The organism is Microbacterium sp. NPDC064978 (assembly GCF_044543605.1).
Lineage (GTDB): Bacteria > Actinomycetota > Actinomycetes > Actinomycetales > Microbacteriaceae > Microbacterium > Microbacterium meiriae.
Genome location: NZ_JBITWF010000001.1, coordinates 775,943 through 826,650 on the forward strand (window position 1 = coordinate 775,943; position 50,708 = coordinate 826,650).

Sequence of the window (50,708 nt, forward strand, 5' to 3'; positions counted from 1 at the left end):
GCTTGACCATGTAGTCGTCGGCGCCGACCTCGAGGCCGCGGACGACGTCCGCCGTGTCGCTGCGCGCCGTCAGCATGATGATCGGCACACCCGACTCGGCGCGGATGCGCGTGCAGATCTCGATGCCGTCCATTCCGGGGAGCATCAGGTCCAGGAGCACCAGGTCGGGGCGCTGCGCTCGCCACTCGTCGACCGCGCGCGCACCGTCCGCGCAGAACACCGGCTCGAATCCCTCGGTGCGCAGCACGATGCCGATCATCTCGGCGAGCGCGGTGTCGTCGTCGACCACAAGGATGCGTGAGGTCATAACTGTTACCTTATGGCACCGAGTCCCGCCCTCCGCAGGTCTGCGCCTCAGTGCCCGGATATGACACGATGGGAGCGCACGACGGAGGGAGGCCCGTGAGCGGCCAGACGTGGACCCCAGCTCCCCGGAAGGGCATCATCCCCCTTCATCCGCTGACGTTCGGCATGCTGCTGGGCAAGGCCTTCGCGGCGCTGCGGCACAACCCGAAGGTCCTGTTCGGGTTCGCCGTCGTCATCCAGCTCATCGTCGTCGTCGCCACCGCCGGGGTGATGGGGCTCGTCCTGTTCTCGACGTTCTCCCGGCTGGAGACGGTCTCCCCCTCCTCCCCCGACTTCGAGGCCGTGTTCGCCGGCACGATCGCCATCAACCTCATCGCCGGCCTCGTCGTGGGGCTCGCCTCCGTCGCGTTCACCGCGATCATGCAGGGGGTGGTGGCCGCCGAGGTCGGCTACGCGACGGTCGGCGTCAAGGCCACGCTGCGGATGCTGTGGCGCCGCATGGCCCCGGCCTTCTGGCGGCTCGCCGGCTTCGCCTCCCTCTCCGTGCTCGCGCTCTTCGGCGGCCTCGCGATCGTCGCGGCCGTCATCGCCGCTCTCATCGCCGGCGGTCTCGGGGGCACCCCGGAGATGATCGGCATCGTCGTGCTCGTCGTGGTGCTCCTGGCCCTGGCGGCGATCCCGCTCACGGTCTGGCTGTCGACCAAGCTGCTGCTCGTCCCGTCGATCCTCGTGCTGGAGCGGGCCCGCTTCCGGGAGGCGTTCGTGCGGTCGTGGCGCCTGACCCGCGGCCGGTTCTGGGTCGCGTTCGGCGTGACCTTCCTCATCAGCCTCATCATGGGCCTGGCGATGCAGGTGGTCAGCATCCCGACCGCCATGTTCTCCTCGTTCCTCGGGACGGTCATCGCCCCGACCGGGTCCAGCGAGCCGAGCGCCGTCATCGCGTATGTCTTCGCCCTCCTCGCCCCGCAGGTGCTGCTGCTGATCCTGCAGGCGATCACCATCGTCGTGCAGAGCACCGGCGGCGTGCTCGTCTACCTCGACTGCCGGATGCGCTACGAGGGACTCGACCAGACGCTCCTCTCCCACGTGGAGCGCCGCGACCTCGGTGTGCCGGAAGACCAGCTCGGCGACCCGTTCGCGATCGATCCCGCCCGTGCGGTCACCAGCGCTCCCCCGCCCCGGCAGGTGCCGGAGCACGTGATGATGTCCCAGGGCTACGGCTCTCCGGCGTATGGCGGGCCCCCCGTGGCGCCGATGCCGTTCCCGGGGGCGGCGGGTCCTCTCCCGACCTCTCCCGCGCCGACCGCGTTCGCCCCTCCGCCGCCGCCCGCACCGGCCCCTCCCGCCCCGCCGTCCGCCGAGGACGCAGCCGGATGGACGGCGCCGGGCAGCACCCCGCCGTCATGATGCGACGGTTCGACGACGTCTTCGTCCCGGACGGGGACGAAGCGCGACGCTGGGCCGAGGAGGAGCTGTCCAATCCGCGGTACGCGGACGCGAAGCCCACGTGGTTCGACCTCCTCGCCCGCGACGTGATGCGCTTCCTCACCGATCTCTTCAGCGGGGAGAACGGGGCGAGCGTCGGCCCGACCGCACTCATCGTGGTCACGGTGCTCATCGCCGCGGCTCTGGTCACCGCGCTGATCGTGTGGGGACGCCCCCGACGCTCGAGAGCGATCCGGCGCGCGCACGGCGACCTCCTCGGCGCCGCCGACGACCGCAGCGCGGCACAGCTCCGCGCCGACGCCGAGCGCAGCGCACGCCAGAGCGATTGGGACGCCGCGGTCGTGCTCCGCTACCGCGCGATCGCCCGCAGCCTGCTCGAGCGTGACCTCATCGATCCGGCGCCCGGAGCGACGGCGCAGTCCCTCGCCCGGTCCGCGAGCGCGGTCTTCACCGACGAGGCGGACGCCCTGCGGCGGGCCGCCGCGTCCTTCGACGACGTGCGCTACCTACGGCATCCCGCTACGGAGGACGACTACCGGCACCTCGCCGCGACGGACGAGCGCCTCCGCGCCCACCGCCCCGAGGGGGTGCCCGCGTGACGACGATCGCATCGGACGAGATCGCCGTCGACACCACCGCCGAGCGCCCGCGGCGTCGGACCGCCTCTCTCCTCGGGTGGCTCCTCGTCGCGGCGCTCGTGGTCGCGGTCGCCCTCGCAGCCTCCCAACTCGCGGCGAGCGGCCCCGGCGCGCGGGGCACCCTCGATCCGGAGAGCCGGTCCGGCACCGGCGCCCTGGCCCTGGCCGAGCTGCTGCGGGACCAGGGAGTCGAGGTCGAGGTCGTCCGCTCGCGGGCCGCGGCAGCCGCCGCCCTCGACGAGGACACCACGCTGGCCCTGACCAACCCCTACACGCTCTCCGACGACGCCCTGGCGGATCTCCTCGCGCCGGCCGACCGCGTCGTCTTCCTCTCCACAGGCACGCATCTGCTGGCCGAACTCGCGATCGGCGAGAACGCGTCGGGTTCGGCCGCGCCGAGAACAGCCACCTGCGCGGTCCCCGAGTTCGCCGAAGTCGGCGCCATCCGCCCTGATCGGCTCTTCTCCCCCGCAGACGACGTGACCGGGTGCTTCGGCGAGGACGATGCCGCGGCCGTGCTCGTCGACGAGAGGGATGGGTACCGCGCGGTGGTCGAGGGTGTGAAGCTGTTCAGCAACGCGGCCCTCGCCGAGGACGGCAACGCCGCGCTCGGACTCGCCCTGCTCGGGCAGACCGACCGGGTCGTCTGGTACGTCCCGTCGTTCGAGGACACCGACATCGAGGGCACCACCCCCGACACGCTCGGGAGCCTCACCCCGGACTGGGTCACCCCGGCGATCCTGCTGCTGCTCGCCGCGGGCCTGGCCGTCGCGCTCGCCCGCGGCCGACGTTTCGGCCCGCTCGTGGCCGAGACCCTTCCGGTGACCGTCCGCGCGTCGGAGACGATGCACGGACGTGCGCGACTGACGGCCAGGGCCGCGGACGCCCCGCACGCCGCGGACGCGCTGCGGGAGGGCACCCGGAGGCGACTGGCCCGACGACTCGGGTTGGCTGTGCACGCGGACGCGGACGAGATCGCCGACGCCGCCGCCGACCGTCTCCGGATCCCGCGCGGCACGCTGCAGAGCCTGCTGTCGGGACCTCCGCCCACCGACGACGCCGCCCTCGTCGCGCTCGCCCGTCGCCTCGACGAGCTCGAGACCGCCGTGGAGACGAGCGCGCAGTCCCCGCGGAGCGGCACATGACCATCCGTCCGCCCCACACCCCTTTCCCGACCGAAGCCGAGGAGACCCCGTGACCGACGAGAACAGTCCCGCCGACGACGCCGCGCTGCGCCAGGCCATGCACCGCGTCCGCACCGAGGTCGACAAGGCGGTGGTCGGCCAGGCCGGCACGGTCACCGGCCTGCTCGTGTCGCTCCTGGCGCGCGGCCATGTGCTGCTGGAGGGTGTTCCCGGCGTGGCGAAGACCCTGGTCGTGCGGTCGTTCGCCCGAGCTCTCGGGCTCGACACCAAACGCGTCCAGTTCACGCCCGACCTGATGCCCGGCGACGTCACGGGGTCCCTCGTCTACGACGCCAGGACCGGGGAGTTCGACTTCCGCGCGGGCCCCGTGTTCACGCACATCCTGCTTGCGGACGAGATCAACCGCACGCCCCCGAAGACCCAGGCGGCGCTCCTGGAGGCGATGGAGGAGCGTCAGGTCTCCGCGGACGGCGTGAGCCGCGCGCTGCCCGACCCGTTCCTCGTCGCCGCGACGCAGAACCCCGTCGAGCACGAGGGGACCTACTCTCTGCCCGAAGCCCAACTCGACCGCTTCCTGATGAAGCTCGTCGTCGGCATGCCGGAACGCGACGCCGAGGTGTCCGTGCTCCGGCGCCATGCCCAGGGCTTCTCGCCGCGCGAGCTCACGGGTGTGGAGGCCGTGATCGGCGCCGACGAGATCCGCGCCGCCCAGCGGGCCGCCGCCCGGGTCGAGGTGACCGACGACGTGCTCGGCTACGTGGTCGACCTGGCCCGCGCGACCCGCCACTCCCCCTCCGTCGAGCTCGGGGCGAGCCCCCGCGCCTCGACGGGACTGCTCGCCGCGGCCAAGGCCTGGGCCTGGCTCAACGCCTCCACCGCCGTGACGCCGGACCACGTGCAGACGATGCTCGTCCCGGTCTGGCGGCATCGTCTCCAGCTCCGTCCTGACGCGCAGATGGAGGGCGTGTCGGCGGACGCCGTGCTGACATCCGTGGTGCAGCAGACCCGGGTGCCGATCTAGGTGTTCGTCTCGGGCCGTCTCGCCGTCGCCCTCGCCGTCGGCATCGTGCCGCTGGTCCTCACCGGGCTGGCGGGGTTTCCGCCGTATGCGGTGCTGGGCGGGTGGATCGGGCTGTGCCTCCTCCTCGTGGCCGTCGACGTCGTCCTGGCCGGCGACCCGCGCGCGGCGACCGTCACCCGTCGCGTCCCGTCGCGCGCCCGGCTCGGCGAGCAGGTGCCGGTCAGCGTGGCGGTGCAGAACCGGGGGACGCGGACGCTCGACGTCCTGCTCCGCGACGCGTGGCAGCCCACCGCGGGAGCGCCGTCGGAACGGCAGCACCTGCGCATTCCGCCCGGGGAACGGCGGCGCGTGGACATCCCCCTCCGCCCGAGACGCCGTGGCGAGCTCGTCAGCGCCTTCGTCGTGCTTCGTTCCCGCGGTCCCCTGGGGCTCGCCGGCCGACAGGCACTGCACCCCGTCCGTGGCGCGATCCGTGTGCTGCCCGCCTTCTCCTCGCGCAAGCATCTGCCTTCGCGGCTGGCGCGGCTTCGGGAGCTCGATGGGAACACCAGCATCCAGGTCCGGGGACAGGGCACCGAGTTCGACTCTTTGCGCGAGTACGTGCGAGGGGACGACGTCCGCTCCATCGACTGGCGGGCGACGGCACGAGCGGGGACGACGATGCTGCGCACCTGGCGCCCCGAGCGCGACCGGCATGTGGTCCTCATCGTCGATACCGGGCGCACGGCCGCAGCCCGGGTGGGCGACGGCACACGACTCGACGCGGCGCTGGAGGCCGCGCTCCTGCTCTCCGCGCTCGCGGCACGGGCAGGCGACCACGTGCACCTGCTCATGCACGACAGGGTGACCAGGGCACGGGTGACCGGGGTGGACGGCGCGGCGCTCCTGCCGGCTCTCACCGACGCCATGGCTCCGGTGCACGCCCGCCTCGTCGACACCGATTGGCATGGGGCCTTCGCGGCGGTGCGGACGCTGACCACGCGTCCTTCTCTTCTCGTCGTGCTCACGGCGCAGGACGCCGCCGAGTCGGCACGGGGCTTCCTCGGTGCCTTCCCTGACGCCTCACGGGCCATGACGGTGCTGGTCGGTTCGGTCACGGACGACGGCATCGCCGCCCTCACCCGCGCGCGGGAGTCCCGGGAGGACGTTTATCTCGCCGCCGCCGCCGAGCGCACGCTCCGGGACGCCGAGAACGTCGCGGACGCGATCCGCCGCGCCGGTGGCGAAGCCATCGCCGCGGACCCCGAGGACCTCCCGCCGCGGATCGCCGACCGCTACCTCGAGCTCAAGGCGGCGGGGCGGCTCTGACGGCGGTCGCCGTGCCTCAGCCCGCCACGAGCCGCGGCGTGCCGGACTCGTACTCGACGAGGTCACCGGTCTCGCCGCGGCGATAGGCGCGCCTGCCGATCACGAGCATGTAGATGAGGAAGACCGCGAGGGCCGCGGCACCGATGCCGATCTTGACCGGCCAGGGCAGTGCCCATCCGGTGACGAACCCCTCGACCAGCCCGGAGAGGAAGAGCGCGAACACGAGCCCGAGGGCGACGGTGGCCAGCGCCCTGCCCTCCTCCGCGAGCGCCTCGCCGCGGGTGCGGTGGCCCGGCGCGACCCAGGCCCAGAACATGTGCAGGCCGGCGGCCGCGGCGACGAAGATGCACGTCATCTCCAGCATCCCGTGGGGAAGGATGTACAGGACCATGAGGTCGGCCTTGTCGTGGATCGCCATGATCGCCCCCGACGTGCCCAGCCCCATGGCGTTCTGCACGAGCATGTAGACGGGCCAGATGCCGGTCACCCCGAACAGCACGCACTGCATCGCGATCCAGGCATTGTTCGTCCAGACCATCCCCATGAACACCGCTGCCGGGTTCTCGGTGTAATACCCGGTGAAGCTCTCGTCGGCGTACTGCTCCAAGGCGTCCGGTGGACCGAGCGTGGCGACGAGCGCCGGGTCACCGGCGATCCACGCGGCCGTGCCGACGGCGACCGCCACGAAGGCGAGCGCGATGACCAGGGTCGTCCGACGCAGGCGGTAGAGCGCCGCGGGGAGCTGGAGGCGGAAGAACCGCGACGTCTGGGTGAGGATGCTGTCCGCGGCCCCCGTGAGCCGGAGCCGCGCACGCACGAGGATCGTGGAGAGGTAGGCGCCCTGCGGGGACTCCCCGACCGACGTCTTCAGTTCCGCGAGGTCGGCCGATGCGGCACGGTAGCGCACGATGAGCTCGTCGACACCGGCACCGTCCAGGCGGGCACGGCTGAGGGTGTCCAGCCGTTCCCATTCGGACCGGCGCGCATCGGTGAGGGCATCGGCATCCACCTGATTTACTGTACTCATGTCCGCGCAGATCGACGTCTCCGACGAGGTGCTCTCCGGCGAGGCGGTCGCGATCGACGTCCAGCCGGTGGGGTTCCTCCTCCGGGCGGCCGGGGCCGTCATCGACATGCTGCTGGGCTACGCCGTCTTCGTCGGGTCGATCTTCCTTCGCATCTGGCTTCTCGACATCGGCGTGCTCGACACCGCCACCGACCGCATCGCCCTCGTGGCCTCCCTCGTCGTCAGCTTCGTGATCCTGCCGATCACGATGGAGGTGGCGCTGAAGGGACGCAGCCTCGGAAAGCTCGCCGTCGGCGGCAGGATCGTACGGATGGACGGCGGAGCGGCCGGGTTCCGTCACGCGTTCATCCGCGCCCTGCTCGGCGTCCTCGAGATCTATCTCACCTTCGGCGGCCTCGCCGTCCTGGTCGGGGCCTTCACGGCGCGTTCCCAGCGCCTCGGCGACCTGGTCGCCGGCACGTACAGCCAGCGGGTGCGCACCCCGCAGCTGGTCACGCTCGCGCCGACGCTGCCTCCGGCGCTGACGGCATGGGCGCAGGTCGCCGACGTGGCGCGGCTTCCTGATCGGCTCGCCCGCCGCATCTCCCAATTCCTCGTGAGCGCCCCGCGCATGCTCCCGGCTGCTCGGGAACGCGTGGCCCGCGACCTGCTCGCCGAGGCCGCACCCTTCATCTCCCCCGTACCGGCGGCGCCGCCCGAGCTCGTGCTGGTCGGCGTCACCGTCCTCCGGCGCGAGCGCGAACGCCGCGCGCTGGACAACGCGGATCGACGTGCGGAGCGACTGACGGGTCGCCGTCTGGGCGCCTGACCACCTCGCCGGTCGCGTCGGTCAGGCGCGCAGGGCCTCGTGGCGGACGACCAGCCATCCCGCAGGGACGGAGAGGCGGTCCGCATGCGGCGCACAGAGGTCGTGCGCCTGCGGATCGTTCGCCGCACCGAGCGGCCCGAGCGCGGCCATCTGATCGCCGTAGTCATACGTGAGGGTGGCCACGGCCTCGCGCGCGCAGCCGACCTTCGAGCACAGTCGTCCGTCCATCTCCGTCAGCGTACGGCGCCTCCCGGCGGCGGCGGGGCTGCCGCGCCGGGAGCCGCCACAGCGCCTAGACTTTTCGGCATGCCCCGTCGCCGTTCCGTCCCCGCCGCCGCCGCTCGCCGCGGTGCCAGGCACGGCCGGCACGGTCGTCTCGGACGCAGCGAAGTCGTGAAGCCGCCGCTTGCCCCGCTGGACGGCCGCATCGATCGCTTCGACCTCACCGTGGGCACAGCGGTCGAGTTCCTGCGCGGGACGTGGCCGGAACTCCAGGACGTCCGATTCGAGATCGGTGCGCTGCCGACGTACGACGCCGACGGCGAGGTGCCGCGTTGGCACCTCGACCGCGATCAGCGGAGGATCGTTCTCTTCCGGATCCCGATCGAGCGGCTGCTCCCGCCGGGACACGACGACGCCGCGCATCGACGGATGGCGATCGAGAGTGCCGTCTTCCGTGCGGCGGCGGAGTACGTCGGCCGGGAGCCGTGGGATCTCGGCCACGACCGCTGACCCCGCCCGTCAGGGGTAGACGGTGATCGACGCCTCGACCCCCGGCGACGGCGGGACCGGAAGCACGGCGAGGGCGCCGGGCGCCGTCATCGCGACGGCGGCGTGCACCTCTCCCTCCGGACGGAGCACGTAGGTCGTGTCCGCTGCGACGTCGAGGCCACGGGTCTCCCCCGCCGGGATGACGATCTCCTGCGGCGAGCCCCCGTCGATGGTCGAGAGGGAAACGGTGGTCTCCTCATCGGACGTGTTGGCCAGCTGCAGCCGCGGGGACGGACCGGACGGCACGGCGAAGGCGACCTCCGCGTCTATCTCCGGTGCGGGGGTGACCCACGCGAAATCGGAGTCCGCTCCGAAGCCGTCCTGCTGCCGCACCCCGGCGACGACGGGGGCATCGGCCTCGATCTCCACGGTGTAGGTCCCCGGCTCGAGACCGCTGAGCGAGACCTGCGCGGGCTCGTCGGCGGTGAGCGGCACCGTGAACGCGTCCAGACCGGCGCCACCGCCCTCGGCGGTCACATGGACCTCGGCGAGCGCGTCCGTTCCGGGCGCGAGCAGACGCAGCACCGTCATGTCGCCCTGGTCCCCTGCTGCCGCGAAGGCCTGCACACCGGGGAGCACGACGTGCTGCTGCGGGCCCGACACCGCTTCTTGCTGGTCGGCCCCGACCGGGTCGAGCACCTGCATCAGCGCCGACTGCAGAACGGCGCGGACGGGCGCTCCGACCGCACTCACCTTGACGACGGGGACGTCGTTGCCCGCAGCGATGGACGTCAGCGGCAGTGCCGTCTGCGTGCGCGGCGGGACGATGACCGTCCGTCCGCCGCGGGCCGTTCCGTAGACCGCGAGCGTCACGGTCGCGGGGACGTCGGCTGTGTTCGCGAGGAGGACGACGTCCTCGGCTCCGGTGCCCACGGACCCGCCGACGAGCCACGACTCGAGCCGAGGCACTCCGCAGGGAGAGGCGGCGAAGCCGGCGAGGTCCTCCGCGGCGAGAGTCGACGACTCGGCGCCGGCGATGAGCGGTGCTGACCGCCCCTCGACGGCTCCGGTGAGCACCGGCACCTCCTGCCCGTCCACGAGGTCCGGCACCGCGAGCCCCGTCTGCGACGGGACGCCGTTCGTGCCTCCCGCTGTGAGCTCGGGGGTCGCCGCCCGGCGCATCTCCGACGGCGCGGCCGTGTTGCGACCGAGCGCGCGGAAGTCGCCGGCGCACACCAGGACGCTGTCTCCGGGGAGCGGGGTCACCCGCTCCTGCGCCGGCTCGTGCGTGACGGTCGGCCAGGGGGCGTGCACGGCGGTCGCGACGCCCAGCACACAGGCGGCGGCGACCACGACGCCGGTGACGACCCGCGCGCTGGTCGCAGCGACGCGGAACGCGCGAGTGCCCGTCATCGGTGGTCCTCCTCGGAGCTGGTGCTTCCCTGGTGGTCGGCGGACGAGACATGCGGCCGGTCCTCCTCGCCGTCCGCCGTCGGGCGGGGGTCTGCACCGTCGTCAGCGGGTTCGGCGTCGGCGATCGGGGCGAGTGCCTCGTCGGCGAGCGCGGGTTCGTCCTGCGGGTCCTCGACGGTACCGACCGGCGGCACGACGGCCGCGTCCGGCACCGAGTCCTCCGCGTGGCGTGGCAGGACCAGAGGTTCCTCCGGCGCCCTGCCGACGATCCTCGACTGCGCTCTGGCGGCCCGACGCGACGCGCGCGTCGGGATGGACAGGAGCAGCGCGGCGAGCACGACGAGGAGCTGCAGCGTCACCACGACCCTGGCGGTCCCCTCCTGCGTCGCGCTCAGCGCTGCCGGCTCCGCCGGCTCGCCCTCGAGGCGCCAGAGGACCCCGCGGTCCGTCGAACCGGCCTGCACGAGGCCCGCCCGCTGGTCGATCGCCGCGACGGAGGCCGTGCGCAGAGTGCGTGCGCGATCCCCTTCGCCCGGTACCTCGGCGAGGAGGACGTAGCTGATCCCCTGCGCGAGGAGCTGCGCCGGCGCGTCGAAGTCGCGCGCGGAGATGAGATCGACGGCGAGGACGGCGAGGTCCGTCCCCTGGGGTTCGACCGCCGTGGAGAGCATCGTCGTCTGCGCTCCCACGGTCTCGCTCGCGCCGCGCACCACCTCGACGGCGAGACCGCCGTCGTTCTGCGGCGTGAGGATGAGAGTGGAGATCGGACGGTCCCCGGCCGCCTGCGCACGCACGTAGGCGGGCAGCGTGGATTCGGGGCCGTTGGTCAGCGCGGAACGGTCGCCGTGGAACGCGGTGAGGGCGGGGACCGCGCACACCACCAGCGCGAGGGCGGCCAGTCCCGTGGCGGCCACGCGCAGTCGGGGAAGCGTGAGCGCCGTGTCCAGCGTGATCGTCGCCGCGCCGACGACGCCGATCCAGGCGAGGCTCAGACCGGTGCCCGGCCAGAGCGGGACCGCGGTCGCTCCCGCGGAGGCGACGCTGACACCGACGGCGAGGAACGCTGTGGCGAGTCCGCTGAGCGCGACGACCAGCAGGGTGATCCCCGCACGCCACCGGGGCGAGACGGCGGATCCCAGTGCGAGCAGCGCGAGCGGCGCGCACAGCAGCGCCGCCCAGGTGCCGGGAAGGACGGTCGCCCACCCTGCCAGATCGCTCGTGGGGAAGCCACCGGCGATCGCCAGGCGACCGGCGGCGTCGGCGGCCGCCTGCGGCCCGAGCCACGTCCGTCCGGGATCGGCGAGCAGACCGAGGGCCGTGCCGTGGGCGAGCTGCCAGAAGATCAGAGGAGCGAACAGCGCCGCGGTCGGCAGCGGGAGCCAGAGCAGGCGGCCGGCCCCGCGGAACTGCGCCGTTCCCAGCACGATCCCCAGAGCCACGACCCACAGCACCGCGAGCGCCGGAGCGAGGACCGGCGCGCAGGCGACGACCGCCGCCAGGAGCAGGGACGCGCTTCCGGCCGCGCCCCAGGAACGGTGGGCGACCACCGCCGAGTGGAACAGCCACGGGAGCAGCAGGTGGACGAGCACGGCGGAAGGCCGACCGTCCACGAGTGCGGTGAGGAACGTCGGCGCGAGCGCCCACGCGATGCCGGCGAAGATGCGCAGGCCGGCTCGGTCGGTGACGCGGGTCGCGGCGAACCATCCCCCGAGGACGGCGAGCGGCAGTGCGAGGATCCACAGCAGCACCATCGCGAAGGACGGCGCCCCGGGCCACAGCGAGCCCAGCACCGCGACGATCGCGGCGAACGGGTCCGCAGGGCCGACGAGGTCGATGCCGAGCCCGCGCATCCCCCACGCCGCATCCTGCCACAGCGCGGCGACGGTCTCGCGCAGGGGCAGGAGGCCCCCGCCCCCCAGCGCCGGCCAGGCGAGGAGGCTGGTGAAGGAGGCGATGCTCACGACGAGCGCGGCCAGCACCGCCCACGCCCCACCCCCGGAGAAGAAGCGGAGCTCGCTGACGGCACCGTGTTCGCTGCCATGACCGTCGTCGAGCCGGCGCCGCAGCTGCGCCGGGGTCACCCGCAACGGGGCGATGCTCGCCCAGGTGGAGGATCGGAACGAGCGGATACGGGCGCGCGATCGCGCCACGGCGCCGAAGCGGATCATCGCGAGGAGAGCCGCGCCCCACTCCGGGAACACCGCCTCGGGCCGCTTGCCGATGAGATGGGTGAGGGAACGCCACAGCGCGAGCGGCAGGAAGGTCAGCCAGTGCAGCGGCACGGCGGCTGCGGGCGCATAGGCGAGGCGCCGATGGAGCTGGGCGAGACGGGTGACGAATGCCCTCCGGGCTCGTCCTGCCGGTAGCGCCGCCGGACCATCCGGGGCCGCGGAGACCCTCGCAGCCGGGGCGAGGACCACACGCCCGCCTCCGAGCCGCGCGCGGACGCCGAGGTCGAGGCCCTCGTCGGCACCGCCGAGGGCGGGGTCCGGCCGCAGCGCGTCGCGCACCTCGCCGCGGATGAGCAGGCCGCGGATGTCCGCCCCGAGGGCGTCGTCCATCCGGTCGTGCTGTCCCTGGTCCAGCTCCCCGGCGGCCAGCTCGACCGAGCGGCCGAAGGTGGTCATGCTCACGCCGAGGGAGACGATCTCGCGCTCGTTGTCGGTGGCCACGAGCTTCGGAGCGACGATCGCCGCGGACGGGGAACGCTCCAACATGCCCGTGAGCCGTTCCAGCGCCCGCGGGTGCGGCGCGGTGTCCTGCGCGAGGATCCAGATCGCCGATCCGTCGAGGACGCGTGGACGCGCCAGCTCGAGGGCCTCGGCGAACGAGGTCGACGACCGCGCCTCGATGATGCCCTCGACGGTGGCGGCGACGGCGTCGCTCTCCCGTGCTGTGGTGGCGTCGCCGCAGATGATCAGCGTGACGGCCGCGGGCGGGAGCGTCTGGGAACGGACGGCGTCGAGCGTGCGGAGGAGCTGGGCGCGGGCGGAGGGGCCGGGGCGCGCGACGATGAGGGCATGAACTCGGGCTGGCATGACGTGGTCAGCCTATGCGGGGCGTCAGTCCAGGAAGCGCACCGCTCCCGGCGCGCCCACGAAGCCGCGCCGTGGAGGCGTCAGCTGGCGCGCCGCTTGAGCTTGCGCCGCTCGCGCTCGGAGAGCCCGCCCCAGATGCCGAAGCGCTCATCGTTGGCCAGCGCGTATTCGAGGCACTCGCCACGCACGTCGCACGCCGTGCAGATGCGCTTGGCATCCCGCGTGGAGCCGCCCTTCTCCGGGAAGAAGGCCTCGGGGTCGGTCTGGGAGCAGAGCGCGTCGCTCTGCCAGGCAAGGGCGTTGTCGTCGTCCGGGTCGGACCGGCGGACCCCGGGAACACCGAGGTTGACCGGATCGACGAACCAGTTCTCCGGCACATCGGAACGGTAACCCGTCATCTCGACCTCCAACCCTTCAGAAACCGCCCCCCTGGCGGGCCGTGCTCACCTAATTACACCCGTGTCATTCGCTCGGGTCAAGTCGCGGATCGTAAACCCTCAAGCGTTTCTTGAAGGTTCATGAGCTTCCACCGGCGTGTCGCGCGCCTGCGCTCGACCCCTCAGCGGCCGGGGGTCGCGACGAAGACCTCGCCCGCCCCGGACAGCGTGAGGGAGCGCTCGTCGGCGTCGGCGAACGCCACCGTGCCGATCGGGACGGAGACTTCCGCTCCCGACTCCGCCGTCACCCGGACGGAGCCGGCTGTCGCCAGCACCATGGTCGGGCCGGACACGTCCAGGGTGACCGCCGTGTCGTCGATCCGGACCCGTCGGAGGGCGAAGTCGGGCACGGGCACCGGGTACGTCGTCACGGCTTCGTCGCCCGCGGGCCGCAGGACCGGGACCTCGCCGGGCGTGGTGTCCAGCACGGCGAGCAGTTCGGGCACATCGATGCGCTTGGGGGTCAGACCGCCCCGGAGCACGTTGTCGCTCGCGGCCATGATCTCGACACCGAGGCCGGAGAGATAGGCGTGCAGCAGCCCCGCCCGAAGGAAGACGCCCTCGCTGCGGCGCAGCACGAGGTGGTTCATGAGCAGGGCGACGACGACCCCGGGATCACCCGGCGAGCTCTCGGCGATCGCGGCCACCGCACGCAGGGCCGGGAACTCCTCCCCTGCGGCGCCGGCGGCGGCGACGGCGCCGATGATCTCCTCGACCTCCTCCTGCGCTCCTCCACCGAGCAGCCACCCGATCGCGTCGCCGAGCGGGTCGCCGTCACCCGAGAGCCGCTCCCGCAGGGCCCGCACCCCCGGACCGTCCTCGAGGGCCTCGAGCAGGCGCAGCGTGTCCGCGATCGGACGCAGGCCGCTGAGCGACTCGAAGCGGTCGCTCAGGGCGACGATCAGCTCCGGCTTGTGGTTGGCGTCGCGGTAGTTCCGCCGCGGGTCGTCCAGCGGCAGCGCGCTCTCCCTGGCCCAGCCGTCCTGGGCCTGTTCCCTGGTCGGGTGCACCTGGATCGACAACGGCCGCGCGGCGGCGAGGAGCTTGAGCAGGTACGGCAGCGTGCCGCCCGTCACCGTGTCCAACGTCCCCCCGTCCGCGAGGTCGGCGGGATCTCCCGGGTGGTCGCCGAACCAGACCTCGGCCTCCGGCGCACCCGTCGGGGTGCGGCCTTCGAGCTCGGCGAGGAGGGACGGCGATCCCCAGGCATAGTCGCGGGGCACGTTGGTGAGGCTGCGCAGCATGCCCCCAGCGTAGAGCCCGGTGCGACGGACAGGTCGGATCCGGGCACGTCGCGGTAGCCTGAGTCGCGATGGCCCAGTACACCAAGCACCCGGTGGCAGCCCTGCCCACCGCGCCCGAGCGCGAGTCCACGGGGCACCTCCTGCTGCGCGGATACGTCATCGCCGTCCTCTTCGTGGCGTTCGCGCACTCGGCGGTGTACAACCTGCTCGGCGAGATCGGCGCCGCGATCGTGCTCGCGCTCTTCAGCGCGGCCACCCTCGCGATCGGCGTCCCGATGCTCGCGAGGAACCGCCCGCAGCCCTTCCGCTGGCGCCGGCTCCCCTGGGCGGCCGTCGGCTACACCGCGCTCGCCCTCCTCTCCGTCGCCTGGTCCCAGTGGCGGGTTCCCACCGTCGCCACGGGCATGCTCCTGGCCGCCGTCACGGTGAACGGCCTGTTCATCGCGCACGTGCTCACCTGGCACGAGATCGTGCGCGCCCTGTCGTCCGCCTTCAAGTGGATCCTCGGGCTCTCCCTCGCACTCGAGCTGTGGGTGTCGTTGGTCCTGCACGGCCCTCTCCTGCCGAACTTCGCGGACATCCCCGCCGGGAAGATCGATCCCCAGTGGTACTGGGTCCGCGACAACCTCTTCGACGGGGGACGCATCCAGGGCATCCTCGGCAACGCGAATCTGCTCGGCATCGTCTCGCTGTTCGCGCTGATCACGTTCGGCGTGCTGTTCGCGGCGAAGGCCCGCTGGCGGACGACACTCGCGCTGTGGATGATCCTCGCGGCGTACTTCCTCTTCCGCACCGCGTCCGCGACCGCGCTCGCGTGCGCCGGTGCAGCCGCCGTGGTCCTCGTCGTCGCCCTGCTGATGCGCCGTGCAGCGTCGCCGACCGCCCGCACCCGGATCTACGTCGTCGCGATAGGGTCCACCGCAGTCCTCGCCCTCGCCCTGTGGCTGCTGCGCGAGCCCCTCCTCGGTCTCCTCGGCCGCAGCGCCGATCTCACCGGCCGCTCGAACAAGATCTGGGCGGCGGTCCTGGGACGCGTCGGGGAGCACCCGGTCATCGGCAACGGCTTCTCCAGCCCGTGGGTCCCCACGGACCCTGCCTTCGACGGCTGGATCGTCGACCACGGGATCACCGTGTTCCACGCCCACAACATGTGGCTGGACGTGCTGCTGCAGCTCGGCGTCCTCGGACTCGTGCTGATGGCCGTGGCGTACGGCAGCCTGCTGTGGCGCTCCTGGTTCTTCGCCGTCGATCGCCCGCGGTGGGACCTCGATGCCCACCGCCCGTACTCCCCGCTGACCCTGCTGCCGAGCCTGTACACCGTCGTCCTCCTGGTGCAGGGGCTCACCGAGTCCACGCCGATCATGCTGTGGGGCTGGCTGCTCCTAGTGCTGCTGTCGTTCAAGCTCAAGTCGGTGCCGCTGGTGGGCGTCGGCGAGCGCGACCTCGTCTTCGAGCGCGGCACGGCGACGCGGCGGGTGCCGTGACGGTGCATCCGCTCGCCCGTCTCCTCGGCTCGGCCGAGATGGCCAGGGCCTTCACGCTCGCGGCACTGACCGCCGTGTTCGGCTCGTTCGCCATCGGACGGATGACGTCGCCGGTCACTCTCGCCACCGTCATCACCGCCCTGTGCCTCCTGGGAGCCGCGATTCTCTGGGTGCGCAGGGAGGAGCTGTCCCCGCTGCGCATCGCGCCCTCCTCCCTGCTGGCGTTCCTCGCGTGGGCGCTCGTGAGCCTGGTGTGGACGACCGACCGCTCCGACACCGTGCTGGGCTGGCTGTCGCTCTTCGGGTACGCGTTCCTGGCCATCACCATCGGGCACATCCGCGACACGCTCCAGACCGTCCGCGCACTCGGCGACACCCTGCGCGTGCTCCTCGGCGTCTCCCTCGGCGTGGAGATCCTCTCGGGGGTGCTCCTCGACCTCCCGTTCGCGTTCCTGGACATCCAGGGCAACCTCGCCGCCGGCGGTCCGGTCCAGGGGCTGTTCGGCAGCCGCAACATGCTCGGCTTCATCGCGGTGCTCGCCCTGATCACATTCGTCATCGAGTGGCGCACCCAGTCCGTCGACCCCCCGCTCGCCGTGGTCTCCGTCGCCCTGGCCGGCGGCCTGGCGCTCCTGTCGTCCTCACCGACGGTGCTCGTCCTGGCGGTCGCCGTGGGGATCGTGACCGTCGCGCTCACCATCGTCCGCCACACCGCTCCGGCGCGTCGGAACCTGGTGCAATGGGCGCTGGGGGTCCTGGTCGCTCTCGCCCTCACCGTCGCGTTCGCCCTGCGTCACCAGATCATCGCGCTGCTCGACGCCGGCTCCGACTTCTCCATGCGGGCCGAGCTGTGGAACATGATCCTCGACTTCGTCGCCGTGAAGCCCATCACCGGGTGGGGGTGGTTCGGCGACTGGGCTCGAGGCGAATACCCCTTCACGTTCATCAACTTCCAGCTCGACGACCGGCACCAGAGCGCGCTGAACGCCTTCTTCGACGTGCTGCTGCAACTCGGCGCGGCGGGGCTGGTGCTGTTCCTGCTGCTCGGCGGGATCGCGTTGATCCGCTCCTGGCTGGTCGCGAGCGTCCGCCGCTCGGTCGTCTACGCCTGGACCCCGATCACGCTCGTGGCCCTCGCGGTGGACTCGATGTTCGAGAGCTTCACCCTCGTCGGCGCCGGGTGGTTCATGCTCGCGCTGTGCGCCCTGCGCGCCGGTCAGTCCCGGTCGTGGCGCGAGAACATCGACGCGGCGCACACGGGAACCATTCCCACCCTGCGCCCACAGGAGTGAGCTCGGCGGGCGGTCAGCGGACGGTGGGGAGCTTCTCCGCCCAGGCGAGCGCGTCGCGCACGCCGTCGTCGACAGAGCGCTCCGCACGCCACCCCAGCACCTCGCGCGCCCGATCCACGATCGCGAAGGCCCCGGCCTGGTCGCCGGGCCGGCGATCGGTCTCGACCACAGGCAGCGGTGCCCCGGTCACGCGCTCGAACGCCTGCACGAGTTCCCGGACCGTGACACCGTCTCCGGTGCCGAGGTTGATCACCTGGTACGGCTGCTCCGGCGTCGCCACGTCGTCGAAACGGGTCACCGCCGCGACGTGTGCGAGCGCGAGATCCCAGACGTGGATGTAGTCCCGCAGGCCCGACCCGTCACGGGTGGCCCAGTCCGTGCCGGTGATCGTGAAAGGCTCACCGGCCGCGCGCGCCTGCATGATCTTGCCGAGCGCGTGCGACGGCGTGGGGTTCTGCAGTCCGGTCCGGAGCTTCGGGTCGGCACCGATCGGGTTGAAGTAGCGGAGCGCGATGGCCCGGAAGTCCCCGGCGGCGGCGGCATCGGAGAGGATCTGCTCGACCATGGCCTTCGTGGTCGCATAGGGGCTCGAGGGAGCGAGACGCCCGCTCTCGTCGACCCCGTCGCCCGTCTCCCCCGCGTAGATCGAGGCGGAGGAGCTGAACACGATGCGCGGGATGCCCGCATCGCGGAGGCGCCGGAGGAGCGTGATCGTCTTGCCGACGTTGCTGTCGTAGTAGCCGAGCGGATCGGCCACGGACTCCGGCACGACGATGCGCGCGGCGCAGTGCACGACCGCGTCGATGTCGGGGTGCTCGCTCAGCAGCCGGTCGAGGACGGCGGCGTCGGCGATGTCGCCGACGTAGAGGTGGCGTCCCTCCCCGAAGGCCGCCAGCCCGGTGGACAGATCGTCGAGCACCACGACCTCGATCCCGGCCTCGATGCACGCCGTCGCCACGGTCGATCCGATGTAGCCGGCCCCGCCGGTGATCAGTACCTTCATCGCGGCCAGTCTAGCCAGACGCGCCGAGCGCAGGGGGTCGGCTCTCCGCAGATCCGCAGGCGACCACCGGTAGGCTACTCACTGCTCGTCGAGTCGCGCGCTGCCCCTCCGGCAGCGACCGCGGCACCAACAACGGAGAACCTCCCTGTGGCCCACGTCCTTCAGAACGTCGTCTTCCCGCTCGATCGCGACCCCGATCTTCTCCCGCTGTACGCGGATCCGGAAACGTGGTCGGTGATCGAGGAGGAACCGGTCCGGGTCTCCAGCCGCGCGCACCTGGGCAACATCCTGGGACGGCACCGCGCCCGGATCGTGGCCGGTCGGCGCGTCTCCCTCGGCACCTACTTCAACGCCTTCCCCGCGTCGTACTGGCAGCACTGGACGAGCGTCCGCGAGGTGCAGCTCACGGTACGGACCACGGGGCCGGCGACCATCCTCGTCTACCGCTCCAACGGCGGCGGAGTCCGCCAGCGCGTGGCCACTCGCGAGGTCACCGGCGAGGCGACGACCTCGTTCGACCTCGACCTCACCCAGTACAGCGACGGCGGCTGGATCTGGTTCGACATCGTCGCCGACGAGAAGCCGGCCGTGCTCGAGGGCGCGGAGTGGACCACCGAGCAGGAGCCTGCCCGCACCGGGAAGGCCTCCCTCGGCATCACGACGTACAACAAGCCCGACTACTGCGTGGAGACCCTGAGGGCGCTCGCCTCCTCCCCCGATGCGCTGGAGTTCGTCGACCGCATCTTCCTCGTCGACCAGGGCACGCAGCTCGTCGCGGACCAGGACGGCTACGCCGAGGTCGCCGAGCGCCTGGGCGAGACGCTGCAGGTCATCCGCCAGGGCAACCTCGGCGGATCGGGCGGCTTCGCCCGAGCGATGCACGAGTCCCTGCAGCGCCCGGAGAGCGACTTCGTGCAATTGCTGGACGACGACGTCCGCATCGAGCCGGAGTCCCTGCGGCGCTCCATCGTCTTCGGTCAGTTCGCGACGACGCCCGTGCTCGTCGGCGGACACATGTTCGACCTCCTCGACCGCCCGAAGCTGCACGGCTGGGCGGAGGTTGTCGACGAGGGGCCGTTCATGTGGCGCAACCTCTACCAGGAGAAGATGCCGCACGACTTCGGCGTCGCCAACCTGCGCCAGTCGCCGCTGCTGCACATGCGGATGGACGCCGACTACAACGGCTGGTGGATGTGCCTCATCCCGCTCGACGCGGTGCGCAAGGTCGGGCTGTCCCTTCCCGCCTTCATCAAGTGGGACGACGCCGAGTTCTGCCTGCGTGCCGGCGAGGCGGGCTTCCCGACCGTGTCGATGCCCGGCGTCGCGCTCTGGCACGTCTCCTGGGTGAACAAGGACGACTCGATCGACTGGCAGGCCTACTTCCACGCCCGCAACCGGATCGTCGCCGGGCTCCTGCACTCCGGAGCACCCCGAGGCGGCCGCCTCATCGTGCACAGCCGGCGCGTGGATCTGAAGCACCTCATGATGATGCAGTACTACCCGGTGGCGCTGCGCAATCGCGCCCTCCGCGACGTGCTCTCCGGACCCGACCACATGCGCCGCAACCTGGCCACGGCGATGCCGGCCGCACGCGCCCTGGCCGCGGAATACCCGGAGACGGTGGTCCATCGCGATCCTGCGCGCGTGCTGCACTCGCGCCGCGGACGACAGGTCTACAAGCGGCTGCCGAAGAACGAGTTCGACAGTCCGACCGGCTTGCGACTGCGGATCTTCACGCTGAAGACGCTGCTCTCGCACTGGGTGCACCGCCCTGACCCGGCGAACATCGCTCGGCCGGAGGTGGAGTTCGGGAAGGGTGACGCACACTGGTGGCGCGTCCCGCTGTACGACAGCGCGCTCGTGAGCGCCGCCGACGGCTCCGGGAAGAACATCTACACGCGCGACCGCGCCAAGTACCGCCGCATGCTCCGAGACACCGTGCGTCTGCACGCTCAGCTGCGACGTCGATGGCCCGAACTGCAGCGTCAGTACCGGGAAGCACTGCCGGAGCTCGTCTCGCCCGAATCCTGGCAGCAGGTCTTCGAGGAGAAGGCATGACCACCGAGGCTCCTGCCTTCGATCCCTCTTCCGCCGCGATCGTCATCGTCACGTACAACCGCTCGCATCTGCTGACCGGCCTCCTCACGAGCATCACCGCGATGGATCCGAAGCCGGGCCACGTGATCGTGATCGACAACGCCTCCTCGGACGATACGACCGACGTGGTCGAGTCCTTCCGAGACGACATCGGCACCGACCTCGTGTATCGCCGTCTCGACGTCAACACCGGCGGGTCCGGCGGATTCAGCGAGGGCATGCGCACGGCGTACGACCTCGGCGCGCAGTGGATCTGGATGATGGACGACGACGTCGAGGTGCTCCCGGACGGTCTCGCCCGAATGGGCGCCTGGGCACCGCGCTTCAAGAGCATCCAGGGACGGCGCTACGACTACGACGGCAGCGAGTTCTACTGGCAGTACCGCATCGCGGAGCGCATGGGCATCCCGATCCCCTTCGCCCCTGCAGGCTTCGATTCCTCCGGCTACAAGGAGATGAACAGCGGCTGCTTCGAGGGGATGTTCATCCACCGCTCGATCGTGAAGCAGATCGGCCTCCCCGACCCCCGCTTCTTCATCTACTGGGACGACCAGATGTACGGGTGGCTGGCCTCGCGCCTGACCACCGCGGTCATCGTCGACGAGTTCGTGCTGCGCCGCACCCGCGAGATCCGGCAGTGGGACATGGGCATCCGGCACATGAACGCCTCGAGCAACGCCTACCGTTACTACATCATGCGCAACCGGGCCTTCATCAAGCAGTACTACCGGGTGCACGGCGTCTACAACCCCGTGCTGTTCGGTCTCGGGACGACGGCGACGTTCTTCAAGGAGCTGATCCGGCTCGTCTTCGTGGAGCGCACCGTCCGCGGCACGAGCAACCTGTTCCGCGGGCTCAGGGACGGCGGCCGCATCGGTCGCGATCGCACCTGGGAGCCGATGAGCCCCCTGGAGGCCTGACATGGACGAGCCGCAGCCCGAGGTACGGTGGGCCCCGCTTCCCCCCGCGCCGAAGCGCACCGGCCGGGTGTGGCTGATCGTCGGGCTGAGCGTTGCGGCGCTCGCGATCGTCGGGGTCCTGCTGTTCTTCCTGTTGCCGCGCGATGGTGGCCCCGAGCCCGCCGGCAGCGCGAGTCCGTCTCCGACGGCAAGCCCGTCCGAGACGTCCGCTCCCACGCCGACCGCCACGTCGGCCCCGTCCGCGACCCCGGACCCGACTCCGATCACGACCGCGCCCCCGGTCGGCGACCCGACGGTCGAGGTCTTCCGCGACAAGGTGTCCGGGTGGCTGAACTCCGCTGACCGGGGACTCGACATCATCGCGGGAGCGAGCGGCCAGGACGCGCTTCCTGTCGTGGATTCGCTCCAGCAGGACGCGCAGCGCCTGGGCGACGCACTGCCGCCGTCGTCCATCCAGGACCCCTGGCGCTCCGGCGTGGAGACCTACGCGCAGCGCCTCGCAGCACTGCGAGCGGCGATCGAGAGCGGCTCCGGAGTGTCAGGGGCGATCGCCGATGCACGCTCCGCCGCGGCAGATCTGCGCGGCCTCGTCGGCCTCTGACACTCCGGGTCGGTGCGTCGTCTCAGACGGAGTAGTCCGCGTTGTAGCGGTCCAGGACGTCCTTGATCGGGGCGTCCATGGCGAGCGTGCCGCGATCCAGGTACAGCCCCCTGGTGCAGAACCGGCGCAGGTCGCGCTCGTTGTGACTGACGAAGAACAGCGTGCGGCCGTCCGAGAGCAGTTCGTCGATGCGCTTGTAGCACTTCTCCCTGAAGGCCTTGTCGCCGACCGCGAGCACCTCGTCGACGAGCAGGATGGGTTCATCGAGCTGGGAGACGACGGAGAACGCCAGACGCACCTTCATGCCGTTCGAGAGGTGCTTGTAGGGCGTCTCCTCGAATCCGGCGAGTTCGGCGAAGGCGATGATGTCGTCGTACCGACGGGCGACCTCGTCCTTCGACATGCCGTGCAGTCCGGCGGTCAGGCGGACGTTCTCCCGGACCGTGAGGTCGCCGACGAATCCGCCGGTAATCTCGATGAGCGGGGCGACGCCCCCGTTCACGCTCACCGTGCCCTCATCGGGCAGGAGGACACCGGCCACGAGGCGGAGCAGCGTCGACTTGCCCTGCCCGTTCCGACCGACCACGCCGATCGACTCACCCGGGTGCACGGTGAAGGAGACGTCGCGCAGCGCCCAGAACTCGCCGGGACGCGAGCGCCGGGACGCTCCTGCGAAGAGGTCCTTGAAGTTCCGCTGCCCGCGACGGTTGCGGCGGAAGCGCACGCCGAGGTTCTGCACGACGATAGCGGCGTCCATCACAGCTCCTTCAGGACGGGGCGCTCGAGACGTCGGAACGCCCAGACGCCGAGCGCGAGGATCAGCAGGCACATCACGGCGCTGACGGTGAGCGTGAACGGGTTCCACTGATCGGGGAAGAACGGCATGCGGTACAGCATGAAGATCCCCGCGAGCGGATTGAAGGCGCCGAGGGTCTGGAAGATGCCGGGCAGATCCGTGACGTTGTAGATGATCGGTGTCGCGTAGAACATCGCACGCAGAATGAGGGCGGTGGTGCGCTCGAGGTCGGTGTAGAGCACGCACAGCGGAGCGACGAGCAAGCCGAGCCCGACGAGCAGCACGGTCTGCATGAGGATGGCCACCGGCACCCATAGCACGCCCCAGCCGATCTGCACGACCTGGTCGGCATGACTCTCGAACAGGAGGTTGATGACGATGAACAGCACCAGCACCGGCAGGGAGAACAGGAACTCCATGCCCTTGCTGAGGACGATGCGGTTCACCCAGATGGAACGAGGGATCGACGTCGAGCGGACGAGGCGGGCGTCCTTCTTGAACGCCCGGGTGAAGTCCGACACCGAGCTGTTGAACCACACCCACGGCAGCAGCGCACTGATGAGGAAGATGATGTACGGCTGCTCGCCGACGTCGCGGCTGAACACCTGCGTGAACACGAACCAGTAGATCGCGCTCATCACCAGCGGGTCGAGAACCGACCACACGTAACCGAGGAAGCTGGTCGCATACCGGACCTTGAGGTCGCGCGCGGACAGCAGCCACAGCGAATGCAGATAGCGCCGGGGCGTCCCGGGCGCCCCGACAGCAGCGTGACTCACGATTCCGAGTCTAGGAGAGAGTGTTGTTCCAGAGCGACAGCGCCGACCCGATGGCCATATGCATGTCGAGGTACTGGTACGTGCCGAGGCGACCGCCGAAGTGGACGTCCTTCTCCCCCTTCGCGAGCTCGCGGTACGCCAGCAGGCCCTCGCGGTCGGCCGGGGTGTTCACCGGGTAGTACGGCTCGTCGGCGCGCTCGGCGAACCGGGAGAACTCCCGCATGATCACGGTCTTCTCGGACTCGTAGACGTCCTTGCGCTCCGGATGGAAGTGCTTGAACTCGTGGATGCGCGTGTACGGCACGTCCATGTCCGGGTAGTTCATGACGCTGGTGCCCTGGAAGTCGCGGACGTCCAGCACCTCCTGCTCGAAGTCGAGCGTGCGCCAGCTCAGCGCCCCCTCGGCGTAGTCGAAGTAGCGGTCGACGGGACCGGTGTAGACCACCGGGACCTGACCGACGGTCGCCTTCTTGTTCAGCGGCTGGGACTCGTCGAAGTAGTCGACGTCCAGCTTCACCTCGATGCGGGGGTGGTCGGCCATCCGCTCGAGCCACGCCGTGTAGCCGTCCGTGGGCAGGCCCTCCCAGGTGTCGTTGAAGTACCGGTTGTCGTAGGTGTAGCGCACCGGGAGCCGGCTGATGATGTCTCCGGAGAGCTTCTGCGGGTCCGTCTGCCACTGCTTCGCGGTGTAGTCGCGGAAGAACGCCTCGAACAGCGGGCGGCCGACGAGGGCGATGCCCTTCTCCTCGAAGTTCGTCGCGGACTTCGCATCGAACTCGCCCGCCTGCTCCTTGACGAGAGCGCGAGCCTGGTCCGGCGTGTACGCGGCCTGGAAGAACTGGTTGATCGTCCCCAGGTTCACCGGCATCGGGAAGACGACGCCCTTGTGGGTCGTGTAGACGCGGTGCACGTAGTTCGTGAACGACGTGAAGCGGTTGACGTACTCCCACACCGTCGCGTTCGACGTGTGGAACAGGTGCGCACCGTAGCGATGCACCTCGATCCCGGTCTCGGGCTCCGCCTCGCTGTAGGCGTTGCCGCCGATGTGCGAGCGGCGGTCGATGACGGTCACCGTGCGGCCCGCTTCCGCGGCGCGCTCGGCGATGGTGAGGCCGAAGAAACCCGACCCGACGACGAGAAGATCCATGTTCCCCATCGTATCGGGGCGCGCCTGGGAGGTCGGGTCACCGGGCCGATCAGGCCGCAGCGCCCACCACGATCCGCGGGGTCCCCGCCCAGCGAGCCGCATCCGTGGCGTTGCGCCCGTCGACGAGCAGCCGGACCCCCGGCAGGTCCGCCGGCGACACTTCGCGGTAGTCGGCGTGATCCGTCTGCAGGATCACGAGGTCCGCCTCGCCGCCGAACTCGTACGCGTCGAAGCCGAGGCGTCCGAGCTCCTCGTCGCTGTACAGCGGATCGTGCACCACGACCTGCGCGCCGCGGTCCTGGAGAGCTTTCACCGTCGGGAACACGCCGGAGAACGCCGTCTCCTTGACGCCGCCGCGATAGGCGGCCCCGAGCACGACCGCTCGCAGACCGCTCAGGTCACCGAGGATGCCTTCCGCCTGCGCCACCAGGCGCTCCGGCATGGAGGCGTTGAGCTGGCGCGCGACGCGCACGATGTCGGCGTCGGGGTCGGTGGACAGGTACAGGCGGGGGTAGACCGGGATGCAGTGTCCGCCGACGGCGATGCCGGGGCGGTGGATGTGGCTGTACGGCTGCGAGTTGCAGGCCTCGATCACCTTGTAGACGTCGATGCCGTGTGCAGCGGCGAACAGACCGAACTGGTTGGCCAGACCGATGTTCACGTCGCGGTACGTCGTCTCGGCGAGCTTCGCCATCTCCGAGGCCTCCGTCGTTCCCAGGTCCCACACACCGTTGGGGCGAGGGAGGTCGGGACGCTCGTCGAACTGCAGGACGGACTCGTAGAACTCGCGGGCGCGACGGTTTCCCTCGTCGGACAGCGCGCCGATGAGCTTCGGGTACTTGCGCAGGTCAGCGAAGACCCGCCCGGTGAGCACGCGCTCCGGCGAGTAGGCGAGGAAGAAGTCCGTGCCCTCCGTCAGGCCGGAGCCCTCTTCGATCATGGGCTTCCACCGGTTCCGCGTCGTCCCCACGGGCAGCGTCGTCTCGTACGACACCAGGGTGCCGGGCGTGAGGTGCTCGGCGAGCGATCGCGTCGCCGAGTCCATGTACTGGAAGTCCGGCTCCCATGTCTCGTCGTTCACGAACACGGGTGCGACGAGCACGACGGCGTCGGCTCCCGGGATCGCCTCGGCGTAATCGGTCGTGGCGCGCAGACGGCCGGAGGGGACGAGCTCCTGCAGCTTCTCCGCCAGGTGGGCCTCACCGGGGAACGGCTCCTGCCCGGCGTTGATGATGTCGACCGCCTTCTGGTTGACATCGACACCGATCACATCGTGACCGGAGGAGGCGAACTGGACGGCGAGGGGAAGCCCGATCTTTCCGAGGGCCACGACGGCGATACGCATGGGGTCCAGTCTATGGGGCGATTCGGCGGATGATGCCCGCGCGCGACAGACCCCTCGGAAGGGGGAGCACCGTCATGATCGGCGTGCGAAAGACCGGCGCTGGCGCACCACCCACCCGACGATCGGCACGGCAAGGATGCGGCTTCGCAGGGTTCTCTGATAACGCCGACGAGCACCCTCGTCGAACGCGGCGCCGAGGTCAGGGTGCTCCATGCGGATAGCGCTCGCGATCGCATGGAAGGCGCGGTCCCGCTGCGCTGTGAGCATCTCCTGCGCCCGCCCGCTCGCATCGTCGGCGGTCCACCGGGAGAGAAGAGCGTCGTATGCCTGCAGCTGTTTCCAACGCGACTCGACCGACCAGTACTGGCCCCCTGCCGCATCCCGGATACCCGATGGCCGGTACGCACCTTCGGCGACGGTGGGCAGCGCGAGCCAGGTGCAGCGTTCGCCAGCCAGCATCAGGCGCATGGCGATGTGCACCTGCGGGTATACGAGGGCGTCGACCTCCTCGGCCTCCGCTCGCTCCGCGAGCTCCCCCAGCGCGGGCAGGCAGTCCTCCACGCGATACACCAGGCCCGGCGCGTGCGCGGATGCCGCGAGGAAGTCCCTGGGGGCGATCGCCCCGGTGAACGAGCGTCCCCGGGAAACTCGCCCATCTCTGAGGAACTGGGGAGAGACGAAAACGGGGGCGTGGTCGCTCAGGTATTCCACAAGGGCTCGGATGTTCTCCATCAGGACACGGTCGTCATCGGCCGTGAGCATGAGGTACTCGGTCTCGCACTCGCGGAACAACCTCGCAAAGGTGCCTGCGTAACCCAGATTCTCCGGGTTCCGCAGCACGCGGACCCTGTCGACGACCGCCGGATCTGCGCGCAGGCGCTCAGCGGCGTCGTCGGTTCCCCCGTCGTCGATGACGACGATGTCGACCAGTTCAGAATCCTCGTGCGCCAGGATCTCCGTCACGGTCTTCCTGACGTCCTCGGCGCGGTTGTAGGTGGGGATCCCGATAGTCAGAAGCACGGCCGAATCGTATCGCAGAACCACATGGCCACGCTGGCGCCCTGCGCCGAGTGCTCAGCCGCCGAAAGCCGCGACGATCGCGTTCACCGCGCGTGTCGCGGCATGCCCGTCGCCGTACGGGGCCGCCTCGGTCGCTTCGGGCGCCGGCCTCGTCAGTGCGGCGGTGATCTCCTCCGCGGAGTTCGCCAGCACATTCCATCCGAGATCGACCGTCTCCACCCACTCGGTCTCACGCCGGACTGTGGTGCACGGCACCCTCAGCAGGAAGGCCTCCTTCTGCAGGCCTCCGGAATCAGTCACGACGCCGGCGCTCGAGAGAACCGCGGCGATCAGCTCCGGGTACGCGAGTGGATCCCGCGTTCGCAACGCGCCCGCGTCGAGGGCGATGCCGTGCTCGGCCGCTTTGGCGCGCACGCGCGGATGTGCCAGCAGGATCACCGGTTTGTCCGCGGCAGCCAAGGCCGCAACGACTTCGCGCAGCCGCTCAGGGCTATCCGTGTTCTCGGCGCGGTGAATGGTGGCCACGTAGTACTCCCCCGGACCACTGATGTCTGCAGCGTCGGTCGAGCCCTCGCGGATCACAGCATCACGAACCTGGAACAGCACGTCGGTCATGACGTCGCCAACCAAGACCGACCGCGCGGAGAGTCCCTCCTCTGCGAGGTGCCCCATCGCCACTTCAGTGGGTGCGAGGCAGAGATCGGCGGAATGGTCGGTGAGTACACGGTTGTGTTCCTCGGGCATCGCCCTGTTGAAGGACCGCAACCCTGCCTCCAGATGCGCCACGGGGTAGTGCAGCTTCACCGCGCTGATGGCCGCCGCGAGCGTGGAATTCGTGTCGCCGTAGACGAGGACACTGTCCGGCTCGAAACGCGCAAGCACCTCATCCATCTGGGCGAGCATCGCGCCCGTCTGAACACCGTGCGAAGCGGAACCGACACCCAGGTGCGCGTCCGGCTCGGGGATGCCGAGGTCGCGGAAGAAAACGTCCGAGAGCATCGGGTCGTAGTGCTGGCCGGTGTGCACGATGACGTGCTCGTGGCCGGCAGCCTGCATGGCGTGGGCGATGGGGGCGAGCTTGACGAACTGCGGGCGCGCGCCCACGACACTCATGATCTTCACGACACCCATCCTAGGCAAGCCGCTGTGGGGCGATGCGCGCGGACAGGCTGTCAGATTGCGCGCGCCGCGCCGAGCAGGTGTGCGCTGAACGCGGAGTAGTTCGCGTCGCTCGACCATGCCCGCTTCCAGTGCGCGATGCTCGCCTCCACGTACCGTCGGTAGTCATCCGTCTCCGCAGCGGTCAGCAGCTCGAGTCGGTCGGCGATCTCCTCGGCGGTCGGCGTAGCCGGGAGCAGTCCGTCGAACATCCCGCCATCGACGTCGATCAGTTCGCTGTTGCCCCCGACGTCCGTGGCGATCACGGGGAACCCCTGTGCGAGTGCCTCCATGATCGACACGGGAACCCCCTCCGATTCGGAAACGTTGACGAACACACCGCCCGGCTGTGCTGTGTACTGCGCGCGGACTTCGTCGTTGGTGAGGTCGCCGAGGAACTCGAAGGTTCCGGACTCCAGGTGTTCGCCCGCCTGTCTCTCGACAGCAGCGGCATACTCCCCGCCCCCTGAGCCGATGTGGGTCCAGGTGACCTTCAGCCCCCGACGCTGCGCGACGGCAAGCGCCTGTATGAGCAGCGGGATGCGCTTCACCGGCACCAGGTAGGCGCAGGTGTACACCTTCAGCGGGTGTTGCACCACGTTGCCTGCCGACCTCGCCGGTGCGACACCGAGATGGCCAGTCTTGATGCGGTCGGCGTAGTCCGGGTACTTCGTCCGGAGGTAGTCCGCCCCGTGCTCTGAAGCGGTGAAGACCTCCGAGACGCTGGAGAGGAGCAGCTCGCGCTGAGGCAGGAAGTCGCCAGGGCTACGCTCGGAGAACACGTCGTAGCCGTGTGCGCGGCTGATCACCGGCACCGTCCGACTGCCCAACCGGTCAGCCAGTCGCACCGCCGTCCGCGCCGGCACCATCATCCAGTAGCTGTACAACACGGCGCGCGTTCCAGGAGCGAGCCGCGCGCGGACCGGTGCTGCCACCTCGTCGGCGACCGTGCAGGCGAGCAGATCGAGACGGAGGTCTACGAAGATCCGCCGCGGATGGGGGAAGGATCGCAATGCGCGCCCGAAAGCCGCCGCGGCTCTGACGGGGTGCCGGACCACATAGCGAAGAGCTCTCCGGATGCCAGCCTTCGCCGTGCTGACGGCTTCGGGGAGGATCACCTCGACGTTCTCGGGAGTCGCCCGTCTCCGTGTCTGTCCGACGCTGCGGACGACCGGGATGAGGAGCACACGATCGAATGCCGCCGCGAGGTGGCCGATCTCCGATTCGAGGAACTCCTCGCCGGGGGCGAACGGGAAGCAGTTCGTGAGGAGGATCAGGCAGGTCTCCGAAGCCTGCTCTCTGGCGGCGGCGTGGCGCATCGGACTCCCGTCGGTTCAGCTGCCGTCCATCCTCGCACACGGGTGAAGAGCGACGCCTCCGCGTCTCTGCGCACGCCCACAGATCCGCCCGAATGCCAACGGGTAGGATCCATGAGGGTTTCCCGCGTCGGCGTAGCCCTGTGAAACAGCAAGGAGACTCACCCCGATGAGAAGCATCTGGCGGACACTGCTCGATCTGTTCCGCGTGCTTCCGCGCGATGCCCGCCCGTTCTATCTCTGGTATTCGATCGCCACAGGCCTGCTCGCGATCCTCGACACCGCGGCGCTGGCTCTGATTGTCCTCGCGGTGAACACCTTCGTCACCGACAAACCGATCGAGATCCCGTTCTTCGGCCCGCTCCCCGAGTCGGCCACGGCCTGGGTCGTGGTCGCCGTCGCCGCGCTGTTCATCCTCAAGGGAGTGCTCGCGGCGACGCTGCACTGGCGCGCCACGCGCCGGTTCGCCAGGTACGAGCTGGACCTCGGCGACAGGTTGTTCGCCGCGTACACCCACTCAAGCTGGGAGGACCGTTCGCGGATCAGCACTGCGGAGCTCACGCGCGTGGTCGATTCCTCGGTGGGCAGCGCGAACCGCGGATTCCTTCTCGCGCTCTCCCAAGTGCCCGGCAACCTGTTCACGTTCCTCGCGGCACTGCTCATCCTCGTGATCGCTCAGCCGCTGACGGCACTGATCGCCTTCGTCTACCTCTCGATCGTGTCCGGAACCATCTCGCTCACGCTCTCCCGTCGTTCGAAATCCGAAGGCCAACGCAGTCGTGACTACTCCTATCGGGTCGCGACTGTGATGACGGAGATGGTGGAGGCGCTGAAAGAGGTCACGTTGCGGGGCAAGCTTGACGAGGCCGGGCGCGTCATCTCGAAGAACCGAGCGGTTGCGACCCGATCGCGGGCGAACCTCGCGTTCATGACCATCGTCCCGCGCTACGCCTTCGAGGCCGCCCTGATCGGCGGATTCGTCCTCATCGGCGCCTCGGCATTCCTGACCGGCGGCGCTGCGGAGGCTGTCGTGGCCATATCGCTGTTCGCCGCGTCCGGATTCCGGATGATCCCCTCGATGAACGCTGTGCAGGCCAGCCTCACAGCCGCATCCTCGAACGAGGTCTACGCGAGAGACGTGATCCGACAGCTCACGCAGACGAACACGGCCGTGCAGACCGAGCCGAGCGACTCCGAGAGCCTGCCCCTGCACCCCCGCGAGCTGCGGTTGCGGAACGTCTCCTTCAGCTACGACGGTGACCGCGGACCGGTCTTGAAGGACCTCGATCTGAGCGTCCCGTTCGGATCCAGCCTCGCTATCGTCGGTCCTTCGGGCGCCGGGAAGTCCACGCTGATCGACATCATCCTCGGCCTCAGCGTGCCGACGTCGGGAACTCTCGAGATCGACGTGCACCCCGTGGACCGTGTCCTGCATCAGTGGCGTCAGCGCGTGGGGTATGTGCCGCAGCGGGTGGCACTGTTCGACGGCTCCGTGGCGCAGAACGTCGCGCTGACGTGGGAGCAGGACTACGATCCCGACCGTGTCGTCCAGGCTCTTCGACGAGCGCACATCAGCGAGATTGCCGAGCGTCCCGGCGGACTCGAGGAGCGTCTCGGCGAACGCGGCTCCTCGGTATCCGGAGGGCAGCAACAGCGACTCGGGATCGCCAGGGCGCTTTACACCGATCCCTTGGTGATGGTCATGGACGAAGCAACGAGCTCGCTCGACACGGCCACCGAGAACCGAGTCGTCGAATCGATGAACGAGCTGCACGGCAAGGTGACCTTCATCACCGTGGCGCACCGTCTCGCCACCATCCGGCACTACGACCAGGTCTGCTACCTCGATCAGGGTCGCGTCCTGGGCTTCGGCACCTTCGACGAAGTCGTCGCGCAGGTACCCGACTTCCGGTTCCAAGCGTCGCTCGCCGGACTTGTGCCGTAGCTTCGTCCGCTCCCTCCCCCGTCCGCCCTTCCCAGGAGACCCGGAACATGCGAATCCTGCTCATCTGCCCGTTCTTCCCGCCCGAGAACAAGATCGCCGCCGTGCGGATCTCGAAGCTCGCCTCGTTCTGGGCCTCCGCGGGGCACGAGGTGCGTGTGCTCACCCGCGACGGCGCGGACGAGGGTCTCATCGTCCCCGAGCACGCCGGGCTGACCATCCACCGCGTGGCGGACCCGATGATGAAGGCCGTCTCCGGCGTGCAGAGCCTCAAACCGAAGAAGCCGCGGCCGTGGCACCGTGCCGCGTCGGTCGCTTACGCCATCGCGATGAAGTTCGTCTGGCCGGACATCTACGGCCGGTGGGCGAAAGCCGCAGGGCGCCACGCCGCCGCATGGGACTGGCGCCCTGACGTGGTCGTGACCAGCGTCGGCCCGTTCAGCGCCCTGATGCTCGGTTCCAGACTGGCGAAGCACTTCGAGGCCAAGCTCGCCGTCGACTACCGTGACCTGCTCTCCAACAGCACCTACTACCCGTACGGCGCGCTCCGACGTCGCCTGGACTCGTCTGTCGAGCGTCGGCACGTGTCGGACGCTGCCTTGCTCACCACGGTCAGCGCCCCCCTCGCGGACGAACTCGAAGCTGCGTATGGGGTCCCCACGGTCGTGGTCACCAACGGCTACGACCCCCAGGACTTCGCGCATCTCGAGTACCACCCGTCCTCGTCCGAACTGCGCATCGCCTACTGCGGCTGGGTGATCCCTAAACGACGCGATCCCCTGCCGTTCCTCAGCGGCGTTGCGGAGCTGCTGCGTGCGCACCCGGACACCCGCATTTCCGTCGACTTCTACGGTCCGCATTCGGCCGAGGTCGCTGCCGCCATCGAGTCGCTGGGGCTCGATGCCGCCGTCCGCCAGCACGGGAAGGTGAGTCACGCGGAGTCGCTGCAGATCCAAGCCGACTCCGACGCGCTGCTGCTTCTGCTGTGGAACGACCCCGGTGAGAAGGGCGTGCTGAGCGGCAAGGTCTTCGAGTACATCGGAGCTGCGCGCCCGATCATCATGACCGGGCTCGAGGACAGCGCCGCCGGCGACCTGATACGCGACAACGGGCTCGGCGTCGTCAGCAATGACCCCGCGGCGATCGCGGACGCTCTATACGCAATGGCCGAGGAGAAGTCGCGCACCGGACGCGTACAGGCCCCATCGCTCGCCGAGGGCACGCAGTTCACGCGTGACGCCCAGAGCCGGGTGTTCCTGGACGCTCTGGAAGCGATCGTCTGAGCCCGAGATCCGGAAGGAGCTCGTGCGGCGTCATCCCTCCGGACCCCTCGGGCCTCAGATCGTGATCGAGCTGCCCGTGCGCGCGGACTCCAGCGCGGCCTCGACGACTGCGAGCGTGCGCAAGCCCTGGGCCATCGTCACCACGTCGCTGTCGGCTCCCAGGACCGCGTCGCGGAACGCCTCGTGCTCGACGCGCAGGGGTTCCCGCTTCGCGAAGGCGTAGCGGGTGACGTCGCCCTCGGACACGCCACGGAACGTCGACACGGACTCCCACTCCAGCGGAATGGTGCCATTCGCGTAGAACGTGAGATCGCCGGTCGAGGTGTCGGCGACGAACGCGCCCTTCTCGCCTGTGACCACGGTCAACCGCTCCTTCATGGGCGAGAGCCAATTGACGATGTTATTCACGATGACACCCGACATGGTGCGCCCGGTGACCGTGATCATGTCCTCATGCTCTCTGCCGCTCTTGAACGCCGTCTGCGCGAACACGCGTTCGTAGTCGGACTGCACGACCCAGGCCGTGAGGTCGACGTCGTGCGAGGCGAGGTCCTTCGCCACTCCGACGTCGGCGATGCGGGACGGGAACGGCCCCTGCCGGCGCGTCGCCACCTGGTAGACCGCACCGAGCTCACCGGCCTCGATCCGACGGCGCAGCTCCTGCAGCGCAGGGTTGAAGCGCTCGATGTGACCGACCGCGCCGACCAGGCCAGCGCTCTCGAACGCGTCCACCATGCGCTGTCCGGCCTCGATGCTGTGCGCGATGGGCTTCTCCACCAGCGTGTGCACTCCCGCGGCGGCCAGTTTGAGCGCCGCGTCCTCGTGGAAACGCGTCGGCACGGCGACGACGGCGAGGTCGATGCCCGCATCGATGAGGGCTTCGATGTCGGGCAGGATGCTGAGGTCGCCGGCGACACCGTGCGGGTCTCCTCCGGGGTCGGCGATAGCGACCAGGTCGACGCCGTCCACCTCACGCAGGACGCGCGCGTGATGGCGTCCCATCATCCCAACGCCGAGCAGACCCGCCCGCAACACCATCAGGCGCCCGCTCCCGCGAGGGTGTTCACCGCGGTGACGATGCGATCGAGGTCGTCCTGCGACAGCGACGGGTGCACCGGCAGCGACACCACCTCGCGGGCGGCGCGCTCGGTCTCGGGCAGGTCCAGATCCGGTGCGTAGGGTGCGAGCGACGGCAGGCGGTGATTCGGTATCGGATAGTAGACGCCCGAGCCCACATTGTGCTCCGCCTTGAGAGCCGCGACGAAGCCGTCACGGTCCTCGGGGACGCGGATCGTGTACTGGTGGTAGACGTGCACGGCGCCCTCGGCGACCGGAGGCGTCACGACGCCTCGCAGCTCGGCATCCAGGAACGCGGCGTTCGCCTGGCGCTGAGCCGTCCACGCGTCGACCTTCGTCAGCTGCACACGCCCGATGGCGGCGTGGATGTCCGTCATACGGGCGTTGAAGCCCACGATCTCGTTCTCGTACTGACGCTCCATGCCCTGGTTGCGGAGCAGTTTCAGCATCCGGGCGATCCCGGCGTTCTCCGCCGTGACCATGCCACCTTCACCACTGGTCATGTTCTTCGTCGGGTAGAGGCTGAACATGGCGAACTGTCCGAACGTGCCGACAGGGCGGCCGTCCAGCGAAGCGCCGTGCGCCTGCGCGGCGTCTTCATACAGCGCGACACCGCGGTCAGCGGCCAGCGCCTCGAGCTCGCGCATGCGGGCCGGGTGCCCGTAAAGATGCACGGGCAGGATGCCCTTGGTGTTCGGGGTGATGGCGGCGGCGACGGCGGACGGATCGAGGGAGAAGGTCTCCGGCTCGATGTCGACGAAGACCGGCGTGCCACCGGTGAGTGCGACGGAGTTGCCGGTCGCGGCAAATGTGAACGACGGAACGATGACCTCATCGCCCGCACCGACGCCCGCAGCCAGCAGCCCGAGGTGCAGGCCGGCGGTGCCGCTGTTGACGGCGACAGACGGACGCCCCTGCACGAAGTGATCGGCGAACTCCGCCTCGAAGGCAGCGACCTCCGGCCCCTGGGCGACCATGCCGCTGCGGAGCACCCGGTCGACGGCCTCGCGCTCCTCGTCGCCGATGATCGGCTTCGCCGGGGGGATGAACTCGCTCACACTGCCTCCTTGGTCAGGGTTCCATCGTTCTCCGCATAGCGTTCGCCGCTCTGCGGGCAAATCCATACACCGGCCTCGGCGCCGGCGGTCAACGGTACGCCGGACTCGCCGACCCAGCCGATCCGCTTGGCGGGCACACCCGCCACGAGTGCATACGCCGGGACGTCCTTGACGACCACCGCTCCCGCGGCGACCGTCGCCCACGCGCCGATGGTGACCGGGGCGACGCACGTCGCCCGGGCACCGATCGCCGCGCCCGTCTCGATCGTGACGCCGACGGGCTCCCAGTCGTGCGCGCTCTTGATCGAGCCGTCCGGGTTGATGGCCCGCGGATACGTGTCATTGGTGAGGACCACGGCCGGCCCGATGAAGACACCGTCGCCGAGCCGCGCCGGCTCGTAGACGAGCGCGTAGTTCTGCACCTTGCAGTTGTCGCCCATGACGACGCCGGTGCCGACGTAGGCCCCCCGCCCGATGATGCAGTTCTCGCCGAGCTGCGCCTGCTCCCGCACCTGTGCGAGATGCCAGATCGAGGAGCCGTCGCCGATGGAGGCATCCGAGGAGACATCAGCGGATTCGACGATCCGCACGCGGGATGATTCGGTCACAGCGCTCCTTGCGTGATGCCAGGACGTGGCGGCACCACAGGCGATTCTACCGGCGTCGGCCGCGCAGACCGTCAAGCACGCTCCGCACGACATCGGCGGCCTTCCCACCGACCGTGCTCCAGGACACCGTGTCGACGGCCCATTGCGCTCGACGCGGACGCTCGCGCTCCGTCGTCCCGTCCTGTGCCTGGGCGACGAGTCGTCGCATCGCCTGCGCGACCTCGGAGACCGTGAAGTCGCTGGCCTCACCGAGACCCGCGGCCCGAACGACCTCGGCGCCCGTCTGCGCCCCCGCGAAGAGCACGGGGGTGCCGACGGCGGCCGCAGCGTACGTCTTCGTCGGTCGCGCGAAATCGTAGCCGATCCCGGGCACGATGCTCACGAGCGCACCCACCGCTCCCCTGATCCAGGACGCCGAGCCTGCAGGCGGCACGAGCCCACCGAAGTGCACGCGGCCGGGCACCAGCGTGGCCGCCAGCGCCTTCAGTTCCGCCTCCACGGATCCCTGGCCGAAGAACCGGATATCGACGTCGACGTCGTCCAGCTCGGCCAATGCGCGCACGAACACGTCGGGCTGCTGCCACTCCGACATCGTTCCCGTGTACACGAAGTACGGACGCTCGGCGGCGGCGGGTGACACATCGGGGCGGAACACATCCGTGTCGATGCCGTTGCCCACCTCGACGACGCGCTCGGGCAGCGCACCGACCGCGACCAGACGTTCGGCGACCTCCGCCGACACGGCGATCGACCGCGCGGAACGCCGGAGCACGAAGCGCTCGACCGCTGTCATCAGTCGCACCACCAGTCCTGGCGCCTCCGTCGAGGCCACGGCATCCGACCACACGTCCCCCGGGTAGTACACAACCGGTCGCCTGGTGAGCATGCCGGCGACGGCAGCCACCAACCCCGTGGTAGGCGGCGCCTCCGCGACGATAACGTCGGCACGGTTCACGAGCAGACGGAAGAACAGAGGGATATCGAACGACAGGTACTGCACGTACCCGCGGATCGCGCCGGAGCGGTCACGCAGCACGGGCATCCGTTTGATCCTGGCTGCGGTGTCCTCAGCGCGCGCGACGCTGCCGGCTGGCGGCCGGGTGGTGAGCACGGTCACGTCCGCGCTCGTCGTCATGGCCTGCACGAGCGCCTCCATCCGGAAGCTCGCGGCGGTCACCTCCGGGGTGTACAGCCGGGTCGCGACGATCACTCTGTTTCGTTTCGTCATCTCGTCCAACGGGCTCGGGGTTCACGGTGACCGGAAAGACACCTGACACAATGGAATCATGTCCCCGAGCGTCCCCTCACCTCGAACGCCCGATCGGCGAGCCTGGATCGTCATCCCCCTGTACAACGAAGCCAGCGTCATCGGCAGTGTGATCACCCAGTTGCGTCAGGAGTTCGCCCACGTCATCTGCGTCGACGACGGCTCCAGCGACGCTTCCGCACGGATCGCCACGGAGGCCGGAGCGATGCTCGTCCAGCACCCCGTCAACCTGGGTCAGGGTGCCGCACTGCAGACCGGCATCACCTACGCGCTCAGCCACTCGGAGTGCGAGTACATCGTCACCTTCGACGCCGATGGCCAGCACCGTATCGAAGATGCCCTCGGGATGCTCGAGCTAGCGCGTGCGGAGGACCTCGCGATCGTCTTCGGCTCGCGCTTCCTCGACGACCGGACCAACCCCGGCTGGATCAAGAAGGTCATGCTGAAGACCGCAGTGTGGGTGACGAACCTCACCACCAGTCTGAAGCTCACCGACGCGCACAACGGCCTCCGGGTGATCCGCCGCGACGCCGCCGAGCAGATCGATCTGAAGCAGGACCGCATGGCGCACGCCACAGAGATCGTGCTCGAGCTCGGCCGCACCGGCCTGCCCTGGCGGGAGTATCCGGTCGAGCTGCTCTACACCGACTACTCGAAAGCCAAAGGACAGAGTGTGCTGAACTCGGTCAACATCCTCGTCGATCTGGTGGTGAGGTGACCCATGTGGATCCAGTTCCTTCTCATCGCGGCGATCGTCGTGCTCGCCGCCTTCATGATGCGGCGCACCGGCGCCGACAGCCATCTGGCCATCCGCCGCATCCTGATGGGCCTGTTCGTTGTCGTCGCGGTGCTCTCGGTACTCTTCCCCCAGTGGCTCTCGTGGCTCGCTCAGCTCGTCGGCGTCGGACGCGGCACCGATCTCGTGCTGTACGGACTCATCGTGATGTTCCTCGCATTCGTATACACGCAGTATCGGCGAAACGCCCAACAGCAGCGTCAGCTGACACGACTCTCGCGCAAGATCGCTCTGCTGGAGGCCGAGGAACACGAGTCACGAGAGCACCCGGTCGAGGGCGATCGCCCCTGAGGTCTACGGGCAGCCGGTGACCTGATAGAGCGCAGCACTGTCGCCGACGCTGGCGACCTCGGTCAGGATCGGGGACCCGGCGAGGTCGTGCAGACCGTTGTACGTGACGTAGTGGTTCTCATAGAGCTGCCTGTCCCCGAAGTCGAGCACGTGCGTGACCCCCAGGCGGTCGATCGATGAACAGACCTCGGTCGAGGCGGTGTTCAACGATCGAGCCAGCAGCAACGCGTCGGCGTCGTATCGCCCGGTGACGTGCGGGAACACGACGTCGTGGCCTGTGTATGCATAGAGCAGTGCCGCGCCGGTGAGCGGATCACCGAGCACGAGAGCGTCCGGTCCGAGCAGAGAGGATGCTTCGGCGAAGAGCTCGGCCTCGTCCGCGGAGAGCCCCTGCGAATGAGCGTCGAAGCGGAAACTCACATTGCGCATGTACCGCAGATCGTTGACCAGCGCGCTCAGGTGTGTGGCGGCGAGCAGCACACCCAGGACGACCACCGCAACAGCGCGCACGCTGCGCCTCTGCTTCCACTGTGTCCGGATCCAGTTCCAGACCACGGCTGCCCCGAGTGCTGCCAGCGGCACGCCCAGCACTCCGAGAAGCGCTGCCACGCGAGTCGTGTCGTCGTACCAGATTCCCACCAACGCGCTTCGGAGCCCGAGAATCGAGAGCGAGGTCGACACGAGGAACAGGATGATCGCGACCCCATAACTCCCCAGGATCCACCATCGACGGCTCTTCGCGACGGTCCAGATCCCGACGAATGCCAGCGGTCCCACGAGCAGACCGGTCGCCCGACCGACGGGGCTGAGGAAGGCGACCTCGCCGAGGGCCGCGCCGAGGGTCGAGCCCGGGAGCCATTCGTGAGTCGTCACGTTGGCGAGTCTCCACACGGCAACCAGTGCCACCGTTGCGACGGCGACCGCGATCACGACGAGCACCCTCGTACGGGTGCTCCCTGCCTTCGCCACCCTCCAAGCGCCCCAGACGGCGAACGGCACCAGCAGAGCGATCGCCCCGAGCAGCGCGGAAGGGTGGCCGAGGGCGGTCGCGCCCATCGCGGCGATGGCGGTCAGGACGAGACCGGTGCGCTGGCCCCACGTCAGGCCGGGACGGCAGGCCAGGACGACGAACGCGAGCAACAGCGGGATCTGAAGCGTCCCGATCAGGTTGGGATACAGCACTCCCCAGTTCAGGAAACCGAGGGGGAAGACGCTGAAGCCGAATGCGACCAGCGGAGCCCACGCCGCCGCGGCGCGATAGCGCGCGAAGAGAACGTTCGTCAGCGTGGCGAGGGCGACCGGCCACACGACGGCGATCGCGGCGATCGTCATGACGTTCGTCGCGGGGACGATGCCAGAGCTGAAGGGTACGACCAGAGAGACCAGCGCATGCCACAGGGTCGGATAGAACGTGCTCGCGACGCCCGGCATCACCATGGTCATGTGGAACGGCGATGCATCGCCGTTCTCCATGACGAACTCGACGGCGTTGAGATGGAACAGGCCGTCGAAGAGCTGACTCGGATGTCCCGCACCCGACGTGCCCACGATCAAGATCAGTATCCAGCCGAGCGCGCCGACGCCGACCCCCAGCCATACACTCCGGCCGGCACCCCCACCCAACGGCTGGACGGCCGATCGCCGGACGAACCAGAGCGCAGCGGCCACCACCATGATTGCTGCCGCCGCGATGAGCACGGGCAAAAGCGACCAGCGCAGACCGAGGACGGGTGCCAACAGCGTGGCCGCACCGACGCTCGCCAACGACAGGACGATCGCGCCTCCGAGAGCCGTCACGCCTCGGAGACGAAGCAGCAACGCGGAGGGAAGACCGGGGAGGGTCAGCAGCGCGCATGCGACGAGAAAGGCCGGGATCTGCCCGAGCCAGTCGGCGCTCACGCGTCCACCAGCGCGATGGCGCCCTCGAGCTCGCCGTCGTAGACGACCCTGCCCTTGCTGATGACCACGCCCCGCGTGCACAGCTGGCGGACCATCTCCATGTCGTGACTCACCACGACGAGGGTCTTGCCTGCAGCCACGAGCTCTTCGAACTTCTGTCGGCACTTCTCCCGGAACGGCACATCGCCGACCGAGAGGATCTCATCCATCAGGAGCACGTCCAATTCCACGTGGATCGCCACGGCGAACGCCAGGCGGAGGAACATCCCTGACGAATAATGCTTGACCTCCTGATCGATGAACTCCTCGATCTCACTGAACGCCACGATCTCGTCGTAGCGCTCCTCTATCTGGTGCTTCTTCATCCCGAGGATCGCAGCGTTCAAGAACACGTTCTCTCGGCCGGAGAGCTCGGGATGGAAGCCCGCCCCGACCTCGATGAGCCCCGCCACGCGTCCTCGGGTGAGCACCTCACCGGCGTCCGGGTCCATGACGCCGGAAATCATCTTGAGCAGTGTCGACTTCCCCGAGCCGTTCATCCCGAGGATGGCGACCGACTCACCTTCCTGGATAACGAGGTCGACACCCTGGAGAGCCTCGAACGTCGACGTCAGCTTCCGGCGCCGGATCCAGGACACCACGGTGTCCTTCAGCGAGAACGCATGGTTCAGCGTGAACGTCTTGCGAACACCCTCGACGATGATGCTCGGACGGAGCGCGGTATCACTCATAGGTCCTGTGCGAACTTTCCTTCCAGGCGTCGGAACACGAGCTGCCCGAGCAGCAGCGCGCCGACGGCGATGAGCGCGGTCCACAGCGTATTCATGCCGAGGTCGGGCGGGATCGGGGTCAGCGCCTCACCGGCGTACCCGGCGGACTGGACGAGGTCTTGACTCGCGGGGCGCCAGAACGCGTAGTGGAAGAGTTCCACGCCCTGGGTGATCGGATTGAGCATGTAGGCCTCGACGAGCCAGGACGGCCAGCCCAGCTTGTCGACCACCGCCTCGTACACCATGGTCCAGGCATAGAGCACTGGCGACGCCCACGTCGCCAGCAGGAGAAGCAGTTCGACGATGTTCTCCGCGTCACGGAACCTGACGTTCACTGCTCCGAAGAAGAGACCGGTGCCGAGCGCGAAGACCATCACGATGAGCATTCCGGCGATCGCCGCGAGCACGCCGAGCACCGTCATGTGCGCGAATCCGCCCATGAGCGCGCACACCAGCAGGAGGAGCCCGACCTGAGGGAGAAAGTGCACGAAAGACACCAGCACCGCCGAGACCGCGAAGAGCTGCCTCGGCAGGAACACCTTCCGCACCAGCGCCGCATTCCCGACGATCGACCCCGTCGCGTTCTTGAACCCCTCGGAGAAGAGGTTGATGACGACGATGCCAGAGAAGAGGTACACGGCGTAGTTCGGGACACGGTCCAGGTTCATGAATATCCCGAGGACGACCCAGAAGACCAGGAACTGCGCCGCTGGGCGGACATACGACCACACCCAGCCCAGCACGGAGTTGCGGTACCGGGTCGTCACGCCGGTACGGACGAGGAGGCTCAGCAGATACCGCCAGCGCACCACATCGATCAGCCCGTGGCTCGTGCCGGGGGTGTCGAACTCGGTGCGTGGGATGGCAGCGAAGAGATCTCGGGTTTCAGTCACAGTCCACTCATTCGACGCACGGCGGCCTGTGCCGCGACTCCATCATTCTAGATCAGGCGGGTTCGGAGCTTCCTGCACGCGGACTGTCCTCCGAGTCGAGCCTTGCGGCCAGCCAGTCTCGGAAGTTCTGGACTGCGTGCGTTGCCCAGATGCTGTCGTCGACCCTCGCCGCCATCCGATGCCCCGCAATGCTGCGGATGCGATCTGCGATCTGTCGCGCGTCCTGCACCCGATCCCCGAACGCATCGCCGATTACTGCGGCCGCGAACGCACTGTCCCGCGGGATCACCTCGCACCCGAAGGCCCGGGCCTCGAACAGCACCGTGCTCGCCTCACCGACCACCACCGTCGTCTGCTTCAACGATTCGTAGACGTCCGGTTGCTCGTCAACCGTCACTCCCGGGTGCGCAGAGAGCCGCGGGTACCTCCCCCCGGTCTCGTAGCGCTCGCCCGGATGCGGACGGAAGACGACCGACCAGCTGTCATCGAGCAGCCCCCGCAGCTCGATGACGAGCGCATCGGTCCGCTCAGGGTCAGTGCGAGAGGAGACCACGAGGACCTGCGGGCGTCGGGACGCCGGCGCGGATGCGGCCTGCCGCTCGAGATGCGGCTTTCCGATCGCCGTCACCCGCCCGGGATGACGGATCGAGTCGGACCAGAAATCGCCGAACGTCAGCACCTCGTCCGGCAGCGCTCGGCGGAGCGCAGGCTCCCGGAACAACCGCCCGTAGTTGTATGCGGCGTGGGACGGGCCGATCCAGCCGTGTTGCGGCTCGGCGACGTACGCGCCCGCGTCTTTGAACAATCCCACCGATTCGCCGTGATACGTGTACGAGCCGTTGTCGAAGAGGACGACGCGCGGACGGACCCTGTCGATCAGGCGGCGAAGTTCGTCGAGCTGCGGTCGGCGATAGTTCTCATCCCGGACCGCGCGTTGCGCGATCTTCGCGAACGCACCGGGCTCTTGCCCCAGCCGTCGGGCGAAATCGGCGAGCAGCGACTCTATCGACCGCCCTACCGCATCGGACGGATGCGCGCCGCGCACCCGCATGGTCACCCGCGCGTTCGCGGCATCCATGGTCAGCGTCGGACGGAACGACGGCCGTCCCAGAGGGGACGGCAGAGGTTGCTGCTGCACCACCACCGCATCCCCGGCCGCCCCGGCGAAATCGTCGACGAGCCAGTTCAGCGCTGTGCCGTCCGAGGCGGCCAGCGTGCCGCCTCCGACGTAGAAGCAGACATCGTGGCGTCGAGCGCGCCGCGGCGCATCCCAGCGGTCCGGAAGCTGGGCCCTCGCGATGCGCCGGGCCTGCTTCCATCGGTTCCACGTACCGGGTGTCACATCGACACTGCCGGTCTGCTGTGCGGAGAGCGCCCAGGCCACCCGCATGCGGACCTGGGCCCAGAAGGGCACCGATGCTCCGGGCAGCGTCTCCCGCACTACGTCGGGGGCATCGTCCTCGAGGTCGAGCAACCGGCGTACCGCATCGGACGTCCGCGCGTCGAGGCTGCGCGAATCGGCGGTCACAGATCCTCCCGTTGCTCCATCAGCCACTCGACGATGCGGAAGTCGAACTCGCTGTCCACGTCGACGGAACGTTCAGCGGGCATCTCGTACAGGATGGTCGACGGCAGGAAGACGACCTGGTCCTTCACCAGCGCCTGCCGCTTCCACACGTAGATGGAGCCGTTCATGTCGAAGCACCGCGGCGCGTCCTGCCGCCGGAGCACCGCGTCGTCGGGCTGCTTGCTCACGGCGACGGTGCCGTCCGGCTGCTCCTCGACGAGGTTGAAGTACGGATTGCGCCGCGCTTCCGCACCCGTGATCAGTGACGCGGCCTCCGATTCCTCGAACATCCGCACGGCCGTGCGGATGTCGTCCAAGGTGCGGAGCGGACTGGTCGCGTCGAGGTCCACGCACACGTCGTAGGTCCTACCGGTGCGCTGCTCCGTGGTGCGCACGGCGTGGGCGATGGCGGGGACCTTGCCCGCCGTGTCGGTAGCCATCTCCGGGGGTCGGCGCACGACGCCCGTCGCGCCGTACTGCGGGGCGAGAGCAAGGATCTCCTCCGAGTCGCTGGAGACGACGACCTCGTCGAAGAGTCCTGTCGCCGCAGCTTGCGCCACCGAATGAGCGAACATCGGCCGCCCCGCGACCATGCGGAGGTTCTTCCCCGGGACTCCCTTCGAACCGGCGCGCACGGTGATCGTGCAGATCCTCATCTGGTTCTCCGTTCCCACGCCACCCTGGCGCGTTCGAGATCTTCCGGTCTGCCCACATCGATCCACTCTTCGCGGATCTCATAGGCGGCGACCGAACGATCGACCTCCATGAGGCGCGACAACAGCGTCGGCATGTCGCAGTACTCGTCCTGTTCGAGCAGTTGCAGGGCGTCCGGATCGAGAACATAGATCCCGGCGCTGACGAGCTCGCTGTGATACGGCTTCTCGGCGAGCCCGGTGACACGGTGGCCGTCACGGCGGATGACGCCGTACGGGATCTCGAAGCCGTACTCGCGCGCTCCGATCGTGGCGGTCGCCCCCGCATCGCGATGGAAGCCGAGCATGCGCCGGAGATCGACGTCGGTGAGCAGGTCCGAGTTCATCACCACGAAGGGCGAGGTGATCTCGCCGCGCAGCTGGGCGATCGCGCCGGCTGTGCCGAGCGGCATCGGCTCGTGCAGGTACGTGACGTCCAACCCGTGCGCGCTGCCGTCGCCGAGATGCTCCTCGATGAGATGCCCGAGGTGGTTGACGGACACGTGCACGCGGCGGAACCCCTGACTGCGGAGCCTGCCGAGGATGATGTCGATCATCGGACTGTCGCCCAGGGGGACGAGAGGCTTCGGGATGTCCTTCGTGATCGGGTAGAGCCGCTGCCCCCGGCCGCCGGCCATGAGTACCACGGACGTCGGAAGCGGCGTGGCGATGCGCTCGCCCTCGCCGACGACGTCGACGATGCGCCCGTCGTCGACCACCGCGACGACGCGGATGCCGCGTCTCGCCTTCAGCTCGTCGACGGCGTCCTGAGTCGCCGTCGGAGGCACCGTGGCCGGGCTCGCGTTCATCACCCGGTCGACACGGTCCTCGAGCGATGCTCCGGCGAGGAGGCCACGACGGATGTCGCCGTCGCTCACCGCTCCGACCAGTCGCCCTCCGTCATCTTCGACGAAGACGACCTGGCGTCGGCTCCGGTCGAGTTGGGAGAGCGCGTCGCGGATGCTCGTCTCCGGGTGCACGGACAGGTCGGCGTTCGAGCTCATGCCGGTTCCCTTCTCTCGGATTCGATGACCCTGGCCGGCACGCCCGCGACCACAGCCCCCGCCGGGACGTCCCTGATCACGACGGCGCCGGCACCGATGACGCTCCCGGGTCCCAGCGTGAGTCCCTGGCTGACACGGGCACCGAGACCGACGTGGGCGCCCTCGCCGATCCGGACACCGCCGGCGATCACCGCACCGGGAGAGACGTGCGCGTGGGCGTCCGCCAGGACGTCGTGCTCGATGATCGCCCCGGAATTGATCAGCACGTTCTCCCCGATGACGGCCCCGCTGTTCACGAGCGCCGCGGCGAGCACCTGAACCCCCGCCGCCAGGCGGGCCCCCGGGTCGACGAAACCTCGAGGATGGACGATCTGCGCCGCCCGCAAACCGTATGCGACGGCCCGCTCATACAGAGCGCGCCGGGCCCGCGTCGACGCTGTCGAGCCCAGCCCGTTGACGAAGAGCACGTCATCCGCGCGGAGCGACGAGAGCAGGTCGTCGTCGCCGAGGTACGGACAGTCCTCGCCCAGATCTCCGGCCTCCGGCGCGAGATACCCGCGCACTCCGAGCCCCAGAGCGCGTGCGGCCGCCAGCACGGACTTCGCGTGTCCCCCGCCGCCCAGCAGGACCAGCTCACTCATCGATGAGCTCACCGCGTCGGTATGCCCGGGACGCCAAGCCGCCGACGACTTCCCAGAAGTCGAAGGAGGTGCGACCCGTCGCGGGGCGGAAGCACGCGAGGTCCTGCTCCGTGATCACGGCGCCGGAGGGGATGTCCCGCGCGGCCACCAGACTGCGCCGCACGACCGCGCGGTTCCCCTCCTCGACGCTCTGCGCCCGCTTCTCCGGCGATCCGAGCATCGCCGGCACGCGGCGGACCGCCGCGACGTAGTCGCGCAGGCCGTCGGGATCCAGCGAGGCCGCGTGATCAGGTCCCTCCGCGGCGACGTCGAATGTGAAGTGCTTCTCGAGGACGGTCGCGCCGAGCCCGACGGCGAGCACGGAGGCCAGCGAGCCGAGCGAATGATCGGAGTAGCCGACCCTGTGCCCGAACGTGCTCGCGATGGTCGGCATCGCTCTCAGGTTCAGGTGCTCGTCCGCTGCCGGGTACTCAGTCGTGCAGTGCAGGATCGTCACGTGCTCGTCGAACCGGATGCGCTCGTTCCGTGCCTCCCACGCCCTGGCGAGCGCGCTCTCGGTGAGGCGCTCCGAGGGCTCAAGCACACCCTGACGCTGCCCCAGTCCCGCGGCGAGGAAGCGCAGCGCCCTGGCGATCTCCTCCAGATCGGCCATCCCCGTGGACAGGATCACCGGCAGCCCGCTTCGGCCCGCTTTGACCAGGAGCGGGGCGAAGGTGAGATCACCCGACGCGATCTTCACGAGAGGGATGCCGAGCTCGTCGATGAGGAAGTCGAGACCGTCGAGATCGAAGGCCGTGGACAGGAACCGGATTCCGCGCTCGTCACAGTGCGTCCGCAGGGCTCGGAACTCCTCACGACTCAGCTCCAGCCCGCGGAGGAGGTCATGCTGGCTGCGCGCGTCTTGGTCGGACACCCGCTGATAGTCCGCGAGCTCTGCCGTCTCGAGCGCGAGCGCATCGGCGGAGAAGGTCTGGAACTTCACCGCGTCCGCCCCCGCGTCAGCGGCGAGGTCCACGAGCTCCTTGGCGACGTCGAGCGAACCGTTGTGGTTCACCCCCGCCTCTGCGATCACGAACACATCAGCGGCCATGGTCATCTCCCTGTTCGAGATCGTGGAAGGACTTCTTCGGCGGGCGCGGGATCTCCGCGTCTCGCAACGTCGCCGCCGTGCGGGCGGCGAAGCCCGGCCGACCGAACGGACTCTCCGGATCGGCGAGAGGCGGGGCGGCGAGCTGCCGGCGGATGGCGGCGGCGATCGCCGCGGCGGTGGGCTCTGGCACCTCCACGCTCGCGGCGATCGGTCGGCCCTTCTGGCGATCGCCGATCAGCACAGAGGGGGTCCCGAGGACCGGCGCCTCCAAGACGGTGCTGGACGAGTTCCCCGCGACGACGGCAGCCGCCCTCATGGCGCTGAGATAGCCGCGCTGTCCGAACGATTCGACATAGTCGACGCGCTCGGGGTGTTCGGACACGAAGCGCGCGATCCGTTCCCGGACCGCATCCGTGCCGATGTCCGAGTTTGACCCCGTGATGACGATGTGGAGCTCGTCCACCGCGAGCAATCCGTCGAGGAGCTCCTCGACGAGGTGCTCGGCCGGTGCCACGTCCATGATCGCCGGATGGAAGGTGACGAGCGCCGTCGGCTCGGGCAGCCGGATGCCGAACCGTTCCTCGACGTCACGGCGCGGCATCGGCTCGAAGGTCTCCAGGATGTCGACGATCGGCGCGCCGAAGAAGAAGACCCGTCGCGGGTCCTCCCCCAGCTGGATGACCCGCGTGCGGTGCTCAGGTGTCGAGGTGAAGTGCAGGTACGACATCTTGGTGATCGAGTGGCGGAGTGCGTCGTCCATCGCCCCCTCGGTGAGCTCCCCGCCATGGATGTGCGCGACCGGAACCGAGAGGATCGTCGCGGCCGTCGCGACGGCGTAGGCCTCCAGACGATCCCCCAGCACCACGACCACGTCGGGGCCGATATCCGCCAGCGCCCGCGCATACTCGGGCAGGGCGCGGCCGACGTCCGCGGCGGCGGCGAGAGCGCTATCGTCGCCCGACCAGATCGGAACCGCCGCGGCGACGGTGAACCCGTCCCGCTCGATCTCGGACACCGTCCTCCCGAAGGAATCCGTGAGATGAGTGCCCGTGACGATGATCCGCAGGTCGAGCTGCGGGTCGTCATCGATCGCCCGGAGCAATCCGCGCAGCAGCCCGTAGTCCGCACGGGTGCCGGTGACGACGGCGATCGTCCTCATGCCGCTGCCAGCGCCGGCGAACTCGGAATGCACACGACGGACGCGTGCAGGGCTTCAGCCACGGGCACCCGGGCGTGGGGCAGCTGACGATAGGGCGCCTGGGCGTGCAGCAGATTCCAGAACGGCCGGCACTGCAGGCCGGCGTCGTTGGTCGCCTCGAGGAACTCATCGCGGCGCGCGATGTCGCCGTCCACGCGAACCGCGCACAGCCAGTAGTTGCTCACGGTCCCCTCCGGCTCGTCGAGGAACTCGATGCCATCGACGTCGGCGAAGGCGGAGCGGTAGCGAGCCGCCAGCCGGCGTTTGTCGGCGAGGAAGCGAGGCAGGCGTTCGAGCTGCGCGACGCCGAGGGCGGCGTTGAGGTTGGGCATCCGGTAGTTGTACGCGACCTCGTCGTGCTCGAACTCCCAGCGGTGCGGCAGCTTCGCCGTCGTGGTGAGGTGGCGCGCCCTGTGGGCGAGCTCGTCGTCGTCGGTGAGGATCATCCCGCCGCCACCGGTCGTGAGGATCTTGTTCCCGTTGAAACTGAGAATGCCCATCCGGCCGAACCTGCCTGTGTGGACGCCGTCGACCCGGCTGCCGAGCGACTCGGCGGCATCCTCGACCACAGGAACGCCGTACTCGGTCGCGAGCGCGACGAGCTCGACGATGCGCATCGGGTGGCCGAGCGTGTGCATCGGCACGATGGCGGCGATGCGTCGTCCGGTGACGGCGTTCACCAGGCCCTCGGACGTGGATCGCGCGGAGCGGAGCACGTCCGAGACGGCATCGACAGACAACCCAGCGGACATCTCATCGCTGTCGACGAAGTACGGCTGGGCGCCCGCATGCGAGACCGCGTTCGCGGTGGCCACGAAGGACAGGGTCGGGACGATCACGTCGTCGCCCGCGCCGACTCCGACCAGTTCGAGCGCGACCTGCAAAGCCGACGTTCCGTTGGACACCGCGATCGCGTGACGGGCACCGGTGAACTCGGCGATGCCCCGCTCGAACTCGGTCACGAAAGCGCCGACACTCGAGACGAAGGTCGAGTCGAGGCATTCCTGCACCCGTACCTTCTCGACCTCGGTGATGTCGGGGACGTGCAGGCCGACGAAAGGCTCATCGCCCACCACGCGGCGGATCGTGCGGACGAAATCTGCGGGGGTGATCATACGACGTACGCGTCGGTGCGGTAGCGCGCCAGGTTGCCCGGGTCGGTGAACCACTCGGCGGTGGCGCGCAGGCCCTCGCGGAAGCCGTCCACACCGTCGTACCGGGGCGCCCACCCCAGGATCTCGCGCGCCTTCGCGTTGTCGGAGAAAAGCCGCTCCACCTCCGAGTTCGCCGGGCGCAGCCGCGCGGGATCCTCGGTGGCCACAGCATCGACGCCCATCACCTCGGCGATGAGATCGAACGTCTGCCCGATGGAGACCTCGAAGCCGACACCGAGGTTGATCACCTCTCCGACGCCGGCGGTGCTGGTCAGCGCCGTCGTGAATCCGGCGACCGTGTCCGGGACATAGGTGAAGTCGCGGGTCGGAGTGAGTGCCCCGAGCTGGACCTCCCGCTTGCCGGCGGCGAGCTGGCTGATGATCGTGGGGATCACGGCGCGGGCGGACTGCCGCGGCCCGAAGGTGTTGAACGGGCGGATCGTCACCGCGGGGAGCCCGAACGACGAGTGGTACGCGTTCACCATCTGGTCCGCCGCGATTTTGGATGCGGAGTACGGCGACTGCCCCTGCAGCGGGTGCCCCTCATCCATCGGCACGTACCGGGCGGTGCCGTAGACCTCGCTGGTCGACGTGTGGATGAAGCGGCTCACGTCGGCGGCACGCGCTGCATTGAGCAGGTTGAGCGTGCCCTGGATGTTCGTCTGCACATACAGGTCAGGAGCCGCGTACGAGTAGGGGATGGCGATGAGCGCGGCGAGGTGCAGGACCGCATCACGGTCACTCACCGCCGACATCATCAGCGCAGGATCACGGACGTCACCAGGCAGGAACTCGATCTCTTGGGCGACCTCGTCCGCGATGCCATCGAGCCAACCGCGCGAGTCGAACGAGTTGTACAGCACCAGGGCTCGGACGTCGTGACCATCTCTGACGAGCTGCTCCGCGAGGTGCGATCCGATGAATCCGTCAGCTCCTGTGAGCAGTACCTTCATGCGTTCGAGTCTATCCGATCCCCGCGAACTGCCCGCGGCGACGGCCGCGCCTCAGCGATAGGCGACCGTCGCCGCCTTGCCTTTCACATAGCTGATCGAGCCGCCCTGGAACGCCTGCACACACGACGTCGCCGAGCACGTCTCCACACCCGCCGGCCACCCGAGCTTGCCACGCAACCATCCCGCCTTGCTGTACGCGGTCATGATCGTATTCGACGACGCGAACGTCCCCGCCACCGACGAATGAACCCACCCACCGGAGAACTTCTGCGCCATACCGCCACCGTTCGGGTCCGCCACGAGCGAAGGTACGGGATCGACAGCTCCGCCGAGCGCGACCGGACTGCTGGCCGGATCAGCGCGCACCTTCGCGATGGCCGCGGCCGAGACACCCACCGCACTCGTCGGCTCAGCGGTGCCCGTGAACGAGAGGACACCCCCGGCGAACGCCTGGGTACACGAAGCGCCCGTGCATACCTCAGCGCTCACCGGCCATCCGAGTGAACCCCTCACCCAACCGGCCTTGCTGTATCCCGACATCATCCGCGTCGAGGTCGCGAACGCACCCTTTGCAGAAGAGTGGATCCACCCACCCCGGAAGCTCTGCGCGACCCCGTCGCCGTTCGGATCCGTCACCTTGGACTCCGCACTCGTGGGCCATCCCAGCTTCCCCCGCAGCCACCCCGACGCGCTGTACTCCTTCATCGACGCGTTCGACGTCACGAACGCCCCGGCCGCCGACGCGTGAATCCACCCGTTCGCGAACTGACGGACGAGACCATTGCCCTGCGGATCCGACACCACCGTCAACTGCCCGACCGGCGCACCCAGCGCCCCCGAGCTGCCGCCCTGCGCCGCGAACACCACATCGATCGCGTCCGCCTCGACGCCCACCAGCGGAACCGCCGCCTTCCCCTTCTGATAACCGATCGAGCCGCCCTGGAACGCCTGCACACACGACGTCGCCGAGCACGTCTCCACACCCGCCGGCCACCCGAGCTTGCCACGCAACCATCCCGCCTTGC

General features: G+C 69.4%; 47 protein-coding genes (1 of these 47 cut by a window edge). 16 read left to right on the forward strand and 31 right to left on the reverse strand.

The genetic code is table 11. From position 1 onward, the window contains the following. On the reverse strand, positions 1–307 hold the beginning of the coding sequence (gene mtrA / locus ACIGJI_RS04035) for an MtrAB system response regulator MtrA (RefSeq protein WP_025103044.1). The gene continues 374 nt to the left of window position 1, outside the view; only the first 307 of its 681 coding nucleotides appear in the window; its start codon is at positions 305–307; its stop codon lies beyond the left edge, outside the window. A 95-nt stretch (positions 308–402) separates the two neighbouring features. Here mtrA and ACIGJI_RS04040 point away from each other — a divergent pair, with 95 nt between their 5' ends. The 5 genes from ACIGJI_RS04040 (at position 403) to ACIGJI_RS04060 (ending at position 5,864) form a co-directional block, all read left to right on the forward strand. Then, positions 403–1,713 (forward strand): glycerophosphoryl diester phosphodiesterase membrane domain-containing protein, encoded by a 1,311-nt coding sequence (locus tag ACIGJI_RS04040; protein ID WP_315637109.1) that lies wholly within the window; start codon positions 403–405, stop codon positions 1,711–1,713. Then, on the forward strand, positions 1,680–2,351 hold the full coding sequence (locus tag ACIGJI_RS04045) for a DUF4129 domain-containing protein (protein ID WP_363445924.1): 672 nt from the start codon (positions 1,680–1,682) through the stop codon (positions 2,349–2,351). Before ACIGJI_RS04040 ends, ACIGJI_RS04045 begins: the two co-directional genes overlap by 34 nt. Beyond that, positions 2,348–3,535: a DUF4350 domain-containing protein gene (locus ACIGJI_RS04050; protein ID WP_259953236.1), complete on the forward strand. Its 1,188-nt coding sequence runs from the start codon at positions 2,348–2,350 to the stop codon at positions 3,533–3,535. The genes ACIGJI_RS04045 and ACIGJI_RS04050 overlap by 4 nt, the downstream gene beginning before the upstream one ends. A 97-nt stretch (positions 3,536–3,632) precedes the next feature. Next, positions 3,633–4,556: a MoxR family ATPase gene (locus ACIGJI_RS04055; protein ID WP_259953275.1), complete on the forward strand. Its 924-nt coding sequence runs from the start codon at positions 3,633–3,635 to the stop codon at positions 4,554–4,556. Next, positions 4,557–5,864: a DUF58 domain-containing protein gene (locus tag ACIGJI_RS04060; RefSeq protein ID WP_280566185.1), complete on the forward strand. Its 1,308-nt coding sequence runs from the start codon at positions 4,557–4,559 to the stop codon at positions 5,862–5,864. A 16-nt stretch (positions 5,865–5,880) separates the two neighbouring features. Here ACIGJI_RS04060 and ACIGJI_RS04065 read toward each other — a convergent pair whose 3' ends face one another. Continuing rightward, positions 5,881–6,873 (reverse strand): stage II sporulation protein M, encoded by a 993-nt coding sequence (locus ACIGJI_RS04065; RefSeq protein WP_315637113.1) that lies wholly within the window; start codon positions 6,871–6,873, stop codon positions 5,881–5,883. Between the two features lie 16 nt (positions 6,874–6,889). Between ACIGJI_RS04065 and ACIGJI_RS04070 the strand changes: the two genes are divergently transcribed. Further along, positions 6,890–7,699, forward strand: a complete 810-nt coding sequence (locus ACIGJI_RS04070) for an RDD family protein (protein WP_363445922.1) — start codon at positions 6,890–6,892, stop codon at positions 7,697–7,699. A 21-nt stretch (positions 7,700–7,720) separates the two neighbouring features. Here the strand turns inward: ACIGJI_RS04070 and ACIGJI_RS04075 are convergent, their stop codons facing one another. Next, complete coding sequence (locus tag ACIGJI_RS04075; protein WP_025103036.1) at positions 7,721–7,927, reverse strand: DUF3499 family protein; 207 nt, start codon at positions 7,925–7,927, stop codon at positions 7,721–7,723. 78 nt (positions 7,928–8,005) lie between these two features. Between ACIGJI_RS04075 and ACIGJI_RS04080 the strand changes: the two genes are divergently transcribed. Further along, the gene (locus ACIGJI_RS04080; RefSeq protein ID WP_259953229.1) at positions 8,006–8,431 is read left to right on the forward strand and encodes a hypothetical protein; all 426 of its coding nucleotides are present in this window, start codon (positions 8,006–8,008) and stop codon (positions 8,429–8,431) included. A 9-nt stretch (positions 8,432–8,440) separates the two neighbouring features. On the opposite strand, the gene ACIGJI_RS04085 is transcribed toward ACIGJI_RS04080, so the two are convergent. From ACIGJI_RS04085 to manA, 4 genes are all read right to left on the reverse strand, one after another. Further along, a complete protein-coding gene (locus tag ACIGJI_RS04085) occupies positions 8,441–9,823 on the reverse strand; it encodes a DUF5719 family protein (protein ID WP_363445919.1) in 1,383 nt (460 codons plus the stop codon). Further along, entirely contained in the window at positions 9,820–12,861 is a 3,042-nt protein-coding gene (locus tag ACIGJI_RS04090) for a glycosyltransferase (protein ID WP_366244525.1), read from the reverse strand. Before ACIGJI_RS04090 ends, ACIGJI_RS04085 begins: the two co-directional genes overlap by 4 nt. An 80-nt stretch (positions 12,862–12,941) precedes the next feature. Next, complete coding sequence (locus ACIGJI_RS04095) at positions 12,942–13,259, reverse strand: WhiB family transcriptional regulator (protein WP_149084934.1); 318 nt, start codon at positions 13,257–13,259, stop codon at positions 12,942–12,944. 161 nt (positions 13,260–13,420) lie between these two features. Further along, positions 13,421–14,542 (reverse strand): mannose-6-phosphate isomerase, class I, encoded by a 1,122-nt coding sequence (manA, locus tag ACIGJI_RS04100; RefSeq protein WP_363445915.1) that lies wholly within the window; start codon positions 14,540–14,542, stop codon positions 13,421–13,423. Positions 14,543–14,610: 68 nt separating this feature from the next. Between manA and ACIGJI_RS04105 the strand changes: the two genes are divergently transcribed. Both ACIGJI_RS04105 and ACIGJI_RS04110 read left to right on the forward strand, forming a co-directional pair. After that, positions 14,611–16,026 carry an O-antigen ligase family protein gene (locus ACIGJI_RS04105; protein WP_268776542.1) on the forward strand — a complete coding sequence of 472 codons (1,416 nt, stop codon included), beginning with the start codon at positions 14,611–14,613 and terminating at the stop codon, positions 16,024–16,026. Then, entirely contained in the window at positions 16,023–17,318 is a 1,296-nt protein-coding gene (locus ACIGJI_RS04110) for an O-antigen ligase family protein (RefSeq protein WP_363445913.1), read from the forward strand. Before ACIGJI_RS04105 ends, ACIGJI_RS04110 begins: the two co-directional genes overlap by 4 nt. A gap of 13 nt (positions 17,319–17,331) precedes the next feature. On the opposite strand, the gene galE is transcribed toward ACIGJI_RS04110, so the two are convergent. Continuing rightward, a complete protein-coding gene (galE, locus tag ACIGJI_RS04115) occupies positions 17,332–18,321 on the reverse strand; it encodes a UDP-glucose 4-epimerase GalE (protein ID WP_187663717.1) in 990 nt (329 codons plus the stop codon). Positions 18,322–18,468: 147 nt separating this feature from the next. On the opposite strand from galE, the gene ACIGJI_RS04120 reads away from it, so the two are divergent. Genes ACIGJI_RS04120 through ACIGJI_RS04130 form a run of 3 tightly spaced genes read left to right on the forward strand, consistent with a single transcriptional unit; the run spans position 18,469 to position 21,939 of the window. After that, positions 18,469–20,379, forward strand: coding sequence for a glycosyltransferase (locus ACIGJI_RS04120; protein WP_187663716.1), 1,911 nt, complete (start codon positions 18,469–18,471; stop codon positions 20,377–20,379). Next, positions 20,376–21,338, forward strand: a complete 963-nt coding sequence (locus ACIGJI_RS04125) for a glycosyltransferase family 2 protein (RefSeq protein WP_187663715.1) — start codon at positions 20,376–20,378, stop codon at positions 21,336–21,338. Before ACIGJI_RS04120 ends, ACIGJI_RS04125 begins: the two co-directional genes overlap by 4 nt. 1 nt (position 21,339) lies before the next feature. After that, positions 21,340–21,939, forward strand: coding sequence for a hypothetical protein (locus tag ACIGJI_RS04130; protein WP_259953201.1), 600 nt, complete (start codon positions 21,340–21,342; stop codon positions 21,937–21,939). Positions 21,940–21,961: 22 nt separating this feature from the next. Here the strand turns inward: ACIGJI_RS04130 and ACIGJI_RS04135 are convergent, their stop codons facing one another. The 7 genes from ACIGJI_RS04135 to ACIGJI_RS04165 form a co-directional block, all read right to left on the reverse strand. Next, positions 21,962–22,696 carry an ABC transporter ATP-binding protein gene (locus ACIGJI_RS04135; RefSeq protein WP_268776544.1) on the reverse strand — a complete coding sequence of 245 codons (735 nt, stop codon included), beginning with the start codon at positions 22,694–22,696 and terminating at the stop codon, positions 21,962–21,964. Beyond that, positions 22,696–23,514, reverse strand: coding sequence for an ABC transporter permease (locus ACIGJI_RS04140; RefSeq protein WP_259953200.1), 819 nt, complete (start codon positions 23,512–23,514; stop codon positions 22,696–22,698). Before ACIGJI_RS04140 ends, ACIGJI_RS04135 begins: the two co-directional genes overlap by 1 nt. A gap of 10 nt (positions 23,515–23,524) precedes the next feature. Beyond that, on the reverse strand, positions 23,525–24,661 hold the full coding sequence (gene glf, locus ACIGJI_RS04145) for a UDP-galactopyranose mutase (RefSeq protein WP_187663711.1): 1,137 nt from the start codon (positions 24,659–24,661) through the stop codon (positions 23,525–23,527). 49 nt (positions 24,662–24,710) lie between these two features. Next, positions 24,711–26,006: a nucleotide sugar dehydrogenase gene (locus ACIGJI_RS04150; protein ID WP_259953199.1), complete on the reverse strand. Its 1,296-nt coding sequence runs from the start codon at positions 26,004–26,006 to the stop codon at positions 24,711–24,713. A 72-nt stretch (positions 26,007–26,078) separates the two neighbouring features. Next, the gene (locus ACIGJI_RS04155; protein ID WP_187663709.1) at positions 26,079–27,026 is read right to left on the reverse strand and encodes a glycosyltransferase family 2 protein; all 948 of its coding nucleotides are present in this window, start codon (positions 27,024–27,026) and stop codon (positions 26,079–26,081) included. Positions 27,027–27,080: 54 nt separating this feature from the next. Further along, the gene (gene wecB / locus ACIGJI_RS04160; RefSeq protein ID WP_363445910.1) at positions 27,081–28,148 is read right to left on the reverse strand and encodes a non-hydrolyzing UDP-N-acetylglucosamine 2-epimerase; all 1,068 of its coding nucleotides are present in this window, start codon (positions 28,146–28,148) and stop codon (positions 27,081–27,083) included. Positions 28,149–28,198: 50 nt separating this feature from the next. After that, positions 28,199–29,503, reverse strand: coding sequence for a glycosyltransferase (locus tag ACIGJI_RS04165; protein WP_363445908.1), 1,305 nt, complete (start codon positions 29,501–29,503; stop codon positions 28,199–28,201). Between the two features lie 166 nt (positions 29,504–29,669). On the opposite strand from ACIGJI_RS04165, the gene ACIGJI_RS04170 reads away from it, so the two are divergent. Next, positions 29,670–31,445, forward strand: coding sequence for an ABC transporter ATP-binding protein (locus ACIGJI_RS04170; RefSeq protein ID WP_363445907.1), 1,776 nt, complete (start codon positions 29,670–29,672; stop codon positions 31,443–31,445). Positions 31,446–31,492: 47 nt separating this feature from the next. Continuing rightward, complete coding sequence (locus ACIGJI_RS04175) at positions 31,493–32,725, forward strand: glycosyltransferase (protein ID WP_259953178.1); 1,233 nt, start codon at positions 31,493–31,495, stop codon at positions 32,723–32,725. A gap of 54 nt (positions 32,726–32,779) precedes the next feature. On the opposite strand, the gene ACIGJI_RS04180 is transcribed toward ACIGJI_RS04175, so the two are convergent. The 4 genes from ACIGJI_RS04180 to ACIGJI_RS04195 are packed head-to-tail and all read right to left on the reverse strand — an operon-like array spanning position 32,780 to position 36,678. Then, positions 32,780–33,766, reverse strand: coding sequence for a Gfo/Idh/MocA family oxidoreductase (locus ACIGJI_RS04180; RefSeq protein ID WP_363445989.1), 987 nt, complete (start codon positions 33,764–33,766; stop codon positions 32,780–32,782). Beyond that, positions 33,763–34,860 carry a DegT/DnrJ/EryC1/StrS family aminotransferase gene (locus ACIGJI_RS04185; protein ID WP_363445905.1) on the reverse strand — a complete coding sequence of 366 codons (1,098 nt, stop codon included), beginning with the start codon at positions 34,858–34,860 and terminating at the stop codon, positions 33,763–33,765. Before ACIGJI_RS04185 ends, ACIGJI_RS04180 begins: the two co-directional genes overlap by 4 nt. After that, positions 34,857–35,468: an acyltransferase gene (locus ACIGJI_RS04190; RefSeq protein ID WP_232089213.1), complete on the reverse strand. Its 612-nt coding sequence runs from the start codon at positions 35,466–35,468 to the stop codon at positions 34,857–34,859. The genes ACIGJI_RS04185 and ACIGJI_RS04190 overlap by 4 nt, the downstream gene beginning before the upstream one ends. A gap of 46 nt (positions 35,469–35,514) precedes the next feature. After that, positions 35,515–36,678: a glycosyltransferase gene (locus tag ACIGJI_RS04195; RefSeq protein WP_363445903.1), complete on the reverse strand. Its 1,164-nt coding sequence runs from the start codon at positions 36,676–36,678 to the stop codon at positions 35,515–35,517. Positions 36,679–36,754: 76 nt separating this feature from the next. Between ACIGJI_RS04195 and ACIGJI_RS04200 the strand changes: the two genes are divergently transcribed. Both ACIGJI_RS04200 and ACIGJI_RS04205 read left to right on the forward strand, forming a co-directional pair. Then, positions 36,755–37,453 (forward strand): glycosyltransferase family 2 protein, encoded by a 699-nt coding sequence (locus ACIGJI_RS04200; RefSeq protein ID WP_187663701.1) that lies wholly within the window; start codon positions 36,755–36,757, stop codon positions 37,451–37,453. A gap of 3 nt (positions 37,454–37,456) precedes the next feature. Further along, complete coding sequence (locus ACIGJI_RS04205) at positions 37,457–37,822, forward strand: DUF2304 domain-containing protein (RefSeq protein WP_187663700.1); 366 nt, start codon at positions 37,457–37,459, stop codon at positions 37,820–37,822. A gap of 3 nt (positions 37,823–37,825) precedes the next feature. Here ACIGJI_RS04205 and ACIGJI_RS04210 read toward each other — a convergent pair whose 3' ends face one another. From ACIGJI_RS04210 to ACIGJI_RS04265, 12 genes are all read right to left on the reverse strand, one after another. After that, positions 37,826–39,721, reverse strand: a complete 1,896-nt coding sequence (locus tag ACIGJI_RS04210) for a DUF6541 family protein (RefSeq protein WP_363445901.1) — start codon at positions 39,719–39,721, stop codon at positions 37,826–37,828. Continuing rightward, positions 39,718–40,452: an ABC transporter ATP-binding protein gene (locus ACIGJI_RS04215; protein WP_187663698.1), complete on the reverse strand. Its 735-nt coding sequence runs from the start codon at positions 40,450–40,452 to the stop codon at positions 39,718–39,720. Before ACIGJI_RS04215 ends, ACIGJI_RS04210 begins: the two co-directional genes overlap by 4 nt. Beyond that, positions 40,449–41,384 (reverse strand): ABC transporter permease, encoded by a 936-nt coding sequence (locus ACIGJI_RS04220; RefSeq protein ID WP_232089212.1) that lies wholly within the window; start codon positions 41,382–41,384, stop codon positions 40,449–40,451. Before ACIGJI_RS04220 ends, ACIGJI_RS04215 begins: the two co-directional genes overlap by 4 nt. A 52-nt stretch (positions 41,385–41,436) precedes the next feature. After that, entirely contained in the window at positions 41,437–42,912 is a 1,476-nt protein-coding gene (locus ACIGJI_RS04225) for a hypothetical protein (RefSeq protein ID WP_363445898.1), read from the reverse strand. Further along, on the reverse strand, positions 42,909–43,607 hold the full coding sequence (locus tag ACIGJI_RS04230) for an acylneuraminate cytidylyltransferase family protein (RefSeq protein ID WP_363445897.1): 699 nt from the start codon (positions 43,605–43,607) through the stop codon (positions 42,909–42,911). Before ACIGJI_RS04230 ends, ACIGJI_RS04225 begins: the two co-directional genes overlap by 4 nt. Then, positions 43,604–44,647 (reverse strand): nucleotidyltransferase family protein, encoded by a 1,044-nt coding sequence (locus tag ACIGJI_RS04235; RefSeq protein WP_363445895.1) that lies wholly within the window; start codon positions 44,645–44,647, stop codon positions 43,604–43,606. Before ACIGJI_RS04235 ends, ACIGJI_RS04230 begins: the two co-directional genes overlap by 4 nt. Further along, positions 44,644–45,288 (reverse strand): acetyltransferase, encoded by a 645-nt coding sequence (locus tag ACIGJI_RS04240; protein WP_363445893.1) that lies wholly within the window; start codon positions 45,286–45,288, stop codon positions 44,644–44,646. Before ACIGJI_RS04240 ends, ACIGJI_RS04235 begins: the two co-directional genes overlap by 4 nt. Continuing rightward, entirely contained in the window at positions 45,281–46,378 is a 1,098-nt protein-coding gene (gene neuB, locus ACIGJI_RS04245; RefSeq protein ID WP_363445891.1) for an N-acetylneuraminate synthase, read from the reverse strand. Before neuB ends, ACIGJI_RS04240 begins: the two co-directional genes overlap by 8 nt. Continuing rightward, entirely contained in the window at positions 46,368–47,537 is a 1,170-nt protein-coding gene (gene neuC / locus ACIGJI_RS04250) for a UDP-N-acetylglucosamine 2-epimerase (protein ID WP_187663692.1), read from the reverse strand. Before neuC ends, neuB begins: the two co-directional genes overlap by 11 nt. Beyond that, a complete protein-coding gene (locus ACIGJI_RS04255; protein WP_187663691.1) occupies positions 47,534–48,691 on the reverse strand; it encodes a LegC family aminotransferase in 1,158 nt (385 codons plus the stop codon). Before ACIGJI_RS04255 ends, neuC begins: the two co-directional genes overlap by 4 nt. Beyond that, entirely contained in the window at positions 48,688–49,683 is a 996-nt protein-coding gene (locus ACIGJI_RS04260) for a GDP-mannose 4,6-dehydratase (protein WP_187663690.1), read from the reverse strand. Before ACIGJI_RS04260 ends, ACIGJI_RS04255 begins: the two co-directional genes overlap by 4 nt. A 51-nt stretch (positions 49,684–49,734) precedes the next feature. Then, on the reverse strand, positions 49,735–50,708 hold a 974-nt coding region (locus ACIGJI_RS04265), incomplete at its 5' end, for an LGFP repeat-containing protein (protein WP_396667009.1).

Bases quoted from the DNA above. Each gene is read 5' to 3' on its own strand.
- ACIGJI_RS04045 (WP_363445924.1), top strand. From the start codon at position 1,680: ATGGACGGCGCCGGGCAGCACCCCGCCGTCATGATGCGACGGTTCGAC.
- ACIGJI_RS04055 (WP_259953275.1), top strand. From the start codon at position 3,633: ATGCACCGCGTCCGCACCGAGGTCGACAAGGCGGTGGTCGGCCAGGCC.
- ACIGJI_RS04070 (WP_363445922.1), top strand. From the start codon at position 6,890: ATGTCCGCGCAGATCGACGTCTCCGACGAGGTGCTCTCCGGCGAGGCG.
- ACIGJI_RS04075 (WP_025103036.1), bottom strand. From the start codon at position 7,927: ATGGACGGACGACTGTGCTCGAAGGTCGGCTGCGCGCGCGAGGCCGTG.
- ACIGJI_RS04080 (WP_259953229.1), top strand. From the start codon at position 8,006: ATGCCCCGTCGCCGTTCCGTCCCCGCCGCCGCCGCTCGCCGCGGTGCC.
- ACIGJI_RS04085 (WP_363445919.1), bottom strand. From the start codon at position 9,823: ATGACGGGCACTCGCGCGTTCCGCGTCGCTGCGACCAGCGCGCGGGTC.
- ACIGJI_RS04090 (WP_366244525.1), bottom strand. From the start codon at position 12,861: ATGCCAGCCCGAGTTCATGCCCTCATCGTCGCGCGCCCCGGCCCCTCC.
- ACIGJI_RS04095 (WP_149084934.1), bottom strand. From the start codon at position 13,259: ATGACGGGTTACCGTTCCGATGTGCCGGAGAACTGGTTCGTCGATCCG.
- manA (WP_363445915.1), bottom strand. From the start codon at position 14,542: ATGCTGCGCAGCCTCACCAACGTGCCCCGCGACTATGCCTGGGGATCG.
- ACIGJI_RS04105 (WP_268776542.1), top strand. From the start codon at position 14,611: ATGGCCCAGTACACCAAGCACCCGGTGGCAGCCCTGCCCACCGCGCCC.
- galE (WP_187663717.1), bottom strand. From the start codon at position 18,321: ATGAAGGTACTGATCACCGGCGGGGCCGGCTACATCGGATCGACCGTG.
- ACIGJI_RS04125 (WP_187663715.1), top strand. From the start codon at position 20,376: ATGACCACCGAGGCTCCTGCCTTCGATCCCTCTTCCGCCGCGATCGTC.
- ACIGJI_RS04130 (WP_259953201.1), top strand. From the start codon at position 21,340: ATGGACGAGCCGCAGCCCGAGGTACGGTGGGCCCCGCTTCCCCCCGCG.
- ACIGJI_RS04135 (WP_268776544.1), bottom strand. From the start codon at position 22,696: ATGGACGCCGCTATCGTCGTGCAGAACCTCGGCGTGCGCTTCCGCCGC.
- glf (WP_187663711.1), bottom strand. From the start codon at position 24,661: ATGGATCTTCTCGTCGTCGGGTCGGGTTTCTTCGGCCTCACCATCGCC.
- ACIGJI_RS04150 (WP_259953199.1), bottom strand. From the start codon at position 26,006: ATGCGTATCGCCGTCGTGGCCCTCGGAAAGATCGGGCTTCCCCTCGCC.
- ACIGJI_RS04165 (WP_363445908.1), bottom strand. From the start codon at position 29,503: ATGCGCCACGCCGCCGCCAGAGAGCAGGCTTCGGAGACCTGCCTGATC.
- ACIGJI_RS04170 (WP_363445907.1), top strand. From the start codon at position 29,670: ATGAGAAGCATCTGGCGGACACTGCTCGATCTGTTCCGCGTGCTTCCG.
- ACIGJI_RS04175 (WP_259953178.1), top strand. From the start codon at position 31,493: ATGCGAATCCTGCTCATCTGCCCGTTCTTCCCGCCCGAGAACAAGATC.
- ACIGJI_RS04200 (WP_187663701.1), top strand. From the start codon at position 36,755: ATGTCCCCGAGCGTCCCCTCACCTCGAACGCCCGATCGGCGAGCCTGG.
- ACIGJI_RS04205 (WP_187663700.1), top strand. From the start codon at position 37,457: ATGTGGATCCAGTTCCTTCTCATCGCGGCGATCGTCGTGCTCGCCGCC.
- ACIGJI_RS04215 (WP_187663698.1), bottom strand. From the start codon at position 40,452: ATGAGTGATACCGCGCTCCGTCCGAGCATCATCGTCGAGGGTGTTCGC.
- ACIGJI_RS04230 (WP_363445897.1), bottom strand. From the start codon at position 43,607: ATGAGGATCTGCACGATCACCGTGCGCGCCGGTTCGAAGGGAGTCCCG.
- ACIGJI_RS04235 (WP_363445895.1), bottom strand. From the start codon at position 44,647: ATGAGCTCGAACGCCGACCTGTCCGTGCACCCGGAGACGAGCATCCGC.
- ACIGJI_RS04240 (WP_363445893.1), bottom strand. From the start codon at position 45,288: ATGAGTGAGCTGGTCCTGCTGGGCGGCGGGGGACACGCGAAGTCCGTG.
- neuB (WP_363445891.1), bottom strand. From the start codon at position 46,378: ATGGCCGCTGATGTGTTCGTGATCGCAGAGGCGGGGGTGAACCACAAC.
- neuC (WP_187663692.1), bottom strand. From the start codon at position 47,537: ATGAGGACGATCGCCGTCGTCACCGGCACCCGTGCGGACTACGGGCTG.
- ACIGJI_RS04255 (WP_187663691.1), bottom strand. From the start codon at position 48,691: ATGATCACCCCCGCAGATTTCGTCCGCACGATCCGCCGCGTGGTGGGC.
- ACIGJI_RS04260 (WP_187663690.1), bottom strand. From the start codon at position 49,683: ATGAAGGTACTGCTCACAGGAGCTGACGGATTCATCGGATCGCACCTC.